The 57,671-nt window shown below is 69.4% G+C and carries 32 protein-coding genes, 2 pseudogenes and 2 CRISPR repeat arrays (2 of these 36 cut by a window edge); of the genes and pseudogenes, 18 read left to right on the top strand and 16 right to left on the bottom strand.

The annotated features are described in order from the left end of the window. A CRISPR array of direct repeats spans positions 1-321; the repeat unit is 28 nt; unit sequence GGACCACCCCCGCTCGCGCGGGGAAGAC (it extends 380 nt beyond the left edge of the window). Between the two features lie 430 nt (positions 322-751). Continuing rightward, positions 752-1,099, top strand: a complete 348-nt coding sequence (locus tag ABD798_RS26730) for a hypothetical protein (protein ID WP_344880292.1) — start codon at positions 752-754, stop codon at positions 1,097-1,099. Between the two features lie 45 nt (positions 1,100-1,144). Here the strand turns inward: ABD798_RS26730 and ABD798_RS26725 are convergent, their stop codons facing one another. The 3 genes from ABD798_RS26725 to ABD798_RS26715 all read right to left on the bottom strand — a co-directional run bounded on the left by ABD798_RS26725 (position 1,145) and on the right by ABD798_RS26715 (position 6,449). Next, complete coding sequence (locus ABD798_RS26725) at positions 1,145-2,719, bottom strand: carboxylesterase/lipase family protein (RefSeq protein ID WP_344880289.1); 1,575 nt, start codon at positions 2,717-2,719, stop codon at positions 1,145-1,147. 66 nt (positions 2,720-2,785) lie between these two features. Next, positions 2,786-3,370, bottom strand: a complete 585-nt coding sequence (locus tag ABD798_RS26720; protein ID WP_344880287.1) for a TetR/AcrR family transcriptional regulator — start codon at positions 3,368-3,370, stop codon at positions 2,786-2,788. A gap of 94 nt (positions 3,371-3,464) precedes the next feature. Continuing rightward, entirely contained in the window at positions 3,465-6,449 is a 2,985-nt protein-coding gene (locus ABD798_RS26715) for a glycine--tRNA ligase (RefSeq protein WP_344880997.1), read from the bottom strand. 62 nt (positions 6,450-6,511) lie between these two features. Here ABD798_RS26715 and ABD798_RS26710 point away from each other — a divergent pair, with 62 nt between their 5' ends. From ABD798_RS26710 to ABD798_RS26685, 6 genes are all read left to right on the top strand, one after another. Next, positions 6,512-6,886 (top strand): PH domain-containing protein, encoded by a 375-nt coding sequence (locus tag ABD798_RS26710; protein WP_344880284.1) that lies wholly within the window; start codon positions 6,512-6,514, stop codon positions 6,884-6,886. Between the two features lie 99 nt (positions 6,887-6,985). Beyond that, entirely contained in the window at positions 6,986-7,339 is a 354-nt protein-coding gene (locus ABD798_RS26705) for a YciI family protein (protein ID WP_344880281.1), read from the top strand. Beyond that, a complete protein-coding gene (locus ABD798_RS26700; protein WP_425549269.1) occupies positions 7,339-8,499 on the top strand; it encodes an RNA polymerase sigma factor in 1,161 nt (386 codons plus the stop codon). The genes ABD798_RS26705 and ABD798_RS26700 overlap by 1 nt, the downstream gene beginning before the upstream one ends. A gap of 32 nt (positions 8,500-8,531) precedes the next feature. Beyond that, entirely contained in the window at positions 8,532-8,795 is a 264-nt protein-coding gene (locus ABD798_RS26695) for a hypothetical protein (RefSeq protein ID WP_344880278.1), read from the top strand. 376 nt (positions 8,796-9,171) lie between these two features. Next, positions 9,172-10,293, top strand: coding sequence for an HNH endonuclease signature motif containing protein (locus tag ABD798_RS26690; RefSeq protein WP_344880275.1), 1,122 nt, complete (start codon positions 9,172-9,174; stop codon positions 10,291-10,293). Positions 10,294-10,678: 385 nt separating this feature from the next. After that, positions 10,679-11,506 carry an SCO6745 family protein gene (locus ABD798_RS26685; RefSeq protein WP_344880272.1) on the top strand — a complete coding sequence of 276 codons (828 nt, stop codon included), beginning with the start codon at positions 10,679-10,681 and terminating at the stop codon, positions 11,504-11,506. Positions 11,507-11,515: 9 nt separating this feature from the next. Here the strand turns inward: ABD798_RS26685 and ABD798_RS26680 are convergent, their stop codons facing one another. The 3 genes from ABD798_RS26680 to ABD798_RS26670 form a co-directional block, all read right to left on the bottom strand. Next, complete coding sequence (locus tag ABD798_RS26680) at positions 11,516-11,866, bottom strand: hypothetical protein (protein ID WP_344880269.1); 351 nt, start codon at positions 11,864-11,866, stop codon at positions 11,516-11,518. 62 nt (positions 11,867-11,928) lie between these two features. Continuing rightward, the gene (locus ABD798_RS26675; RefSeq protein WP_344880266.1) at positions 11,929-12,810 is read right to left on the bottom strand and encodes an aminoglycoside phosphotransferase family protein; all 882 of its coding nucleotides are present in this window, start codon (positions 12,808-12,810) and stop codon (positions 11,929-11,931) included. Continuing rightward, on the bottom strand, positions 12,807-13,724 hold the full coding sequence (locus tag ABD798_RS26670; RefSeq protein ID WP_344880263.1) for a LysR family transcriptional regulator: 918 nt from the start codon (positions 13,722-13,724) through the stop codon (positions 12,807-12,809). Before ABD798_RS26670 ends, ABD798_RS26675 begins: the two co-directional genes overlap by 4 nt. A 193-nt stretch (positions 13,725-13,917) precedes the next feature. Between ABD798_RS26670 and ABD798_RS26665 the strand changes: the two genes are divergently transcribed. Next, the gene (locus ABD798_RS26665) at positions 13,918-14,082 is read left to right on the top strand and encodes an MbtH family protein (protein ID WP_344880260.1); all 165 of its coding nucleotides are present in this window, start codon (positions 13,918-13,920) and stop codon (positions 14,080-14,082) included. Between the two features lie 31 nt (positions 14,083-14,113). Further along, the gene (locus tag ABD798_RS26660) at positions 14,114-19,759 is read left to right on the top strand and encodes an amino acid adenylation domain-containing protein (RefSeq protein ID WP_344880257.1); all 5,646 of its coding nucleotides are present in this window, start codon (positions 14,114-14,116) and stop codon (positions 19,757-19,759) included. A gap of 104 nt (positions 19,760-19,863) precedes the next feature. Beyond that, positions 19,864-20,501: direct repeats of the CRISPR family, unit length 28 nt; unit sequence GGACCATCCCCGCTCGCGCGGGGAAGAC. A gap of 251 nt (positions 20,502-20,752) precedes the next feature. Here the strand turns inward: ABD798_RS26660 and ABD798_RS26655 are convergent. The 4 genes from ABD798_RS26655 to ABD798_RS26640 all read right to left on the bottom strand — a co-directional run bounded on the left by ABD798_RS26655 (position 20,753) and on the right by ABD798_RS26640 (position 24,707). Continuing rightward, positions 20,753-21,874, bottom strand: coding sequence for an HNH endonuclease signature motif containing protein (locus ABD798_RS26655; RefSeq protein ID WP_344880254.1), 1,122 nt, complete (start codon positions 21,872-21,874; stop codon positions 20,753-20,755). A gap of 136 nt (positions 21,875-22,010) precedes the next feature. Continuing rightward, positions 22,011-22,364, bottom strand: coding sequence for a hypothetical protein (locus tag ABD798_RS26650; protein WP_344880251.1), 354 nt, complete (start codon positions 22,362-22,364; stop codon positions 22,011-22,013). 10 nt (positions 22,365-22,374) lie between these two features. Next, positions 22,375-23,529 (bottom strand): cytochrome P450, encoded by a 1,155-nt coding sequence (locus ABD798_RS26645; protein WP_344880248.1) that lies wholly within the window; start codon positions 23,527-23,529, stop codon positions 22,375-22,377. Next, positions 23,526-24,707, bottom strand: a complete 1,182-nt coding sequence (locus ABD798_RS26640; protein WP_344880245.1) for a macrolide family glycosyltransferase — start codon at positions 24,705-24,707, stop codon at positions 23,526-23,528. Before ABD798_RS26640 ends, ABD798_RS26645 begins: the two co-directional genes overlap by 4 nt. Positions 24,708-24,927: 220 nt before the next feature. Between ABD798_RS26640 and ABD798_RS26635 the strand changes: the two are divergent. From ABD798_RS26635 to ABD798_RS26615, 5 genes and pseudogenes are all read left to right on the top strand, one after another. After that, positions 24,928-30,108 (top strand): annotated as a pseudogene (locus tag ABD798_RS26635) (SDR family NAD(P)-dependent oxidoreductase); the annotation flags it as partial. Between the two features lie 11 nt (positions 30,109-30,119). Beyond that, positions 30,120-45,089, top strand: a pseudogene (locus ABD798_RS26630) (type I polyketide synthase); the annotation flags it as partial. A gap of 306 nt (positions 45,090-45,395) precedes the next feature. Then, a complete protein-coding gene (locus ABD798_RS26625) occupies positions 45,396-46,628 on the top strand; it encodes an HNH endonuclease signature motif containing protein (RefSeq protein ID WP_344880236.1) in 1,233 nt (410 codons plus the stop codon). A 339-nt stretch (positions 46,629-46,967) separates the two neighbouring features. Beyond that, on the top strand, positions 46,968-47,477 hold the full coding sequence (locus ABD798_RS26620) for an Arc family DNA-binding protein (RefSeq protein WP_344880233.1): 510 nt from the start codon (positions 46,968-46,970) through the stop codon (positions 47,475-47,477). A 75-nt stretch (positions 47,478-47,552) separates the two neighbouring features. After that, positions 47,553-48,401, top strand: a complete 849-nt coding sequence (locus tag ABD798_RS26615; protein ID WP_344880230.1) for a DUF4097 family beta strand repeat-containing protein — start codon at positions 47,553-47,555, stop codon at positions 48,399-48,401. A gap of 21 nt (positions 48,402-48,422) precedes the next feature. Here ABD798_RS26615 and ABD798_RS26610 read toward each other — a convergent pair whose 3' ends face one another. The 3 genes from ABD798_RS26610 to ABD798_RS26600 all read right to left on the bottom strand — a co-directional run bounded on the left by ABD798_RS26610 (position 48,423) and on the right by ABD798_RS26600 (position 50,308). Beyond that, positions 48,423-49,028, bottom strand: a complete 606-nt coding sequence (locus ABD798_RS26610; RefSeq protein ID WP_344880227.1) for a hypothetical protein — start codon at positions 49,026-49,028, stop codon at positions 48,423-48,425. A gap of 67 nt (positions 49,029-49,095) precedes the next feature. After that, positions 49,096-49,932, bottom strand: a complete 837-nt coding sequence (gene yidC / locus ABD798_RS26605; protein ID WP_344880224.1) for a membrane protein insertase YidC — start codon at positions 49,930-49,932, stop codon at positions 49,096-49,098. 61 nt (positions 49,933-49,993) lie between these two features. Further along, positions 49,994-50,308 (bottom strand): DUF6412 domain-containing protein, encoded by a 315-nt coding sequence (locus tag ABD798_RS26600; RefSeq protein ID WP_344880221.1) that lies wholly within the window; start codon positions 50,306-50,308, stop codon positions 49,994-49,996. A 129-nt stretch (positions 50,309-50,437) separates the two neighbouring features. Between ABD798_RS26600 and ABD798_RS26595 the strand changes: the two genes are divergently transcribed. The 3 genes from ABD798_RS26595 to ABD798_RS26585 all read left to right on the top strand — a co-directional run bounded on the left by ABD798_RS26595 (position 50,438) and on the right by ABD798_RS26585 (position 52,712). Then, positions 50,438-50,947 carry a hypothetical protein gene (locus tag ABD798_RS26595; protein ID WP_344880218.1) on the top strand — a complete coding sequence of 170 codons (510 nt, stop codon included), beginning with the start codon at positions 50,438-50,440 and terminating at the stop codon, positions 50,945-50,947. 111 nt (positions 50,948-51,058) lie between these two features. Next, positions 51,059-51,754: a TetR/AcrR family transcriptional regulator gene (locus ABD798_RS26590; protein WP_344880215.1), complete on the top strand. Its 696-nt coding sequence runs from the start codon at positions 51,059-51,061 to the stop codon at positions 51,752-51,754. 91 nt (positions 51,755-51,845) lie between these two features. Next, entirely contained in the window at positions 51,846-52,712 is an 867-nt protein-coding gene (locus ABD798_RS26585; protein WP_344880212.1) for an alpha/beta fold hydrolase, read from the top strand. A gap of 210 nt (positions 52,713-52,922) precedes the next feature. Here ABD798_RS26585 and ABD798_RS26580 read toward each other — a convergent pair whose 3' ends face one another. From ABD798_RS26580 to ABD798_RS26570, 3 genes are all read right to left on the bottom strand, one after another. After that, entirely contained in the window at positions 52,923-53,552 is a 630-nt protein-coding gene (locus tag ABD798_RS26580) for a LysE family translocator (RefSeq protein ID WP_344880209.1), read from the bottom strand. 83 nt (positions 53,553-53,635) lie between these two features. Continuing rightward, complete coding sequence (locus ABD798_RS26575; protein WP_344880206.1) at positions 53,636-55,288, bottom strand: glutamate--tRNA ligase; 1,653 nt, start codon at positions 55,286-55,288, stop codon at positions 53,636-53,638. 54 nt (positions 55,289-55,342) lie between these two features. Then, positions 55,343-56,500 carry an alkaline phosphatase family protein gene (locus tag ABD798_RS26570; protein ID WP_344880203.1) on the bottom strand — a complete coding sequence of 386 codons (1,158 nt, stop codon included), beginning with the start codon at positions 56,498-56,500 and terminating at the stop codon, positions 55,343-55,345. Positions 56,501-56,573: 73 nt separating this feature from the next. Between ABD798_RS26570 and ABD798_RS26565 the strand changes: the two genes are divergently transcribed. Beyond that, on the top strand, positions 56,574-57,671 hold the 5' portion of the coding sequence (locus ABD798_RS26565) for a cytochrome P450 (RefSeq protein ID WP_344880200.1). It continues 117 nt past the right edge of the window; only the first 1,098 of its 1,215 coding nucleotides appear in the window; its start codon is at positions 56,574-56,576; its stop codon lies off the right edge, out of view.

Raw genomic sequence — 57,671 nt, 5'->3', positions numbered from 1 at the left:
TCGCGCGGGGAAGACAATCTTGCCGACCAGTCCGCCTACGACGAAGGGGGACCACCCCCGCTCGCGCGGGGAAGACCAGCCTTGAGTTCCTTGTAGGCACGTGCGGCGGGGACCACCCCCGCTCGCGCGGGGAAGACACCCGGTCGTCGCGGATGGTGGCGCGGCTGGACGGACCACCCCCGCTCGCGCGGGGAAGACCGCGATCCTGGACCCGACCTGCGATGTGGACGTGGGACCACCCCCGCTCGCGCGGGGAAGACGCCTTGGACGAGCAGATGGCCATGCTCCGAGACGGACCACCCCCGCTCGCGCGGGGAAGACACTTGTTGACCTGCTGTTCTACGGCGTGCGGCGCGGATTCAGCATGGGTTTGCGACGCCCACACCGTCGAGCCTACGTGCCACGGCCACAGCGCGGATCAGGCCGCCCAACGACGCCGTGGCGTGCCAGGCCGCGTCCCGCCAGCCGCCCTGTTCGCCGGTCTTCAAGACCCGCGAACCCCCGCCCCAGCGGTCTTCAACGGCGGCAAACCCTCATCGCGCGCGGGGTTTGCGGCGGTTAGCGATGATCAACAGGGGGGTTGGGTGGTCTTGAAGACACCCCAACCCCGAAGCGAATGACATTTCTCATGGTCATTGACATTCCTTGGGCGACTTTTTGGTGTCGGCCGAAGAAATTGCGTTTCCGGGGTGTCTGCGTACGGTTGCCCGCGAATCAGAGTTCGTCGATTCCCCTTTCTTGAGAGGTATTCATGATCAAGCGTTTCGTGCTCGCCGTGGTTGTCGCGGCGGGTGTCGTCCCGGCCCTCGCGGGCTCGGCCTCCGCCGCCGACAACGGGTGCGGTGCCGAGGTGGGCGGCCTGCGAGCGTGCCTGGTGCTCCAGGGCGGGCAGCTCGTCGCGACCGGCCACGCCGCGACCGAGGCGGCCAAGAAGAACGTGAAGATCGAGATCTGCCGCCGCTTCGAGGCGTGCACTCCGATGACGCCGGGCCTGAAGCTCAAGGGCTGGCCGGACGCCAAGGGGCACAAGGGCTCTTTCGAGGCGGTCGTGTTCAACGGCAAGCACTCCGCGCAGAGCAAGGTCCTCGAACTGCGCTGACCAGCCGTACTCCGCCAGCAAACGCTGGCGGAGTACAGCAGCGAACTACCGCGCCGCCCAGAAAGCGCACTTGTGGCTGGCGGAGACGTCGACCGGCCTCACGTCACCGGGCGCCAGGCGCTGGGCCTGCTTGCCGTCGGTGGTCGCGGGCCAGCTCGGAGCACCCGCGTGGTTCGGATCGCCGGTGTGCGCGAACTGCGTCCAGTAGCCGACCATCGTGCGGCCCAGCTCGCGCTGCCCTTCCTCACGCAGCAGGTCGACGCCGTTGAGTTCGAACAGCGACGGCAGTTCGGTCGCGTGCGTCGGGCCCATGGGCAGGCCGGGCACGGTGATCTGGTTGACGTTGGGCGCCTTCTCGTCGGCGAACTCGAAGGCGAACACGCTGGTGTGCTTGGCGAGCAGACGGTGGCCCTCCTGAGCCTGGCACGCCCACGACTGATCGCTGTTCACGGTCGCCCACGCGAGCCCGGCGGAGCCGTACTCGGCGATCGGGTACTCCTTCGCCACGGCGTCCGCGCGAGCGCCGAAAGCCTTGGACAGCAACGTCGGATAGGTCTTCTCGGTGATCAGCTCGGGGTTGTACATGAGCGCACCGCCGACGAAGGAGCGCGCCTCGTCCCTGGCACCGCCTGACATCACCGGGATCTTCGCGAAATCCCCGTCGCGCAACGCCTTCTTCGGGTCCTTGGGCAACAGATCGGTGCCATAGGCGACGTGGTCGGCGAACGACTGCATGATCGGCATCAGCTGCTCAACGGTCTTGCCGCGCAAGCACTCCAGTGCCGAATCCGGCGAGCAACCGAGCCCGGAGGCGGCGGAGAGCCCGTCCGCGACGCCCTTCGCGAGCGGGACGTACGGGCCGTGCTCGGGGGCGCCGGGGAACAGGCCGCCAGTCGGCCAGTTCAGCTCGCAGGAGCCGGAGGAGATGATCGCCTTGTCGATCAGCCCGCGCGCCTTCGGCGAAGTGATCATCGCGCAGGTCGACATGCCGCCTGCGGACTGGCCGAACACGGTGACGTTGCCGGGGTCCCCGCCGAACGCGGCGGCGTTGCGGTCGGCCCACTCGACGGCCGCGAACTGGTCGGCGAGGCCGAAGTTGCCCGATCCGGCCAGCCCCGGCAGGCCGAGGTAGCCGAGCACGCCGAGCCGGTAGTTCGCCGTCACGACGATCACGCCGCCCTGGTCGGCCATCCGCTGCACGTCGTACATGTTGCCGCTGTCCCTGGTGAAACCGCCGCCGTGCAGCCACACCATGACCGGCAGCTTGCGGTCGGGGCGCTGCGCGCGCGGCGTCGTCACGTTGAGGACCAGGCAGTCCTCGGTCAGCACCGGCTTGCCGTCGGGCGCGGCCTGCGGGCACATGGGACCCAACCGGCTCGCGTCGCGGACGCCGTCCCACTTGTCGGGCGGTTGCGGCAGCTGCCAGCGCAGCGCGCCCACGGGCGGCTTGGCAAAAGGGATTCCGAGGAACTGGCGGCTCTTCGCGGTGGCGATCCCGCGCAGCTCGCCGCTGTCCACGCGGACCGTCAGCTCTGCGGGCGAGGCCTGACCCTGGGGCGAGCACCCGGCCAGCAGGACTGCGGCCAGCGCCGTGGCGAGGCACGCTCTGTTGGAATGCATGTCCAAAATTTAGCATGCCTGTTTAATCTGCGAGCGCGCACTAGCGAAGAAGTCTGTGACCTGGGACTAGGCGCGCGTCGCCGCGTCGAAGATCGCCAGCAGCTCGGCGGCGTACGGCTCGACCTCGCCGCCCGCGAGCACGTGGCTCAGCGCGCCATCGAGCGCGCCCCGAATGCTGCGGCACATGACGTTCACATCGAAGTCGCGGAACTGCCCCTGCTCCTGCCCGGCGAGCAGGATGCGCGAGAGGTCGGAGACCTCCTGCTGGTGCCGCTGGTCCTCGGCGCGCTCGGTGCGGCTGGCCGCGAAGATCTCGGTCAGCGCCAGCATGTCCTGAGGGTGCGCGGCGTACAGCTCGACGCTGCCCCGGATGAACGTCAGCAGCGCCTCGCGCGGGGACCGCGCCGCAACCATCTTCGGGCCGATCAGCTCCGCGCCGAGGACGTACACGTGCTGGACGACCTGCTCGATCAACTCAGCGCGGTCGCGGAAGTGGTAGGTGAGCACCCCGCGGCTGACACCGGCCCGCTCGGCGATGCGCACGGTGGAGGCGTTGGCCAGCCCCAGCTCGGCGATCACCTCGACGGCGCAGCCGATCAACTGCTTGCGGCGCGCCTGGTGGATGAACGTGTCGTCAGCGGTTCTCGTCATGGTGTCTCGAACGGTAGTAGCGCTGGTCAGAGGTGTGCAAGAAGGCCGCCGCCCGCAGTTGATCACGGGTGGCGGCCTTCGGGGTGGAGCACGCTCAGCGGGTCGGCGTCAGCTCCGTGCCCAGCGCCTGCCAGTCCAGCTGCCGCCCGGCGAAGTCGCTGATCGAGGCGAGCAGGCCCAGCCGCGCGGCGCGCACGTCGGGGTCCTCGGCCATCACCATGACGTCGTCGAAGAAGGTGTTGATCGGCGCGGTCAACACCTCGGCCACGTCGACGAACACGCTCAGCGGAGCCTCGGCGGGCAGTGCGTCGCGCGCGTCGCCCAGCGCGTCGAGAACGGCGCGCTCAGCGGGCTCCTTCAGGTGCTCGGCGTTCAGCGACGGCGCGGTGTCGGCGGGCACGATGCGACGCACCCGCTGCAACGCCGCGACCAGCTCGCCGAAGGAAGCGTCACCCGCGCGCCGCGTCAGCTCGGCCAGCGTCCGGTCGGCCGTCGCCGGGCTGTCCGCGAGCGGGAGCACCGCGCCGACGAACTGGTGCGGGTTGCCCGCGTCGATCAGGTGCAGCTCGAAGCGCCGGAGCACGAACTCCCGCGCGTCGGTCAGCGCCTGCTCGGGGATGTCAACGCCCTGCGCGCGGAACTGCTCCGCCGCCAGCTCCAACGCCGCGCCGAGCTTGACGCCGTTGAGCGCGGGAACGCCCCGCAGCACACCGATCGCGCCGAGCGCGGCACGCCGCAGGCCGAACGGGTCGGAGCTGCCGGTGGGGTTGGCGCCGACGCCGAACAGGCCGACGAGCAGGTCGAGCCGGTCGGCCAGCGACAGCACCGCGCCGGGCACCGTGGTCGGCAGCGCGCCGCCCGCGGTCCTGGGCAGCTCCATCTCGAACAGCGCCGTCGCGACGGCCGGGGTCTCGCCCGCGCGCAGCGCGTACTCGCGCGCCATCACGCCCGCGAGGCTGGTCAGCTCGACGACCATCTGCGACGCCAGGTCGAACTTCGCCAGCTCCGCCGCGCGCGCGAGCGTCTCACCGTCCTCAGTGGACAGTTCGGCGTCCAGCGCGAGCGCGATGCCCGCGATGCGCTTGGCGCGGTCGGCCATCGAGCCCAGCCGCTCCTCGAAAGCGAGCTTGTCCAGCCCGGCCTTCATGTCCTGCGGGCTGACCTGGAGGTCGGCGCGCCAGAAGAACGCCGCGTCCTCGTAGCGCGCCCGCAGCACCGCCTCGTTGCCCGCGCGCACCACGTCCGGGTCGCAGTCCCCGTTCGCGACGGCGACGAACTTCGGCCGCAGTGAGCCGTCGGCGGCGCGCACCGGCAGGTACCGCTGGTGCTTGCGCATCACGGTGGTGAGGATCTCCGAGGGCAGCTCAAGGTAGCGCTCCTCGAAGGAACCCAGCAGCGCGTTCGGCTGCTCCACCAGGTTGGTGATCTCCTCCAGCAGCGCGTCCTCGCCCTCGACGACGCCGTCGACGGAGGCGGCCAGCTCAGCGGCGGCGGCGACGATCTGATCACGCCGCGCGCCGGCGTCGGCCACGATCCCGTGCTGCGCGAGGAGATCGAGGTAACCGTCAGCGCCGGGCACGCGCACGGCCGGCGCGGCGGCGGTGCGGTGCACGCGGGTTTCGCGACCGCTGGCCAGCGCGGAGACGGCAACCGGGATCTCGACGTCGCCGAGCAGCGCGACGAGCCAGCGCACGGGGCGGGTGAACGACAGCTTCGGGTCGTTCCACCGCATGTTCTTGTCCGCGCGCAGTTCGCCGACGACCTGCGCCAGCTGCTCGCTGAGCACCTCGACCGCGGTGCGGCCGATCTCGGTCTTGATCACGCCGACGTGCTCGACGCCGCCGACGTCGATCTTCTGGAGCTCGCTCGGGTCGATGCCCTGACCGCGCGCGAAGCCCTGCGCCGCCTTGGTCGGGTTGCCCTCGGCGTCGAAGGCGGCGGAGGCGCGCGGCCCCTTGACCGTCTTCTCCGCGTCGGCCTCGCGCGGCGCGACCGCGTCCACGGTGATCACGACGCGGCGCGGCGTCGCGTGCGCGCGGACCTCGCCGTGCTCCAGGCGCGTGCCGCCGAGCCGGGCGGTGATCGACTGGCGCACGGCCTCGGCGGTCTTGGTGACCTCGGCGGCGGGCAGCTCCTCGGTGCCGATCTCGAAGAGCAGCGTCTCAGGCTTGTCCGTCGTGGGCAGCGCCGACGGCAGCGCGACGGCGGCGGGGAGTTCGGCGAGGCCGAGCGGGTGGCCCAGCTCCTCGCGCCGCTCCGCCCACAGCTTCGCCACGCGCCGCGCCAGGCCACGCATCCGCCCGAACGCCTTGGCGCGCTCGGTCGTGGACACCGCGCCGCGCGAGTCGAGCACGTTGAAGGTGTGCGAGCACTTGAGCACGAAGTAGTGCGCGGGCACCGGGAGGCGCTGCTCCAGCTGGCGCTCGGCCTCGGCGGCGTAGTCCTCGAACAGCCTGCGGTTGGTGGCCACGTCGGCGTCGTCGAGGTAGTAGCGGCTCATCTCGTACTCGGCCTGGCCGAAGGCCTCGCCGTAGGAGATGCCGGGCGCGTAGGCGATGTCCTTGAAGTGGTCCACGCCCTGCAGCGCCATCATGATCCGCTCGACGCCGTAGGTGATCTCCACCGACACGGGGTCCAGCGTCATGCCACCGGCCTGCTGGAAGTAGGTGAACTGGGTGATCTCCAGCCCGTTCAGCCACACCTCCCAGCCCAGGCCCCACGCGCCGAGCGCGGGGGAGGCCCAGTTGTCCTCGACGAAGCGCACGTCGTTGGCCTCGACGTCGATGCCGAGCGCCTTGAGGCTGCCCAGGTACAGCTCCTGCGGGTTGCCCGGGTCGGGCTTGAGGATCACCTGGAACTGGGTGTGGGTCTGCAACCGGTTCGGGTTCTGGCCGTAGCGCGCGTCGTCGGGCCGCACGCTGGGCTCGACGTAGGCCACCCGCCACGGCTCGGGGCCCAGCACCCGCAGCACCGTCGCCGGGTTCAGCGTGCCCGCCCCGACCTCGGTGTTGAACGGCTGCACCATCATGCAGCCCCGGTCGGTCCAGTACTTCGTCAGCGCGAGCAACGCTTCCTGCATCGTGAGCACGGTGTGGTCCTCGATCTCCTCGGTCGGTTCGGGGTGAACGCTACGGTGGTCCCATGATTGACTTCCAGAAGGCGTCGGTTTTCAAGCTGTCCCCCTGTCGGGTGGAAGACGTCCTCGGGTCGATCAGTCCGCTGATCATCCCTGGTGAGGAGGTCGTCGCCGCGTTCAAGTCGGTGCGCGACTTCGTGGCCTTCACCACCAAACGGCTGATCGCGGTGAACGTGCAGGGCATCACGGGCAAGAAGCGCGACTTCACCTCCCTGCCGTACGCCAAGGTGCAGGCGTTCTCCGTGGAGAGCGCGGGCACCTTCGACCTGGACGCCGAGCTGGAGCTGTGGTTCAGCGGCCTCGGCAAGGTCCGGTTGGAGTTCAAGGGCAGCTCCGACGTCACCGAGCTGAGCCGGATGATCGCCCATTACGCGCTTTGAGTCCGGCCCTCTGAGATTTATCTGGGAGCCGTGTGTCGATTTGCGCCTCCGGCGTTCGTGTAGAGGGTGTAAACGCCCGAACGAGCCCTGGAGGCACTCGTGAAGCAGTACATGCTCAGCATCTACCAGCCCGACGGCCCGGCGCCCGCGCCCGAGGTGCTCGACCCGATCATGCGCGAGCTGGACGCGCTCAACGAGGAGATGCGGGCCAAGGGCGCGTGGGTCTTCGCGGGTGGGATGCACGAGCCGAGCACCGCGACCGTGCTGCGCGCCAAGGGCGAGGAAGTGCTGGTCACCGACGGTCCGTTCACCGAGGGCCGCGAGCACCTCGGCGGCTTCACGATCATCCAGGCCGCTGACCTCGACGAGGCGCTGGAGTGGGGGCGGCGCCTGGCGAAGGTGATCACGCTGCCGATCGAGGTGCGTCCGATGCAGGACGGCAGTTCCTGCTAGTGGACATCGCGCGCGTCTTCACCGAGGAGTACGGGCGCGCGGTGTCGGTCCTGGTCCGCGTCTTCGGCGACATCGACATCGCCGAGGAGGCGGTCCAGGACGCTTTCGCCGTCGCCGTGCGGAAGTGGCCGTCCGACGGGCTTCCGCCGAGCCCGGCCGGGTGGATCATCACCACCGCCCGCAACCGCGCCGTGGACCGGCTGCGCCGCGAGGCCACGCGCGACCAGCGACACGCCGAGGCCGCCCTGCTGCACGTTCCGGTGCCGGTCGTCGAGGGGCCCGTGCAGGACGAACGACTTCGGTTGATCTTCACCTGCTGTCACCCGGCTCTGGCACCCGCGGCGCGGGTCGCGTTGACGTTGCGGCTGCTCGGCGGGCTGTCCACGGCGGAGATCGCCCGCGCGTTCCTGGTGCCCGAGGCGACGATGGCGCAGCGCCTCGTGCGCGCGAAGGGCAAGATCCGCGACGCGCGCATCCCGTACCGCGTGCCCGATGACGCCGACCTGCCCGACCGGCTGCGCGCGGTGCTCGCCGTGGTCTACCTGATCTTCACCGAGGGGTACGGCGCCGGGCGCGACGCAATGTGCGGCGAGGCGATCCGGCTCGGCAGGCAGCTCGCCGCGCTGATGCCCGACGAGCCCGAGGTGGACGGACTGCTGGCGTTGATGCTGCTCATCGAGTCCCGCCGCGCCGCGCGGGTCACGGGGGCGGGGGAGTTGGTGCTGCTGGCCGACCAGGACCGGCGGTTGTGGGACTCCGCGCTGATCGCCGAGGGGCAGGCCCTGGTGCGGAAGTGCTTGCGCCGCAACCAACCTGGCCCGTACCAGATCCAGGCCGCGATCAACGCCGTGCACAGCGAACCGCCGACGGACTGGCACCAGGTGGTGCTGCTCTACGACCAGCTGGTGGCGCTCACGCCGACCCCTGTCGTCGCGCTCAACCGAGCCGTGGCGATCGCCGAAGTGTCCGGGCCCGCGGCGGGGTTGGAGCTGGTCGAGGCTCTTGATCTCCAGCGCTACCACTTGTTCCACGCCGTGCGCGCCGACCTGTTGCAGCGCCTCGGCCGTACCGCTGAGGCCGCTGTCGCCTACGACGCCGCGATCGAGCTGGCTTCGCAAGTGGCCGAACGGGACCTGCTGCGGCGGAAGCGGCCGTCGTAGTCGCAGAACCAGATTTCAGAGTTTGGCTCGTAATGCTCGCTTTCCAGGACAACGTGCGCCACCACACCCTCCACGTCCTTCCCGACGCCGACCACGCCTCGCACCGCACCATCACCGGCTACGAGCGCCTGCCCGAGCTGGCCCCCGGCTACGCTCCGCTCGTCGGCTCCTCGGACCCCTCGCCCCACCAGGATTTCCTCAGCAGGCCCTGGCTCCCCTCGCCAGTTGGGAGTCCGGCAAGGTCCAGATCACCGTCCTCGCCGTTCTGGGCCTGGCCTTTCTCGGCTACGCCCTGAGCGGCTTCGTCCGCCGCTGGCGCCCTGCGTTCGGCAGTCGGTCGCATCGCTCGCTTCGGCTGCTCTGGCTGTTATGTTCGCGTGGTTGATCTACATGTTCTTGTTGATGAGTAACGCGAAGTTGCCATTGTGGCCTTTGGTGTTCGGGCGCACTCTGCCGTGGCTCTCTCTGCAGGTCCTGTCTGCTGCTGTTGTTGTTTTGCTTGCTGTGACTGTGTTTCGGCGCGGTGTGCTGTTGGCTGGGGGAGTGCTCTTCGTGCCGCTTTGGCTTTGGAGGCGGTTGGGTTGGGCCGCCTGGCTTGCTTTTTCTTTGTGGCGCTTGGGAATTCACCCTCTAGGGCCATGATCGTCTATTTTGCGGGAGTAGAATTGTGTTGTGCCCCCTGATGATCCCGATGAACTCCTGCACGCCGCCTACACCGCGATCGGCAAAGCCGTAGCCGACTTCTCGACTGTGTTGGTGGGTTACGTGTCTGATCTTGATGCGTGTGATCGTGAGTATGCCGAGAACATGCTCATGCCCCTGCTGCGCGTAACCCGCGCGAAAGCCAACCGTCTGTTGGACCGCGCATCCGATCTCTCCGCGCGCCCGTTGGTGTTGAAGGCGTTGGTAGAGGGCCGTGTTGATGAGGGCAAGGCGTTGATGATCCTGGACCTGCTGCGCAATCTGACGCTCGTGCATGCCGCCATCGCTGAGGAGGCGTTGTTGGCGCACGCGTCGGTGAACAACTACACCGCGACCCGCCGGTATGCGATCCGCTACATCCACCGTCTCGATCCCACCGCCGCTGACCGCCGCCACGAAGAAAAACGCAAGGCCCGGTTGGTGGAGAAGGTCCCCCTCGAAGACGGCATGGCGTTGCTGCGGTTGTTGATGACCGCCCACGACGCCGCCTTGGCTTTCGACCACGTCGATCGCATCGCCCGGTCCCTGCCCAAGGACGACCGGACTCTGGACCAGAAGCGCTCCGATGTCGCCAAGGACTTGTTGCTGGGCAGGGATACCCCCACTCCGGCGGGCAGGACGACGGTCTATCTCACGATGCCGATCACTGCGGCGTTGGGTCTCACCAACGACCCCGGCATGCTCGGTGGCTACGGTCCTCTTCCTCCCCGCATCGCCCGGGAGATCGCCGCCGACGGTGTCTGGAAGCGGATCTTGACCGACCCGGTCACGGGCATGGCCGAGGAAATCAGCGACGTCTACCGGCCCTCCGCCAAACAACGCGAACTCATCAACGCCCGGTATCCGACGTGCACCGCGATCGGCTGCAACCAACCCGCACAGCGCTGCGATCTCGATCACTGCCGTCCGTTCGACGGCACCAACACCACGATCAAGAACCTCCGCCCGAAGTGCAGGCACCATCACCGGATGAAGACCCACTCCAACTGGAAATGCCGCAACCTGTCTGACGGCACCCACGAATGGACCACCCCACGAGGCAAGACTTATGCCACCGAACCCGTCCCCATCGCCGAACCCGCCCCCTTCTAGACTCGCGCCCCTGCACGTCTGTCTCCTCGCGCGCCCTCGACTCTGCGCAGAGGTCGGTGTCCCATGGCTCTCAGCGGAAACCCATGCAAAACACCGCCTGACGCTCACAAACCAGCAGGTCAACAAGTGTCTTCCCCGCGCGAGCGGGGGTGGTCCGGTGTGCAGGTACACCGTCGGCGCGCCGACGCCGTCTTCCCCGCGCGAGCGGGGGTGGTCCGACACAGTCGAACCCGGCGACGGGCTGCCTAGAGTCTTCCTCGCGCGAGCGGGGGTGGTGTCCGGACATGAGCTGGCGGTCAAAGAACCTCAAGCGCCGGGCGCGGGAACGAAAAGGACCGCAACCAGTCGGCCACGCGGACGAAGCGAGGCTGCGATGATGCGGAGCATGACCAGCATCGCCCGCCGCATGTTCGAGCTCCTTGAGCCGATCTGCCTCGTCACCTACCTCGCGGACGAGTGCAACGAGGAACTCGCCGCGCTCGGCCACCGCACCTATTGGGACGGCTACTTCGCCAGCCGGGCGGCGCCGTTGGGGTGGGTGTCGGCGCAGGTCGTGCACGCGGCGTTCTACAACTTCGCGGACGGGGAAGCGGCGCGGCACATTCCGAGTGCGTGGGAGACGATCTCGCCGCAAGCCTCGGTCGCCGCGCGGGAGCGGGGAAGCGCGGCGTCGTTGAGGCGGATTCTCGGCGAGGAGCTGGCCAGCTCGGAAGGCTTGGCGCGCGCGGCGGACCTGACCACGAAAGCGGCGACGAGCGCGCCGACGGAGGGGCGGGCGATGTACGCGGGAATGCGCACCCTCCCGATACCGATCGACCCGGTGGCCCGACTGTGGCACTCCGCGACCATGTTGCGCGAGCATCGCGGTGACGGGCACATCGCGGCTCTCGTCGGCGCGCGTATCGGCGGTACGGAGTCGCACGTGCTCAGCGCGCTGGAGATGGGCATCTACCCGGCGGAGTCGTTCGGGCGCATCCACCACCTGCCGAAGACGCGCTTGGCCGAAGTCATGGGCGGACTGCGCGAGCGCGGGCTCGTCGGCGCCGACGGCAAGTTCACCGACGCTGGCCGCGACACCAAACACCGCATCGAAGCCTTGACCGATGAGCTGGCCGGCGCGCCGTACGAAGCCCTTTCGCCCGCCGAGCTCGACGAGTTGATGACCGAGCTCGAACCGATCACCGCGAGGCTGGTGGCCGTGGGATCGCAGTGACGACGCGGGTCAGGTGCAGTTGCGGATGCCGGAGTTGCCGTCGACGCTGATGATGCGGCTGTCGAAGGTCCGGTCGCTCTTCTGCTTCGCCTTCACCGCGAGCATGCACGAGGTGTTCGGGCCCGGCTCCTCCGGGTTGTCGAACTTGTACGTGACGCGCAACCGAACCTGCTTGTCGCAGTGGTTGTTGTAGTACAGGTTCGAGTACTTCTGGCCGAACGGGCCGTTCTTGTGCGTGACCTTGAAGTTCACGCAGTTGAGGACCTTCCCCTCGAAGCCGGACTCGGCGGCAGAAGCCGAGATTGCGGTGATGGGGAAGAGCGAGCAGGCCAGGACGGCGGCGACGAGCTTGGTGCGCATGGGCGGCGACGCTAGCAGCGATCAGAGCAGCCGCGACCGCGTTTCGGCGCCGGCCGACGGGTTCACGTCAACGTTTCGGACAGGCCCTCAGCGAACTCGATCAGCCCGGGGATGCCGAAACCGTGGCGGTGCCCCCAGAAAGCGGCCTGCACGGCGTGCAGCTGAGCCCACCGTCGCGTGCGCGTGCGGGAAAGCTCAGCGGCGGAGGCGAAAATGTCCAGTAGCCGCAAGGGAGAAGCGTCGCCGAGCATGGCGCACGTCTTGAGCATGGTGCCGCCGTCGTAAGCGGGATCGCCGACGTAGCCCTTCGGATCGACGGCGAGCCACGGTTCACGCGACGCGCGCAGAACGTTGCGGGCGTGGAAATCGCCGTGCACAAGGACTTCCGGCTGAGCCCGGCCGAGTTCCCGCACAGTGTCGACGGCGGCGCCCACCACGCGTGCGGGCAGCGCGTGCGGTAGCTCGGCGGAATCGCGCAGCAGCGAAGCTTCCCAATCGTCCGCCTGCGCGGCGAGCCGGGGCAGCCCGGCGGGCGCGGGAATGGTGAGGCGACGGTGGAGTTCCCCTGCTGAAGCCATGATCGCCGGGCCGTCGGCGAGCTCGGCCAAGGACGACGAACCGGCGCGCTCCAACAGCATCGCGAACTGCGAGTCGTCGCGTTCGTGCAGCAGCACGGCGCCGCGCCCGTTCCACGCCGCGAACGCGTCAGGCTCGTGGACGTTGCCGGGATGCGGGAAAGACACCTTGAGCACCAAGGCTTCCCCGGCGCGCCGCACCGGCACGACGACCCCGACCTCACCGTGCATCACAGCGCCGTCGAGCACGCATTCCCAACGCGACAACAGGTCCGCGACGATCCCGGGCAGCGAGGATGTCCACGTCCGCCCGGTGACGCCCTCACGGTCCACAGTGGACTGGACGAAAACCGGTGGTACTTCGATCACAGCTTGGCGGCCTCTCGCGATATGCGCTCGCGCAACCACACGTGCGCGGGAGAACGCATGTCGCGAGGATGCCAGAACATCGCTATCGACAGCTTGGTCGGCTCGGTGGCCAGCTTCAGCTCGCGCAGCCCGTACGCGGGCGCCAGCTCGTCGAACAGCCGCCGCTGCGTCAGCGTGATCAGGTCCGAACCGGAGACCAGCCGCAGCGCCAGCGAGAACGAGTCCACGGTGACCGCGGTCGGCTGGCGCAGCATCTCCTCGCTGAGCTTCACCTCCGACAACACCCGGTTCCCGCCGACGCCGTTGACCCGGACTGCGGGCGTGGTCGCGAGGTCCTCGCCGGTCAGCGGCTCGGTGACGTCGTGGTTGTCCTTGTCGGCGACCGCGACGAACTCGTCGGTGAACAGCGGGGTGTGCGGGAAGTTCATCAGCTCGGGCACTTGCAGCTGCAACGGCCAGAACAGCAGGTCACAGCGCCGCGAGCGGAGCAGGTTGATCAGATCCGCGCGCATCGGCTCGATGGTGACCCGCACCCCGGGAGCCTCCGCGCCGAGGCCGCGCAGCGCAGGCGCCAGCAGCACGGTCGTGACGTAGTCGCTGGCCACGACGGTGAAGGCGCGCCGGTCGTTCGCCGGGTCGAACGACCCACCCGCGGTCAGCGCGTCGCGGGCGGCGATCATGGCGGTCTGCACGGGCTCGCGCAGCGACTCCGCGAACGAGGTCAGCGCCATCGCCCGGCCGTCGCGCACGAGCAGCGGGTCGTCGAAGTGCCGCCGCAGCTTGCCCAGCAGCGCGCTCATCGACGGCTGAGCCATCTGCAACCGCTCGGCGGCCTTGGTCACGTTGCGTTCGAGCAACAGCGCGTTCAAGGGGATCAGCAGGTTGAGGTCCAGCCTGTCCATCTCGTTCGCCACGATCGTCGTAGTCCCCTCGGTACTCGACAAAGCTTCGTGATCTTAGCGTTGTCGCAGCTCAGGCCGCACTATGCCGCGCCCGCATGTGATCCATAGGGAATTCGCCGCTTCCGGATCGAGCGGCCCCGGGGCAAACCTGAAAAGGCCCCACCTCCACTGTCACAGCCCCTAGCGACTCACCGCGAGGTCTTCAGTGCGCAATCCCTTCGACGACCCCTCCGGCCGCTTCCTGGTGCTGGTCAACGCTGTGGGCGAGCACTCGCTGTGGCCTGCGGCGACGGACGTGCCCGCCGGGTGGGACATCGCGCTCGGCGAGGACACCCGCGCGGCCTGCCTCGCCTTCGTCGAGTCCCGCTGACTCACTCGATCACTCCCAGGGAGCCCCTGTCGTGTCGACTTCCAGCACCCCGCTAGCGCTGACCAGTGCCCAGACCGGCATCTGGTTCGCCCACCAGCTCGACGCCACGGGCGTCACGCACAACGTCGCCGAGTACCTGGAGATCACCGGTCCGCTGGACCTGGACCTGTTCGAGACGACCCTCGGCCACCTGGTCGAGGAGGCGGAATGCCTGCGCGCGCGGTTCACCGACGACGAGAACGGCGTTCGCCAGATCATCCAGTCCACTGTGGACTGGAAGCTGGACGTGGTCGACCTGCGCGAGCGCCCGGAGATGGCGCAGGAGCGCATCCGCGTCGTGCTGGAGCGGCCCTTCGACCTCGCCACCGGACCGCTGTTCACCTTCACCGTGCTGCGCCTCGCCGACGACCGGCACCTCTGGGTGCACGCCTACCACCACATCGTCAGCGACGGCTACACGGTGGCCCTGCTCGCCCGCCGCGCCGGAGAGGTCTACACCAGGCTCGCCGCCGGTGAGGAGGTCGGCGAGAGCCCGTTCCCGCCGCTGACCACGCTGCTGGAAGCGGACGTGGCGTATCGGGAATCCGAGCAGTACCAAGGTGATCGCGAGTTCTGGGCGGACTACGTGGCCGAGCTGCCCGAGCCGGTGAGCCTGTCCGCGCGGCCCCCGGCGCCGGCCCAGTTGTCCCTGCGCAGCACCTGCGACGTGCCGCCGGAGATCGTCGGCCGGGTGGCGGAGATGGCGCGCGACGCGAAGACCTCGACCTCCACCGTGCTGATCGCGGCCGTCGCCGGATTCCTCCAGCGCATGACCGGTCGCACGCACCAAGTGCTCGGCCTGCCCGCAGCCGCGCGCCGGACCTCTGGTGCGAAGGCCACGCCCGGCATGTCCGCGAACGTGCTCCCGCTGGAGCTGGCCGTGGACCCGAGGATGACCGTCCCGGAGCTGCTGACCCACGTCTCCAAGCAGGTCAAGCGAGTCCTCGCGCACCAGTACTACGACTACGGCGGGCTGCGCCGCGCACAGGGCGCGATCACGCAGGAGGACCGGCTGTTCTGCAACCGCATCAACATCATGCGCTTCACCTACGGGGTGAGCTTCGGCGCGTGCCCGGCGCGGGCGCACTACCTGTCCGGCACCGCGACCGACGACCTGTCGGTGATCGTTTACGACCGCGGCGACGGACACGGCCTGGAGATCACCCTCGACGCGAACCCCGGTCTCTACACCGCCACCGAGGTCGCTGTGCTGGAGCAACGCCTCCAGCGCTACCTGCGCGAGTTCACCGGCCTCGGTGTCCGCCCGTTGCGCCGCGCTGACGTGCTCAGCCCGGCCGAGCGCGACCGCCTCCTGTCGGATTGGGCGGGCGGTCGCGGCGGCTCGCCGGACACCACGCTCGCCGAGGAGTTCGCCGCGCGCGCCGTGGAGTTCCCCGACCGCGTCGCGTTGACCTGCGAGAACGAGCACCTGAGCTACCGCGAACTCGCCGAGCGGGTGAACCGGTTGGCGCGCATGCTGATCGCGGACGGCATCGGTCCGGGGGACCTGGTCGGGCTCGCCTTCGCGCGCTCGGCGGAGATGATCATCGCGATGCTCGCCGTCACCACCGCCGGCGCGGCCTACCTGCCGCTGGACCCGAGCTACCCCGAGGACCGCCTGCGCTACCTGGTCGACGACGCTCGCCCGGCGCTCGTGCTCGCCGACGTGCCACTGCCGATCTTGCCCGACGTGTTGCCGCTCAACGCTTCTGACGTGCTGGCCGCGCTCGCGGAGCTGTCGGGGACGCGGGTCACCGACGCCGAGCGCGTCCGGCCGCTCACCGCGTCGGACCCGGCGTACGTGATCTACACGTCCGGCTCGACGGGCAAGCCGAAGGGCGTGCTCATCCCGCACAGCAACGTCATCCGCCTGTTCACCGCGACCGACGGGCAGTACGACTTCAGCCCGAACGACGTGTGGACGATGTTCCACTCCTACGCCTTCGACTTCTCCGTCTGGGAGATCTGGGGTCCGCTGCTGCATGGCGCGCGCCTCGTCGTTGTTCCGCACGCGATCACGCGTTCCTCGCAAGACTTCCTGCGGCTGCTCGTCGACGAGCGCGTGACCGTGCTCAGCCAGACCCCGTCGGCCTTCTACCAGCTCATGGCCGCTGAGCGCGACGAGCAGGACCTCAGCGCGAAGCTGGCGCTGCGCATGGTCACCTTCGGCGGTGAGGCGCTCGACCTGACGCGGCTCGGCGACTGGTACGACCGGCACGCCGAAGACGCTCCTGTGCTGGTCAACATGTACGGCATCACCGAAACCACCGTGCACGTCACACAGATTCCGTTGGCGCGCGCGGATTGCACGCCGGAGTCCGGCAGCCTCATCGGGCGCGCCATCGACGACCTGCGCGTGTACCTGCTGGACGAGTCCCTCGCGCTCGTGCCGCCAGGCGGCGCGGGGGAGATGTACGTGGCAGGTCCGGGGGTTGCGACTGGCTATGTCAATCGGCCCGGACTGACCGCATCTCGTTTCGTAGCTTGCCCTTTTGGTGAGCCGGGCGAGCGGATGTACCGCAGCGGTGACCTGGCGCGCTGGACCGAGGACGGTTCGTTGCAGTACCTCGGGCGCGCCGACGACCAGGTGAAGATCCGTGGGTTCCGCATCGAGCTGGGAGAGATCGAGGCCGCACTCGGTCGATTTCCCGGAGTCGCTCAGGCAGTCGTCCTCGTCCGCGAGGACAGCCCCGGTGACAAGCGCCTCGTCGGCTACGTCGTCCCGGCTGGCGACGTCGCGCTGGACCCCGTCGCCGTGCGCGAGGCCACCTCGGCGCTCGTCCCGGAGCACATGGTTCCGGCAGCGGTCGTGGTGGTTGACACAATGCCGTTGACGCGCAACGGAAAGGCAGACCGGCCGGCGCTTCCAGCCCCCGACTACGCGGCCTCCGTCGACCTCTCACGCGCGCCGAGCACTGACCGCGAGCGCTTGCTGTGCAAGGTTTTCGCGGATGTCCTTGGGTTGTCGGAGGTCGGTGTCGGCGACAACTTCTTCAGCCTCGGCGGTGACAGCATCATCGCCATCCAGCTCGTCGCCCGCGCCCGATCTGCCGGATTGATGTTCTCTCCGAAGGATGTCTTCACCTGTCGCACCGTTGAGGCTCTTGCCTCGGTCGCGGAGTTCTCCGGGGCGTCCGTTGTTGACAACTCCTCGGGTCCGGTCCCGCTCACGCCGATCCTGCGGTGGCTGGCGGATCAGGGGTCCACTGTGGACGCTTATCACCAGTGGGCTCTGCTGAGCACCCCGCCGGGGCTCGACCACGCGCGGCTGACCGAGCTTCTTCAGTCTCTTGTGGACAGTCATGACCTGCTTCGCGCTCGGTTGGGGTCGCAGCTTTCGGTCGCTGCCGAGTCCGAGGTCTCGGTGCGGTGTGTGACTGATTCTCCGGTGGACCATCTGGACGAGGCCGTCGCGCAGCTCGACCCGTTCTCCGGCAAGGTCTTCCAGGCGGTCTGGCGTCCGGGCTCGCCCGGTTCGCTTCTTCTGGTCGCGCACCACATCGCCGTCGACAGCGTGTCCTGGCGCGTACTCGCCACGGATCTCGCTGATGCGTGGTCCGGCGGTTCCACGTCGATTCCGCGCCCCGCCACGTCCTTCCGCAGCTGGGCTTCTGGGCTCGTCGCGAGTGATCGCAGTGCGGAAGTTCCCTACTGGTCGGACTTGCTCCTTGCAGATGATCTACCTATTGGCTCCACCACGGGAGACGTCGGTCGCGGCGAGCTGACCGTTGAGCTTCCCGCCGACGTCACCGCCCGATTGCTCACCGTTGTCCCAGAGGCATTTCACACCGGCGTCAACGAGGTTCTGCTTACCGGTGCCGCTCGTGCGGTCAACGCGTGGAGGTCCACTCCCGGTGCGCGCGTGCTCCTGGAAGTTGAGGCCCATGGCCGCTCGGAGTCCGCTGTTCCCGGTGTCGATCTGTCGCGGACGGTGGGGTGGTTCACCGACATGCACCCCGTCGCGCTCACGCCGACGTTCGACGCGGGCAGCTCTGTCATGCAGGTGAAGGAGCAGCTCGCGAGCGTGCCCGGCGACGGCTTGGGCTACGGCCTGCTGCGCTATGTGCACGGGGAGCTTGCTGATCTCGCCACTCCGCAGATCCTGGTGAACTACCTCGGTCGCTTCGGCGTTGGCGACAGCGCTTTCGCCGTGCGTGCCTTTGGCGGGGCTCGTGATCCGCGCATGACCCCCACGCACGTGGTGGAACTCAACGCCCTTGCCGAGGAGCGTGACGGCGGTCCGGTGCTCGTCACGTCGTGGTCGTGGGATCGCTCGCGGCTCACTTCGGCGGAGGCTCATGCTCTCGTCGACGCGTGGGTCGCTTCGCTGCACGAACTCGCGGCGTTGGAACGCGGTGGGCACACGCCGTCGGACTTTCCGTTGGTGCAGCTCAACCAGCGGGCTGTCGACACCTTCGTGACCGTGTACCCCGGCTTGACCGATGTCCTTCCTGTCACGCCTCTGCAAGGCGAAATGCTCGCGCACACGCTCCGCGTCCCGCACGGCGACGACGTCTACAACGTCCAGGTCGTCTTCGACCTCGACGGTTCGCTGGACCCTTCTCGTTTGCAGGCGGCCTGCCAAGGGCTCGTCGACCGGCACAGCGCGCTGCGCTCGTGCTTCCCGTGGCCCGACGCGCAGGTCGTCGTCGCCGACGCCGTCGTCCCGTGGACCGTGTCAAGCTCGCCCGTCGAAGACGTTCTCGCCGCGGACCGTGCTGTCCGCTTCGACGTGACGCGGCCTCCGCTCCTCCGCGCGCACCTCGTCGAGCGCGGTTCGCAGCTGCACACCCTCGTGCTGACCATCCACCACGCCGTTGTCGACGGCTGGTCCCTGTCCGTGCTGATGGGCGAGCTTTTCCGGCTCTACGAGGGCTCTCTGCCCGGTGCCGCCCGCGGCTTCGACTCGCACCTGTCGTGGGTCGCCCGCCAGGATGAGGTCGCGGCCGCTTCCGCTTGGGCTGCGCAGCTCGACGGCGCCAAGCCCACGCTCTTCGCCCCTCCCGTCGCCGACACCGCCACCCTCTTGCCCCACCAGCACGCGCTTCGTTTGTCCGAAGTGGACAGTGCAGCGCTGTTGTCCGCGGCGCGCTCTCGTGGTCTCACCCCCGGCGTCCTCGTGCGCACCGCGTGGGCCCAGGCGTTGTGCGAGCTGACCGGCACCGAGGACCTCCTCCTCGGCGCCACCGTCTCCGGCCGCTCTCCCGAAGTGCCCCACATGGCGTCCATCGTCGGCCTGCACACCAACATCGTCCCCGTCCGCGTCCGCCGCGAGATCGGCGAACCCCTGGCCGACCTGGCCGCGCAACTCCAGGCCGAGTACGTCGCCGTCGTGCCCCACCAGCACCACGGCTGGCCCGCCATGGCCGAGGCCCTCGGGCACCCCCACCTGTTCGCCGGGCACGTCGTGTTCCACAACTACCCGCTCGACACGTCCGCGCTGACGCACATGGGTTCGGTTGCCGTGCGCGACATCTCCGTGCACGACGGCACCCACTACCCGCTGTCCTTGGTGGCGCGCATGGCTTCTGGCCGCTTGGAGCTGCGCGTCGACTACCGCCCGGACGCTTTCACCGAGGCCGAGGCCCAGTCGGTCGCCAACTGCCTGGTCCGCAACCTGCTTGTCTTGGCTGCGTAGGTCGCGTTGTGGCCCTCGTCGTTGATGACGAGGGCCACGTGCGTCTTCGGGCCCCGCTTGGGCGGGGAGACACGCCGACATGGCCCAGTTCCATCTTGGCGATCGGACCACCCCCGCTCGCGCGGGGAAGACCCCGCCAACGTTCGGGGGTGATACGTCATACCGGGACCATCCCCGCTCGCGCGGGGAAGACCGCTGCTACCGCCACCACGACGCCATCGGCCAGGGACCATCCCCGCTCGCGCGGGGAAGACAACGGCGACGAGGGCGAGGAACCGGCGGCCGAGGGACCATCCCCGCTCGCGCGGGGAAGACCGCCCGTCTTACTCGGCGGGCCGCTTCGGCAGCGGACCATCCCCGCTCGCGCGGGGAAGACAACAACTGGAACTCCAAGTCCGGCGGTGACTTCGGACCATCCCCGCTCGCGCGGGGAAGACGTGTACTCCCGGAGTGCGGCCTCCAGCGGGGCCGGACCATCCCCGCTCGCGCGGGGAAGACGTTCGGCAACGTCTCGACCTTGTACCCCAACGCGGACCATCCCCGCTCGCGCGGGGAAGACAGCCGCGAGGAACGGGAGACCAAGCTGGCCGGGGGACCATCCCCGCTCGCGCGGGGAAGACGTTGAAAGCGTGCAGCGCCCACTCGTACGGGCCGGACCATCCCCGCTCGCGCGGGGAAGACTCGTCGTAGACGCGGATGTGCTTGCGGAAGTCCGGACCATCCCCGCTCGCGCGGGGAAGACACTTCTTGACCTGCCGGTTTGCGCGTGGGTGTGGGCGTTTTACATGGATTTCGATTGAGAGTCTAAGCCTCGCGCACAGGGGCAGTTGACGAACGGGCGCTCTGGTCGGACAGGTGCAGAGCTGGCGGCGCGTTGAGGGAACGTGGACCTCGGCAGGCCGAAGCCGGAGGGACGTTCTGGGGGCAGCGCGGCGTGCACATCGGCATCACAGGATTGGTCGATCTCCACGACCATGGCGCGCGATGTGTGGGTTAGAAGGGGGCGGGTTCGGCGATGGGGACGGGTTCGGCGTTGTAGGTCTTGCCCCGTGGGGTGGTCCATTCGTGGGTGCCGTCGGGGAGGTTGCGGCACTTCCAGTTGGAGTGGGTCTTCATCCGGTGATGGTGCCTGCACTTCGGCCGCAGGTTCTTGATCGTGGTATTGGTGCCGTCGAACGGACGGCAGTGATCGAGATCGCAGCGGTGGGCGGGTTGGTTGCAGCCGATCGCGGTGCAGGTCGGATACCTGGCCGCGATCAACTCCCGTTGCTTCGCGGAGGGCCGGTAGACGTCGCTGATCTCCTCGGCCATCCCGGTGACGGGATCGGTGAGGATCCGCTTCCACACCCCACCAGCGGCGATCTCGCGGGCGATCCGGGCGGGCAGGGGGCCGTAGCCGCCGAGGATGCCGGGGTCTTTGGTGAGACCCAAAGCTGAGGTGATCGGCATGGTCAGGTAGACGGTGGTCTTGCCCGCCGGGGTCGGCGTGTCTCTGCCCAGCAGCAGGTCCTTGGCGACATCGGAGCGCTTCTGATCCAAGGTCCGATCGTCCTTGGGCAGGGAGCGGGCGATGCGATCGACGTGGTCGAAAGCCAGGGCGGCGTCGTGGGCGGTCATCAACAACCGGAGTAGGGCCATGCCGTCCTCGAGAGGGACCTTCTCCACCAACCGGGCCTTGCGTTTTTCTTCGTGGCGGCGGTCGGCGGCGGTGGGGTCCAGGCGGTGGATGTAGCGAATCGCATACCGGCGGGTCGCGGTGTAGTTGTTCCTCGACGCGTGCGCCAGCAGCGCCTCCTCAGCAATAGCGGCATGCACGACCGAGAGATTGCGCAGCAGGTCCAGGATCATCAACGCCTTGCCCTCATCAACACGGCCCTCTACCAACGCCTTCAACACCAACGGGCGCGCGGTGAGGTCGGTAGCGCGGTCCAGCAGACGGTTGGCCTTCGCCCGCGTCACGCGCAGCAGAGGCATCAGCATGTTCTCGGCATACTCACGATCACACGCGTCAAGATCGGAAACGTAACCCACCAACACGGTGGAGAAGTCGGCTACGGCTTTGCCGATCGCGGTGTAGGCGGCGTGCAGGAGTTCATCGGGATCATCAGGGGGCATAACACAATTCTACCCCCGAAAATAGACGATCATGGCACCGAAGAGTGAAAAAGCTAAGTGACGCAACAACTCCGCATAAAGTCGAAAAATAGGTGGCCCGGTAGCGTTATGGCGACATGTTGCGCAACAACAGTCGCTAGTCCGGGCCCTGAGACCACGCGGCGACGGGCAGTGACAGGTAGACGCCGAAGTCCGAAAGGCCGGTCGCAGCGGCGAGTGCCGCGTGCAGCGAGTCCACGCGGGACTGGCGAGAAGCGGCCCGGGACTCGAAGTACTTGGAGCGGATCTCGATCAGCACGGGCAAGCCGCCCCGATCGTAAGGACTCCGCGCGCGGAAGATGACGTCGACGTCGCCGGGTTGGAGGTTGCCGTCGTAGGGCTCTTCGGGGCACTCGACGGCGACGGAAACGAGGTGGGGCAGGGCCGAAGCCAACGATCGCAGCGCAGAAGCGGGAACGGTGGGGGAGTGGGTGATTTCTACGAGGGGCACGGGAGAAAGGCTACGGGCGGACGCGGACGGGCATGTGGTGGGGGACGACCATGGAATGGGCCTCGTAGAAGCTGGAGGAGAGCACGGAAAGCGCGGAGTAGCGTTTCAACAGCAGTTCCAACGCGATGCGGGCTTCGAGGCGGGCGAGCGGGGCTCCTAGGCAGAAGTGGATGCCGTGGCCGAAGGACAGGTGCTGGTTCTGGGCGCGGTCGATGTCGAAGCTCGAAGGGCAGCCGTGGCGTTCGTCGCGGTTGGCGGAGTCGATGAGGACGAGCACGAGCTGACCGGCCTTGAGGTCTTGGCCGCCGAGGGTGGTGTCGTGCTTGACGAGGCGGGCGGCGCGCTCGAAGGACGTGCGGTAGCGGAGCACCTCCTCGATGGTGGCGGGGAGCAGCGATGGGTCGTCGCGGACGCGGCGCAGGACCTCGGGGTGCTCGTCGAAGCAGAGCATCGCGTTGCCCAGCAAGGTGGTCGTGGTGATGTGCCCGGCCATCATGAGGACGCCGAGCGTGCCGATGATCTGGTTCTCGCTGAGCCGCTCGCCGTCGATCTCAGCTTCGACGAGCTTGGTGGTGAGGTCGTCGGTGGGCGTACCCGCACGAGAACGGATGTGCGCGCGGAGGTAGGCGACCATCTCCTTGAGCGCGGCGGTGTCGGCCTCGACGCCGTCCTCACGGTCGGGCTGCTCCAGCAGCGCGTCGGACCACTTCTTGAACCGGTCGCGGTCGGCGGCGGGGACACCGAGCATCTCGGCGATCACCACGACGGGCAGGGGATGGGCGAAGTCGGTGATGAAGTCGAAGTCCTTGCGGTCGCCGATCCGGTCGAGCAGCTCGGTGGCGATGTCGGTGACGCGGGGCTCCATCCGAGCCACCATGCGCGCGGTGAAAGCCTTGCTGACGAGGCCGCGCAACGTCCGGTGCACGGGCGGGTCGGTCCAGCCGAAGTGGTTGCCGAGCGTGGCAAGGTCCTCGTCGGCGTTGAGCTCGTCCTGCACCTCGGCGACGCCGCTGAAGTCCGAGGAGAACGTCCTGTGGTCGGACATGACAGTGCTCGCGGCGTCGTAGCCGAAGACCAGCCACGCGCCGGTGTCGGCGTCGAAGTGCACGGGGGCTTCGGCGCGCATCTGGCGGTAGAACTCGAGTGTCTCGGCCCGGTTCGTCATGCGATCACTCCACCTAGATGGGACTCGATGGTGTCGGCGGCGGCCGTGGTCCCTCCGGCGGCGCGCATCTGCTGGCTCATCGCGTGAAGCCGTTCTCGGACGGAGTCCGACGCGGTGATGGCGGAAGCCGCTGAGCGCAACGAAGAGGGTGAGACGGTGGCGCCGAGCCCTTGTGCGACAACCTGTTCAGCCACCATGTGGTGCTCGTGGCCTTCGGGCGCGATCAGGACCGGAACCTCCGACAGGATCGCCGCTTGGACGACGCCGATGCCGCCGTTGGTCAGCAGCAGCGACGCGTGGCGGAGCACGGCGAGCTGCGGAACCCATTGGTGCACCTCGAAGTTCGAGGGGAACGGGGGGAGCGGCGAAGTGCACCCGCCGAGCGTGAGCACGACGTGCCACGGCTGGTCGCCGAACGCGTCGACGCACGAGGACAGGAACTCCGGCCGGTCGTTGAAGTACGTGCCGAGCGAGATCAGCACCACCGGCTTGCCATGGGTCGGCGGCGTCCAATCATCGGCGAACAGCGAGCCGGACGTGCTCGGGCCGACGAAGGTGAACTCGGGGCCGAACAGGGAAGCGTGGGGCTGGAGCGAGCGTGGCGCGAAGACGATCGCGGGCTCGCCGGGCACGGTCAGGTCGGCGGGGCCGGCGCCGTGCTGCGCGAGCATGGCGCCGATGCTTGCGCCGACCTCCTGCCACTCCGGGCCGCCGAAGTAGCGGGCCAGCAGCTCGCCGGGCCAGTCGAAGCCCTCGGTGAAGGCGAAGTTCGGGTGCAGCGCGATCGTCGGGACGCCCCAGCGCCGTGCGAGCAGCCGCGCCATCACGGACGCGGCCGGGTCGTAGGCGATCAGTTGCGGCGGGGCGGCGTCGAGCGGCTCGTGCAGCGCGGCCAGGTGCGCGAGGCCGCGCTCGGTGAAGCGCAGCGCCCCCAGCGTGACCCGCTCGGTATTCCTGTCCCCGCCCGGCGCCGATATCGCATCGACCAGATCGGGTGAATAAGCCAATGGGGTGGCGCCGCACGTCTTCGCGGCCCCAGTAAAATCAAGGCCGGTGGCATAGGTAACTTTGTGGCCGCGCCGCACCAATTCTTCGGCCACCGCCAAAGTGGGATGGACGTGCCCGTGCGCCGGAAGGCTCAGCACGAGCAGGTGTCGGCCACCATCTGGAGTAGTCATCTCTCACCTGCCCCTTTGTGGCGTCAACGCGGCAAGCTACCAGCTCGTGGGAAGCCGTCGCACCCGTAGTTCGTACTGAGTTAAAAGGGGATCCACAGGGGTTGACGGACATCTTCTCCTAGGGGCTTGACCGTCATTGGGGGCACTTCTTTACTGCGTTCTCGGGTGTGAACGGGAGTGCTACACATTATTGCGGAGTGGGTGCCTTGTGGAAAGCGCAGAAAAGCTGAGGGAATACCTCAAGCGGGCCACGGCGGACCTCGTCGCGGTGCGGCGCAGGCTCCGCGAGGTGGAACGCGAGCGCAGCGAGCCGCTCGCGATCGTGGCGACCGCACTGCGCCTGCCCGGCGGCATCGACACCCCCGAACGGCTGTGGAGCCTGCTCGCCGAGGGCGGCGACGCGATCGAGGAGTTCCCCGGAGACCGGGGCTGGGACGTCGCGGGGCTCTACGACCCCGACCCGGACGCGCCCGGCAAGACCTATGTCCGGCACGGCGGTTTCCTGCGCGGGGTCGCCGAGTTCGACGCGGCCTTCTTCGGCATCTCCCCGCGCGAGGCCCTGGCGATGGACCCGCAGCAACGCCTGCTGCTGGAGACCTCGTGGGAGGTCCTGGAACGAGCCGGGATCGACCCGGAATCCTTACGTGGAAGCAAAACCGGCGTGTACCTCGGAGCGACCGACCACGACTACGGGCGTGGCATACCCGCCTGGCCCGAGGGCATGGAGGGCAACATCGCCATCGGGCGCTCCGGGGCGATCTCCTCCGGTCGCGTCGCCTACACGCTCGGCCTCGAGGGCCCCGCCGTCACCGTCGACACCATGTGCTCCTCGTCCCTGGTCGCGCTGCACGTCGCGTGTCGGGCGCTGCGTGCGGGGGAGTGCTCGCTGGCGCTGGTCGGCGGCACGACGGTGATGTCCACGCCCGAGGGCTTCATCGAGTTCAGCAGGCAGCGCGCGATCTCTCCGGACGGGCGCGCCAAGTCCTTCGCCGAGGCAGCCGACGGCACCGCGTGGGCGGAGGGAATCGTCGTTGTCGCCGTGGAGAAACTGGCCGACGCGCAGCGGCTGGGGCACCCGGTCCTCGCGGTCGTGCGGGGCTCGGCGATCAACCAGGACGGCGCGAGCAACGGCTTGACCGCGCCGAACGGGGCGGCCCAGCGACGCGTCATCCGGGCCGCGCTCAGCGACGCCGGGCTCGAACCGTCCGATGTGGACGCTGTCGAAGCGCACGGAACGGGAACCGTGCTCGGTGACCCGATCGAGGCGAACGCGCTGATAGCGAGCTACAGCGGAGCACGGAAACGGCCGCTGCTCGTCGGCTCGCTCAAGTCCAACATGGGGCATGCGGCGGCAGCGGCGGGGCTCGCGTCCGTGGCGAAGTCCGTGCTGGCACTGCGACATGGCGTGCTCCCCAAGACGCTGCACGTCGACGCGCCCACACCGAAGGTCGATTGGTCGGCCGGAGCCGTGGAGCTGCTGACCGAGGAGCGGGCCTGGCCGGAAACCGGCGCGCCGCGCAGGATCGGCGTCTCTGCCTTCGGGGCCAGCGGCACGAACGCACATGTGATCTTGGAGCAAGCACCTGAACGTCCAACCGCAGAGCGATGTTCACGGCCCGCGCTGCCGTGGGTGCTGTCGGCGCGCTCCGAGAATGCGTTGCGGGAGCAGGCCGCGCGACTGGTCGAGCACATCGAGGGGCACCCGGAGCTCCGGGATGACGACATCGGGTTCTCCCTCGCGACGGGCCGGGCCGCGCTCACCCACCGCGCGGCGGTTCAGGATCGAGAAGCGCTCAAGGCATTGGCCAGCGGGCGAGAATCGCCGACGCTCGTGCGGGGCGAGGCAGCTTCGTCAGGGAGAGTGGCTTTCTTGTTCCCCGGTCAGGGGTCGCAGTGGAGCGGCATGGCTGTCGAACTGCTGGAGACCTCGCCGGTCTTCGCCGCGCGGATGCGGGAGTGCGCGCGAGCTCTCGCGCCGTTCGTCGACTGGGATCTCTTGCAAGAGACAAAGGGAAAGCTTGATCGAGTCGATGTTGTGCAGCCCGTGCTGTTCGCGGTGATGGTGTCGCTGGCGGAAGTGTGGAAGGACTTCGGTGTCCGGCCGGATGCGGTCGTGGGGCACAGTCAGGGCGAGATCGCCGCGGCGTGCGTCGCCGGTGCCCTGTCGCTGGCGGACGCGGCGAAGATCGTTGCCTTGCGCTCCAAGGCACTCGTCGCTCTGACAGGCAAGGGCGGGATGGTGTCGGTCGCACTGCCCGCGACGAGAGCGGAGCGGTATCTCACGTCCGGCATCGGGATCGCGGCGGTCAACGGGCCTGCCTCGGTGGTGATCTCCGGGACACCGGAAGGGCTGGACGGGCTGCTGGCGAAGTGCCTGGCGGACAACATCTACGCGCGCCGAATCGACGTGGACTACGCCTCGCATTCCGCCCAGGTCGAAGCCGTCCGCCTAGAACTCGGGGTGGAGCCAACGGCGGAGAACGTGCGCTTTCTATCCACTGTGGAGGGTCAGTGGGTGGATGGCATGGTGCTCGACGACGACTACTGGTACCGGAACCTGCGTGAACCCGTCCAGCTTGACACGGCGGTTCGGCGCCTGGCCGACGAAGGCTACGACGTTGTGGTGGAGGTCAGCCCGCACCCCGTCCTGACCGGCGCCGTGCGCGAGACCTTGGGCACGAAGGGCGTTGTCGTCGGATCGCTGAGAAGGGGCGAGGGTGATCTGCGGAGAATGGCTCTGTCGCTCGGAGAACTCCACGTTCAGGGCGGCAGGGTGGACTGGGCCAGCGCGTACGGAACGGGAGTGCGGCGAGTCGATCTACCGACTTACGCGTTCCAGCGCGAGCGCTTCTGGGTGGAGGCGCCCGAGGGTGCGGCGGGGTCGTCCTGGTGGAGAAAGAGCAGGGGCGACCAGCACTACCGCGTTGAGTGGCGCCCGATCGACCTGGCCGAAGCGAAGAACAAGACCTGGCTGGTGATCACGACGGGCGGCGGCGAAGACGTCGTGCGCGCGCTGAACGCCGTGACCGTGCGGGTCGATGCCGAAGCGACCCGGGCAGAGATGGCGGAGCAGCTGAAGGGGCTGCGGCCGGACGGTGTGCTTTCGCTGCTGGCATCGGAAGAGAGCGTGCGCGACGGGTTGCCGCTCGGGCTCGCGGCGACCTTGACCCTCATCCAAGCCCTGGGCGATGCGAAGATCACCGCGCCGCTGTGGCTGCTCACCCGCAACGCGGTGGACGCCGGAGTGCTCGAACGACCGGTGCAAGCCGCCGTGTGGGGGCTGGGAAGGGTTGCCGCGCTTGAACACCCGGAGCGGTGGGGTGGCCTGATCGACGTTCCCGATGTGCTGGACGCGGACCTGCTCGTGCGCGCGCTGACCGGGGCGGGCGAGGAAGATCAGCTCGCGGTGCGCGCCGATGGTGTGAAGGCCAGGCGGATGGTGCGGGCCGAGATGTCCACAACGGACGCTCCACAGTGGACTCCGAAGGGCACGGTCCTGGTCACCGGGGGAACCGGTGGGGTCGGCAGGCGCATCGCGCGCTGGCTGACCGAGATCGGCGCCGAGGACGTCGTGCTGGCCAGTCGCGGTGCTGCTGGGGCGAAAGAGCTTGAGTCGGCAAACATCACGCTGGCCGCATGCGACGTGGCTGACCGTGAGCAGCTGGAGGCGCTGGTCGGCGGGCTGGCCGCCGAAGGACGCCCGGTGCGCGCGGTGCTGCACCTCGCGGGCGCGGGGGAGCTGGTGTCACTTGAGGACACCGATCTGGTCACATTCGCGGAAACCACTAGGGCGAAGCTGGCTGGTGCGGCCAACCTTGACGCGCTGTTCCCCGGTGACCTCGACGCGTTCGTGCTGTTCTCGTCCGTGTCGGCGACCTGGGGCAGTCGGGACCACGGAGCCTACGCCGCGGCCAACGCCTATCTGGATGCGTTGGCGCACAATCGAAAGGCGCGCGGTCTCCGGGCGCTGTCGGTGGTGTGGGGCATCTGGCGCCCTGAGGAGGACGGTGGCATGGCGGCGAACCTCGCCGAGGACCAGCTGCGCCGTCGCGGCATTCCTTTCATGGAACCGGATTCGGCGGTGCGGGCGTTCCACCGCCTGCTGGACGGCGACGAGACGGTGCCCGTGCTCGCCGACGTGGACTGGGAGCGCTTTCTCCCGGTCTTCACCTCGGCCAGGCCGAGCCCGTTGATCTCGGAGATCCCCGAAGCTCGCAAGCCGGACACACCCGGCACCGTGCGCGAACAGCTGGCCGAGCTGAGCCCGAACGAGCGCGGCGAGCTGCTGCTGGAGCTGGTGCGCATCGAGGCCGCCAAGGCTCTGCACCACGGCTCCACTGCCGAGATCACGCCCGACCGGCCCTTCCTGGAGCTGGGCTTCGACTCACTCACCGCAGCTGACCTGCGCGGACGCCTGAACTCCGCGACGGGGCTCGAACTCTGGACGACGGTGATCTTCGAACGCGGGACACCTGCCGCTCTGGCGGAATACCTCCGCGAGGCGCTGCGAACTGGCCAAGGGAACAGCGAAGCAGCTGACACCGAGATCAACGGATCGCTGACCTCGTTGCTGCGCCACGCCTGCGAGCTGGGCGAGTTCAAGGAGTTCGTCGGCATCGCGGTCGCCGCTGCCCGTTACCGGCCGAAGTTCACCACGCGCGCGGACTTCACCGTCGAGCCGCCGATCACCCGGCTCACCGAGGGCGCCACCGGCCCGCGCCTGGTCCTGGTGCCGCACTTCGTCGGCAAGCCCGGGGCCTACCAGTACGCGCGCTTCGCGAAGACGCTGCGCGGCGTGCGGGACATGATCGTGCTGCCCAATCCCGGCTTCCTCAAGGGAGAGCGCTTGCCCGCGGACGCGGAAGCGTTGGTACGACTGCACGTCGACCTCGTGGAGGAGCAGGTCGGCGACGAACCCTTCGTGGTGGTCGGGTACTCCACCGGCGTCATGCCCGCGCTCGCGCTGACCTCGCGGTTGGAGGGGCGCGGACGCGCTCCGGAGGCGGTGGTGAACATCGACTGCTTCGCGCCCAAGGACGAGGGGCTGGTCAACGACATCTTCGCCGCGATCGCCCGCCGCGTCACCACCAAGCAGGACGAGGTGAGCGGGCCGGGCGACGCGTGGGGCGACGCGTGGATCACCGCGTTCGGCCACTACGCGACCCTTGACTGGGCGAGCGTTACCGCGGGCGGGTTCACCGCGCCTATGCTGTTCGTCCGGGCGAGCGACCCGCCGGACGAGGCGCTGCGCGGGAGCTGGAACCCCAGCTGGGACAACGCGCACACCACCGTCGACGTGCCGGGCGATCACTTCTCGATGATGGAGCGGTATGCCGACGCCACCGCCGGGGCCGTGCACGGCTGGCTGCTCGACCACGTCCCAGGGAGGCGTGCTCGATGAGTGAGGAGAAGCTGCGGGACTACCTCCGGCGCGTGACGGTGGACCTGCACCGCACGCGCGAGGAGCTGCGGCGAACCCGCGAGCCGATCGCCGTGGTGGCCATGAGCTGCCGTTATCCCGGCGGTGTCGGCACGCCCGAGCAGCTGTGGCAGCTCGTCGCCGAGGGCCGCGACGCGATCTCCGGCTTCCCGGCCGACCGCGGCTGGGACCTCGATCGACTGATCGACTCCAACCCTGACACGCCCGGCACGACCTACGTCGCCGAAGGCGGTTTCGTCGACGGGGTTGCGGACTTCGACCCCGCGTTCTTCGGGATCTCCCCGCGTGAAGCCCTCGGCATGGACCCGCAGCAGCGCTTGCTGCTGGAAACGGCGTGGGAGGCGGTGGAGCGCGCGGGTATCGACCCGAGCACGCTGCGTGGTTCCCGCACCGGGGTGTTCGCGGGCGTGATGTACCAGGACTACCGCTCGCGGCTGCGGCACGAGCCCGAGGACGTCCAGGGCTACCTCGGCGCGGGCAGCTCCGGCAGCATCGCGTCGGGTCGCATCGCCTACGCGCTCGGCCTGCGAGGACCCGCGCTCACCGTGGACACCGCGTGCTCGTCGTCGTTGGTGGCGCTGCACCTGGCGGCTCAGGCGCTGCGGCGCGGCGAGTGCGAGCTGGCGCTGGTCGGCGGCGCGATGATCATGTCGTCGCCGGTGGCGTTCGTGGACTTCGCCCGGCAGCGCGGCCTCGCCCCCGACGGGCGCTGCAAGGCCTTCTCCGACCAGGCCGACGGGACGGCGTGGGGCGAGGGGGTCGGGATGCTGCTCGTGGAGCGATTGTCCGACGCCGAGCGCCTGGGGCACCCGGTGCTCGCGGTGCTGCGCGGCTCCGCGGTGAACTCCGACGGCGCCAGCAGCGGGCTCACCGCGCCCAACGGTCCTGCCCAGCAGCGCGTGATCAGCGACGCCCTTGCGGACGCGGCGCTGCAACCGTCCGATGTGGACATGGTGGAGGGGCACGGGACCGGGACGGCGCTGGGCGATCCGATCGAGGCCCAGGCGCTGCTGGCGACCTACGGCCAGGATCGCGCCGAGCCGTTGTGGCTGGGCTCGTTGAAGTCGAACATCGGCCACACCCAGGGCGCGGCGGGCGTCGGTGGCGTGATCAAGGCGATCATGGCTCTGCGCAACGGGGTCATGCCGAAGTCCCTGCACGCGGGCACGCCTTCGTCCTTTGTGGACTGGAGCTCCGGCTCTGTTTCGCTGCTGGCTGAAGCTCGCCCGTGGCCCGCCGGGGAACGACCGCGCCGGGCCGCGGTGTCGGCGTTCGGGTTCAGCGGGACCAACGCGCACGTGATCATCGAAGAGGCTCCCACCGCCGTCGAAGAACGTTCGCTCGACAGCCGCGTGGTGCCGTGGGTCGTGTCGGGCATGTCGCCCGAGGCCGTCGCCTCGCAGGTTTCGCGCCTGGCAAACGTTCTCGCGCATCCCGTCGACGTCGGCTACACGCTCGCGGCGCGCACATCCTTCCCTTACCGCGCGGTCGTTCTGGGCGACTCTCCGGTGGAGATCGTCGAAGCCGTGCGCGCGCCGAAGATCGCGGTGGTGTTTCCAGGTCAGGGAGCGCAACGCGTCGGCATGGGACGTGAGCTGGCGGAGCGCTTCCCGGTGTTCTCGGGGGCGCTGGAGGAGATCTGCGCTTCGCTGGACCCGCACCTCGACCGGCCGCTGTTGGAGGTGATGTGGGGCGACGGGTCGGCGTTGGACCGCACGGAGTACGCGCAGCCCGCCCTGTTCGCGGTCGGCGTCGCGTTGTTCCGGCTCGTCGAATCCCTTGGTGTGAAGCCGGAATTCCTCATCGGTCATTCGGTTGGTGAGGTGACCGCCGCGCATGTGTCCGGCGTGCTCTCGCTTGCTGACGCGTGCACGTTCGTCGCCGCGCGCGGCCGGCTGATGCAGCGCCTGTCCACGGGTGGGGCCATGGCCTCGATTCCCGCCTCGGAGGCCGAGGTCCTGGCGGCGGGCGTGACCATCGCGGCGGTCAACGGCCCGCGTTCGGTGGTGATCTCCGGAGAGGCTTCGGAGGTTGAGGCTGCCTGTGCACGGTGGCCCGGGGCGAAGCTGCTCCGCGTGAGCCATGCGTTCCACTCCGCGTTGATGGAGCCGATGCTCGACTCGTTGCGCGATGTGGCTGCCGGGTTGACGTTCGGTGAGCCGCGGATTCCCATTGTGTCCAATGTGGACGGTAAGGTGCTCGACCTCGCGTCGCCGGAGCACTGGGTGCGGCACGCGCGGTCGTGCGTTCGGTTCGCCGACGGCGTGTCGACGCTGCGCGAGCTGGGGGCGACGGCGTTCATCGAGCTGGGGCCGGGCGGCTTGAGCGCTCTGGTCGACGGGTTCCCGGCGATGGGGCGCTCGGAGGAGCTGTCGTTCGCGCGCATGCTGGGCAGTTTGTACGCGCACGGGTCCACTGTGGACTGGGCGGCCTTCTTCGAGGGCAGCGGTGCGCGGCTCGTGGACCTGCCGACGTATCCGTTCCAGCGGAGCCGGTTCTGGCTCGACCCCGGCCGCGACGCCTCCGACGCGACGGCGCTCGGACTCGATCCGGTCGATCACCCGCTGCTCGGCGCGGCGCTCGCCAACGACGCCGGGGTCGTGCTCACGGGCAGCCTGTCGGTCAGCGCGCACGCGTGGCTCGGACAGCATTCCGTTGGTGGAACGGCCATCCTGCCCGGGACGGCGTTCCTGGAGCTGGCCCTTGAGGCGGGTCGTCACGTCGGGTACGACCGGGTCGCCGAGCTGACCCTCCAGAAACCCTTGGCGCTGCCGGAATCTGGATCGGTTCGGATTCAGGTTGCCGTGGACAGCGAGGGTGCCTTCACGATCGGCGACCACGCGAGTGGAGTCCTCGGCACGGCCCCCGTCGAGCCGGTGCCTTTCGAGCTGTGGCCGCCGGTCGACGCGGAGAGCGTTGCGGCAGAAGAGGTGTACGACCACTTCGCGACGCACGGATTCGACTACGGCCCGCTCTTCCGAGGGCTGCGGCGGGTGTGGGTGCGCGGTGAGGAGATCTTCGCCGAGGTCGAGCTGCCCGAGACCGCCGACGTCCGGGGCTACAACCTCCACCCGGCGCTGCTCGACGGCGCCTTGCACGCCAAGGGCTTGGTGACGCTCGCCGGGCTCGACGCGGGCAAGGCTGCTCAGCTGCCGTTCTCCTGGCGGGACGTCACCGTGCACGGCCACGGCGCGACGGCTCTGCGCGTGCGGATCACGCCGACCGCGTCCGGAGTCTCGCTCGCCGCAACGGACTTCGCCGGTCAGCCGGTGATCACTGTGGGCGAGCTGACCTTTCGTGCGCGTACAGCTCCGGTCGGGAGCCTGCTGGAGGTCCAGTGGGAGCGCGTCGAGCTACCTCCAGCGGGCGTCGACGCACCGGTTCTGCGCCCGGCCGATGTTCAGGAAGCGTTGGTAGAGGTCCACACTGCGCTCGCCGAGGATCGTCCGCTGACCGTGGTCGTCGCACCGGGTGGCACCGGGACCGACATGGCTCAGGCGGCGGTGTGGGGGCTGGTGCGATCCGCGCAGTCCGAGCATCCCGGCCGATTCGTCCTGGTGGACGCGGATTCGCCCGATCTGGTTCTCCGTGCTGCGGCGCTCGGCGAGGACGAGGTCTCCGTGCGCGAGGGCGTCGCGTACCGTCCGAAGCTCGCGCCGTACTCCGGGCCGGTCGGGTCCTCGTGGCGGGTCGACGTCACCTCGCGCGGCACCTTGGACAATCTGTCCTTTGTGGACTCTCCTTCGCGGGTGCTCGCTGAGGGGGAAGTTCGGATCGACGTCCGGGCGGCAGGGCTGAACTTCCGCGACGTGCTCACCGCGCTGGGCGCTTACCCCGGGGAGTCGTTGCTCGGCAGCGAGGCCGCTGGGTCCATTGTGGAGCTTGGCCCCGGCGTGAGCGGTTTTGCCTTGGGCGACCGGGTGATGGGCATCGTGCCCGCCTCCTTCGGGCCGAGCGCGGTGACCGACCACCGCATGCTGGTGAAGGTGCCGCAGGGGTGGGACTTCACGCAGGCGGCGTCGATGCCGTTGGCGTTCCTGACCGCGTACTACGGGCTCGTCGACCTCGGCGGCGTCCAGCCCGGCGAGTCGGTGCTGGTGCACTCGGCCGCTGGTGGGGTGGGGATGGCGGCTGTCCAGCTCGCCCGTCACCTCGGCTGCACTGTCTACGGCACCGCGAGCCCGGCGAAGTGGCCGTTGGTGGACTTGCCTGCCTCACACCTCGCCTCGTCCCGAGATCTTGGCTTCGCGGAGCGGTTTCCTCAGGTCGACATGGTGCTCAACTCGTTGGCGGGGGAGTTCGTCGACGCCTCGTTCGGGCTGCTGCGCCCCGGCGGCCGGTTCGTCGAGATGGGCAAGACCGACCTCCGCGCCCCGGCGGAGAACTACTTCCCGTTCGACCTGTTCGAGGCGGCGGGCCCCGCGCGCATCGGCGACATGCTGCGCACGCTCGTCGACCTGTTCGAGCGCGGAGCCCTGACGCTGCCGCCCATCACGACGTGGGACATGCGCCGCGCTCCCGACGCGCTGCGCTTCATGCGCGATGCCAAGCACATCGGCAAGATCGTGCTCACGTTGCCCGCGCCCGCCGAAGGCACCGTGCTGATCACCGGGGGCACCGGCGCGCTGGGCATGCTCGTCGCGCGGCACCTCGTCGAGCACCACGGCAGGCGGAAGCTCGTTCTGCTCAGCCGAAGCGGCGGTCCGGTCCCGTCGCTCGGCACTGCCTCGGTGCGCGTGGTGGCCTGTGACGTGGGAGATCGCGAAGCCCTCGCGGCGGTGCTGGCCGAGATCCCCGACCTGACCACGGTGATCCACGCCGCCGGAGTGCTCGACGACGGTGTGATCACGTCGCTGACGCCGTCACGGCTCGCACATGTGGTGCGGGCCAAGGCCGACGCCGCCTGGCACCTGCACGAGCTGACGTCCGGGCTGGCGGAGTTCGTCCTGTTCTCCTCGGCCGCCGGAGTGCTCGGTGGGCCTGGGCAGGCCAACTACGCCGCCGCGAACGCCTCGCTGGACGCGCTCGCCCGCCACCGGCACGCGCTCGGGCTGCCCGCGATCTCGCTCGCCTGGGGGTTGTGGGAGAGCGGCATGGGCAGCGGGGTGACCGGCTCGGACATCCTGCCGTTGAGCGCGCGCCAAGGCCTTGAGCTGTTCGACGCGGCCCTGACCACCGACGCCGCGGTGCTCGTTCCGATGCGGCTCAACGCGGGTGGGCTGCGCCGTCGGAGTCGTAGCGTCAAAGCGAGCAGGTCGGTGGGCGATCCGCTGAGCCTCGTGCGGTCGCACGCCGCTTCGGTGCTCGGCCACGCTTCTCCGTCGGCGATCGGGCCTGACCAGGCGTTCAGCGACGCCGGGTTCGACTCGCTGACCGCCGTGGAGCTGCGCAACCGGCTCACCGCGGCGACCGGGGTTCGGTTGCCCGCGACGCTGGTGTTCGACTACCCGACGCCCGCCGCGCTGGCCGCGCACCTCGCCCAGGAGACGGCTACACCGGAGGCCGTGACCGTTCGGTCCACTGAGGACGATCCGGTCGTGATCGTCGGCATGAGCTGCCGGTTCCCGGGTTCGGTGCGGTCGCCGGAGGCGTTCTGGGAGTTGTTGCGCTCCGGCGGGGACGGGATCTCCGAGCCCCCGGCCGATCGCGGGTGGTCGGTATCGGCGGCGGGCGGATTCCTCGACGGCGCCTACGACTTCGACGCGGCGTTCTTCGGGATCTCGCCCCGTGAAGCGCTGGCGATGGACCCGCAGCAGCGCGTTTTCCTGGAGCTGTGCTGGGAAGCGGTGGAGCGGGCCGGGATCGACGTGGCCTCGCTGCGAGGCTCGCGGACCGGGGTGTTCGTCGGTACGAGCGGCCAGGACTACACGCGGCTGCTGATGTCGAGCTCGGCGCGCGAGGAGCTTGAGGGGCTCATCGCCACCGGCAGCACGGTCAGCGTGGTGTCCGGGCGAGTCGCGTACACGATGGGCCTGGAGGGACCGGCGGTCACGCTCGACACGGCGTGCTCGTCGTCGTTGGTGGCGCTGCACTTGGCGGCCCGCGCGCTGCGCGACGACGAGTGCTCGATGGCGCTCGTCGGCGGCGTGACGATCATGTCGGACCCGGCGGTGTTCACGGAGTTCGGCCGCCAGGGCGGGATCGCGCCGGACGGCCGGTGCAAGGCTTTCTCGACCGAGGCCGACGGGACCGGCTTCGCCGAGGGCGCGGGTGTCGTGATCATCGAGCGCCTGTCCGACGCGCGGCGGCTCGGGCACTCCGTCCTGGCGGTCGTCCGGGGCTCGGCGATGAACTCCGATGGCGCCTCCAACGGGTTGACCGCGCCGAACGGGCCTTCGCAGCAACGAGTCATCCGCGCGGCGTTGTCGGCGGCCGGGCTCGCTCCGTCCGATGTGGACTACGTGGAGGCGCACGGCACCGGCACCGCGCTGGGCGATCCGATCGAGGCTCAGGCGATCTTGGCCACGTACGGCCAAGATCGCCCTTCGCCGGTGCTGCTGGGCTCGGTGAAGTCGAACATCGGGCACGCGCAGGCGGCCGCCGGGGTCGCCGGAGTGATCAAGGCGGTGCTGGCTCTGCGGCACGGCGAGCTGCCGCGCACGCTGCACGTCGCCTCGCCTTCGTCCCATGTGGACTGGTCGTCCGGTTCGGTCGAGCTGCTGACGGAGAACCGCGCGTGGCCGTCGGGAACTCGACGCGCGGGTGTGTCATCGTTCGGCATCAGCGGGACCAACGCCCACGTGATCATCGAGGAGCCGCCGTCCTCGTTGGAACCGGTGGCCGTCGCGGACGACGTTCCGTGGCTGTTGAGCGCGCGCACGCCGACCGCTCTGGCGTCCCTCGCTCGCCGTTTGTCCACTGTGGATGGTGTTCGTCGTGCTGACGCCGGGCTGACGCTGAGCCGCCGTGCTGCGTTCGAGCACCGGGCGGTGGTGCTCGACCCGGCCGCTCTCGACGCGCTTGCTGCGGACGGCGAGCATCCTGCCCTGGTGCGGGGGATCGCCTCGTCGGTCGGCAAGGTCGTCTTTGTGTTCCCGGGGCAGGGCAGCCAGTTCCCGGACATGGCCAAGGACCTCCTGGAACGGTCGCCGCGCTTCGCCTCGCTGCTTCAGGAGTGCGACGTCGCGTTGCGGCCGCACGTGGACTGGTCGCTGCTGGACGTGCTGCGCTCCGGAACTGATCTCGACCGTGTCGACGTGGTCCAGCCGGTGCTGTTCTCGATCATGGTCAGCCTCGCGGAGCTGTGGCGGGACCACGGCGTTCGGCCGGACGCCGTTGTGGGGCACAGCCAGGGCGAGATCGCGGCAGCGTGCGTGGCCGGGGTGCTGTCGCTTTCCGAGGCGGCACGTCTTGTCGCACTGCGCTCGCGCGTCTACCAGTCGCTCAACGGCAGTGGCGCGATGGCGGCGATCACCCTGCCACGCGCGGAGGTTGAGGCGCGGATCGCGCGGTGGAACGGCCGACTCGACCTCGCGGCGGTCAACGATCCCGCCTCGGTCACCGTCTCCGGTGAGCCGGACGCGGTGGACGAGCTGGTCGCGGAGTGTGAGGCCGAGGGCATCCGGGCGAAGCGTGTTCCCGGAGTGCACGTCGCTGGGCACTCGCGGCAGACCGAGCGCGTTCGTGAAGAACTCCTTGCCGCGCTTGACGATCTGCGGCCTTCCTCAGGTGATCTTCCGTTCTACTCGACGGTGACGGGCGACGTGCTCGACGGCGCGGGCTTGGATGCCGCCTACTGGTACCGGAATCTGCGGCAGCCCGTGCTGTTCGCCGATGCGGTGGCTTCGCTGGGGCGTGACGGCCACGACGTGTTCTTGGAGTCGTCGCCGCATCCGATGCTGGCGGCTTCCGTGCAGGCCGTTGTTCCGGACGCGGTCACGTTGAGCACGCTGCGCCGCGACGACGGGGCGAGGTTCCCTCGGGCTCTGGCGGAGGCGTTCGTCCGAGGTCTTCGCGTTGACTGGTCGGCGGAGTTCGCCGGAGCCCGCGTTGTCGAGCTGCCCACGTATCCGTTCGAGCACGTGCGCTACCGGCCTTCGGGCGCGGTCCGCGAGGTGGAGGAATCGGGCTTCTGGGAGGCCGTGGAGAGCAGCGATCCGGCTGCGGTCGCGGAGCTGCTGACTGCCGACAAGTCCGCGATCGAGGCCGTTCTGCCCGCGCTCCGCACTTGGCGTCAAGCTCGACGCGAACAGTCTATTGTGGACTCATGGCGCTATCGCGTGCGGTGGAAGCCCCTGGAGAGAATGGACGTGCCGCCGGGCCGATGGCTGGTCGTCGCTCCGGACATCGATCACCCGTGGATTGACGCGCTCGGGGATGTGGTGTCGGTCGACTCGGTCGGCGACGCGAGCGGCTACGACGGGGTGCTGTCCTTGCTGGCGCTGGCCGACGACGGGCTGGGCTCGACGATCGAGCTGATCTCGAAGGTCACCGTGCCGCTGTGGATCGCCACGTGCGGCGGAGTCTCGGTGGGGCGCTCTGACGAGGTCGTTCGTCCGACGCAGGCGCAGTTCTGGGGCTTGGGCCGGGTGTTCGGCCTGGAGCGCGCCGAGGTGTACGGCGGCCTGGTCGACCTGCCCGCCGAAGTGGGGGAGCGCGCGGTGGCCAGGCTTCTCGCGGCCCTTGGCGGCGCTGAGGACCAGGTTGCCGTGCGGTCGACCGCGACGTTCGCCAGGCGGCTCGTTCGGGCCCCGCTCGGTTCCGCGAAGCCGTCGCGTTCCTGGGACCTCCGTGGAACGACGCTGATCACCGGTGGGACGGGCGCGCTCGGCCAGATGATCACCGAGTGGGCGCTGAGCGAGGGGGCGTCCCGGGTCGTGGCGCTGAGCCGCACGGCTTCCCCGTCGCAGTCGCGTGATCGGGTCAGCTTCGTGCGGTGCGACGTCACCGATCGGGACGCGCTCGCGGCGGTGCTGGCGGAGATTCCCGACCTGACCACGGTGATCCATGCGGCCGGAGCCACTCAGCCGACGCTTCTGTCCGAAGTGGACGCTGCGGTTGTCGAACGGGAGATGGCGGCCAAGGTCCTCGGAGCTGAGCACCTCGATTCGCTTGTCGGCGACGTCGACGCGTTCGTGCTGTTCTCCTCGAACGCGGGTGTGTGGGGCGGTGCGGGCCAGGCGGCTTACGCGGCGGCGAACGCACATCTCGACGCGTTGGCGCAGAGCCGGCGTGCTCGGGGGCTGCCCGCGACCTCGGTGGCTTGGGGCGCTTGGGCCGGCGGGGGCATGGCGGCCGGGGAGGTGGCGAAGCGCTTCCTGGACCGCGTCGGTATGCGCCCGATGCCCGCCAACCTGGCGCTCACCGCGCTGCGTCAGGCCGTTGAGCACGACGACGTCACGGTTTCCGTCGCTGACATGGACTGGAAGCGCTTCGTACCAGGCTATTCGGCCAGTCGGCGTCGGCCTTTCCTCGAAGAGTTCGCCTCGTCGGAGCCTGTCGCTCCGGTCATCGGCCGCTCGCGCCGCGACCTGCTGGAGCTGGTGCGAGCGCACGCTGCGGCTGTCCTCGGGCTCGCGTCTGGTGAGGACGTTCAGCCTGACAGAGCGTTCCGTGAAGCCGGATTCGACTCCGTGACCGCCGTTGACCTGCGTGATCGGCTGAGCACTGCGCTCGGTACGCGGCTGCCTGCGACCGTGGTGTTCGACCACCCTTGCCCGACGGCGCTCGTCGATCACCTGCTTGGCTCAGTGGCCGAGCCCGAGGCGTCGCCGTCGGCGACCAGCGAGCCCATCGCGATCGTTGCGATGAGCTGCCGCCTACCCGGAGGTGTTCGCGGGCCTGAGGACCTGTGGGAGCTGCTGCGCCAGGAAACTGACGCGATGACCAGCTTCCCGGCTGATCGCGGATGGGACCTCAGCTCGACGAGCACGCCCCGCGTGGGCGGGTTCCTTGACGACATCGCGGGCTTCGACGCGGCGTTCTTCGGCATCTCCCCGCGCGAAGCCCTCGCGATGGACCCGCAGCAGCGTCTGCTGCTGGAGACCGCGTGGGAGTGCGTCGAGCGCGCGGGTATCGACCCCACCTCGTTGAAGGGCAGTCGAACCGGCGTGTTCGTCGGCGGATCCTCCCAGGGCTACGCCGGTCTGATGGCCGAGGCCGCCGAGGGCTACCTGACCACCGCCGACGCGGGCAGTGTCATGTCGGGCCGCATCGCCTACCAGTTCGGACTGGAAGGCCCCGCGCTCACCGTCGACACCGCGTGCTCGTCGTCGCTGGTGGCGCTGCACCTCGCGATCAAGGCTCTGCGCAACGGAGAATGCTCGCTCGCGATCGCCGCCGGAGTGGCCCTCCTGCTGACGCCCACGGTGTTCAGCGAGTTCAGCAAGCAGGGCGGGCTCGCGGCGGACGGTCGGTGCAAGTCGTTCTCCGACTCCGCTGACGGCACGAACTTCGCCGAGGGCGTCACCGTGGTCATGGTCGAACGGCTCTCCGACGCGCGCCGCAACGGGCACGAGGTCCTGGCGGTGATCAGGGGCTCCGCGGTGAACTCCGACGGCGCGTCCAACGGGCTCAGCGCGCCGAACGGCCCTTCGCAGCAGCGCGTGATCGCCGCTGCGCTGGCCGACGCGGGACTTCGACCGTCCGATGTGTCCTACGTGGAGGCGCACGGGACCGGGACGCGGCTGGGCGATCCCATCGAGGCTCAGGCGATCTTGGCTTCGTACGGCCGAGATCGGTCCGAGCCGCTGTGGCTCGGGTCGGTGAAGTCGACGATCGGGCACACCCAGGCCGCGTCCGGCTTGGCGGGCGTGATCAAGACGGTGCTGGCGATGCGCGACGGCACGCTGCCCGCGACCCTGCACGTGACCGCGCCGACGTCCACTGTGGACTGGTCGGCCGGGGACGTCCGGTTGGTGACCGAGTCCGTGCCGTGGTCCGGCCGCGCCGGGGTGTCCTCGTTCGGCGTGAGCGGGACCAACGCGCATGTGATCATCGAGCCCGTCGCCCTTGCGTCGCGTGCTGCCGCTGCACCGCGTGCTGTGCCGTGGGTGATCTCGGCGCGCACGGAAGCCGGGCTCCAGCGGCAGATCTCGCGAGTCACGGCGGCTGCGGAGGGGCTCGATCCGGCGGATGTCGGCTTCACGTTGAGCACGCGCGCGGCGATGCGGCACCGCGCCGCGATCGTTGGTCGCGATGTGATGACGGGCGAGGTCCGCTCGGAGCCGTCGCTCGCGATCATGTTCACCGGGCAGGGCAGTCAGCGGCTCGGCATGGGCTTGGGGCTGTACTCGGTGCACGCGGTGTTCGCGGAGGCCTTCGACGCGGTCGCGGCGCACCTCGATCAGCACCTCGACCGGCCGCTTCGCGACCTCCTGCACTCCGAGGACCTGCACCAGACCGGCTACGCGCAGCCCGCGATCTTCGCTGTGGAGGTCGCGTTGTTCCGGCTGGTCGAAAGCCTCGGAGTGCGGCCGAGCCACCTCATCGGGCACTCCGTCGGCGAGGTCGCGGCGGCCCACGTGAGCGGAGTCCTCTCGCTGGCCGACGCGTGCGAGCTGATCACCGCGCGCGGACGGCTGATGCAGGCGCTTCCCGCTGGCGGAGCGATGCTTGCCGTGCAGGCCGGCGAAGATGAGGTTTCGGGCATCTCGGTCGCGGCGGTCAACGGCCCGCAGGCGGTCGTGCTCTCCGGCAGCGCTCCTGCCATCGCTGAGCAGGAGCGGCTGTGGCGGGAACGCGGGCGGAGGACGAAGCGCCTCGCGGTGAGCCACGCGTTCCACTCGTCGCTGATGGACCCCATGCTCGACGACTTCGCGGCTGTGGTGTCGCGGTTGACCTTCAACGCGCCGTTGATTCCGATCGTGGCTTCGGGCGCTGTGGACACTCCCGAGTACTGGGTGCGGCACGTCCGCGAGACCGTGCGGTTCCACGACGGGATGGTTCAGCTCGCGTCTTCGATCTTCCTGGAGCTTGGGCCGGACAACACGCTCAGCGCGATGGGCGCGGACGGCGTGCTCATTCCCGCTCTGCACAAGGACAAGCCCGAGGACGTGGCCTTCGCTGAGGCGCTGTCCTCGTTGTTCGTGCACGGTGTTCCGGTTTCGTTGACCGGGACGTTCGCCGGTGCACGGCGGGTGCCGCTGCCGACGTACGCCTTCGAGCACGAGCGGTTCTGGCCGGGGTCGTCGCTGTCGGTGATGTTGTCGCCGGAGCGTGATCCGTGGCTGGCGGAGCATCGCGTCGGGGACCGTTTGCTGTTCCCCGCCACGGGCTTCCTCGACCTGGCTTTCCAAGCCAGCAACGGCGCGCGCATCGCGGAGCTGACCTTGGAGACCCCGCTCGTCCTGCCGGAGAACGGCGAGGTGGAGCTGCGTGTTGAGGGTTCCGAGCACTCGCTGGTCGTCTCGGCGCGCGGCGAGCAGGGGTGGGTCCGGCACGCCACCGCCGCCTTGGAGCCCGCAGTGCCGCCACCGCCCGTGGACTGGACGAGCTGGCCGCCGGAGGGTTCTTCTCCGCTGTCGCTTGAGGGCTTCTACGAGCGGCTCGCTGCTGCGGGATTCCACTACGGGCCGATGTTCCGTGGGCTTCGCGCGGCGTGGCGCCGTGGTGAGGAGATCTTCGCCGAGGTCTCCGTTGCGGGAACCGGCCACCAGTTGCACCCTGCCTTGGCGGACTCGGCCTTGCACGCGATGAGTCTCGCTTCGAGTGCTTCCGATGTCGCTGGACTGCCTTTCGTGTGGCGCGGAGTGTCTTTGTACGCCCCGGGTGTCATCGATGCTCGGGTTCGTTTGTCCTTTGTGGACGACTCGGTCTCGTTGCTGATCGCGGATTCCGGCGACCGCGTTGTGTCCACTGTGGATGGACTGGTGCTTCGGCCCTTCCGGCCCGCGCGCTCCGATGCGATGTTCTCGCAGGAGTGGGTGGAGGTGCCCGGCGGGCGCGAAGGTGCACTGCCCCCGGTGCGCTTCGTCGAGGACGTCTACGAGGCTTTGGACCTGGTGCGTTCGTGGACCGGCGCGCGGCTGGTGGTGCAGACTCGGGGCGCGGTCCTCGCGGATTCGCCGAACCTGGAAGCGGCTCCGGTGTGGGGGTTGGTCCGCTCGGCCGTCGCTGAGCGGCCTGGCCAGTTCTCCTTGCTGGACATCGACTGCGAGCCGCACGAGGTGCCCGCGCACGCGTTGACCTCGGCTGAGCCCGAGCTTGCTCTTCGGGACGGCCGGTTGCTCGCGCCCCGCTTGGTGCGGGTGCCCGCGGAGGGGGAGGCGAAGTGGGACGGCGAGGGCTCCGTGCTGATCACCGGCGGCGGTGGGAAGCTCGGGCGCGTGGTGGCCCGCCACCTCGCCGAGGCTCACGGTGTGCGGCACGTGGTGCTGCTCGGGCGGTCCACGCCTCCGGCTCTGGACCTCGGCGACACCCGTGTGTCCACTGTGGCCTGTGACGTCACCGATCGTGAAGCACTGCGGGCGGTCCTGGAAGCGATCCCTGATCTTCGCGGTGTTATCCACGCCGCCGCGGTGCTGGACGACGGCGCCTCGGAGTCGCTCACGCCGTCGAGGCTGGCGGCCGTGCTCGCGCCGAAGGTCGACGGCGCGCGCCACCTGCACGAGCTGACCTCCGGCCGCGACCTGTCGGCGTTCGTGCTGTTCTCGTCCTTCGCCGGAATCGTCGGCAGCGCGGGCCAGGCCGCCTACGCCGCCGCCAACACGTTCTTGGACGCTCTGGCCCAGCACCGGCACGCCGCAGGGCTCGCCGCGACCTCGCTGGCGTGGGGGATGTGGGACGGCGACGGCGGCATCACGGACGGCCTCGGTGAGGCTGAGCGCTCACGCATCGCACGGCACGGCATCCTCGGTCTGTCCACTGTGGAGGCTCTGGAGCTGTTCGACGCCGGATGCGCCAGCACCCGCCCGCTCTCCGTTCCGGTGAAGCTCGCCACAGAGGCACCGTTGCTGCACGACGAGCCCGCAGACACCTTGGAGTTGGTGCGGAAGCACATCGCGGAGGTCCTCGGCTACCGTGGGCCGGTCGATCCGTTGGCAGCGCTGGCCGAGCTCGGCTTCGACTCGCTGACCGGTGTGGAGCTGCGCAACCGCCTCAGCCGTGCCACCGGCCTGAAACTGCCCGCCACCACGGTGTTCGACCACCCCACGCCCGAGGCGCTCGCCGCGCACATTGAGCGCGCCACTGCTCCCGCTCCCGAGGACGACCCCATCCGCGCGCAGTACCGCCACTCCCACGAACTCGGCCGCGTCGACGAGTACGTCGAGCTGCTGGAAGGCATGTCCCAGTTCGCCCCCAGCTTCACCCGCTTCGTCGGCGAGGCACCGGTCCGCCTCGCCACCGGCCCCGACTCGCCGAAGCTCGTGTGCGTACCTTCCCTCGTTCCTCCTGTTGGCACACAACAGTTCGCCGGTTTCGCCGCGGCGTTCCGGGGCAGGCACGAAGTGTGGGCGCTCCACTCACCCGGCTACCGCGCCGGAGAGCCCTTGCCGGTAGACGTCACCGCGCTCGCGTCACACCACGCCGAGGCTCTTCTCCGGCAGTTCGGCTCGTCTCCGATCGTGCTTCTCGCGCACTCATCGGGTGGCTGGACCGCGCACGCCGTGGCCGCCCATCTCGCGCGCGTGGGCCGCCCCGCTGCCGGTCTGGTGCTGATCGACAGCTTCGCGCCCGGCCAGGAGTTGGATCGGCGATTCCGGAAAGCCATGTACGGCAAGCAGATCAGCGGCTTCGACACCATGGCGGTCGACGGCCCGCAGCTCACCGCGATGGGCGGGTACCTGCGGATCTTCCGCGACTGGCGGCCGGAGCAGCTGTCCACGCCGGTGCTGTTCGCCCAGGCGACTGAGTGCATGCCTGAGGTTGATGAGGACGTGGCGTGGCGGGCTGAGTGGCCCGGCGTGGAACCGGTTGGTGTGCCTGGGAATCACTTCACGGTGGTGACGGAGCACGCATCGCGGACAGCGGCGGTGGTGTCGGAGTGGATCAGGGGTTTGTGACGGCCGGGCTTCCTAGTCGGGGACGGCTGGACTTCCTGGTGGGGGACGGCTGGGCTTCCAGCCCGCGTCGGTTTCAGCGTGGGGGTCGGTTTGACCTGGGGCCCCTTGCGCGTGCCGAAATGGGCCGGACGGGCACGGGATGGATCCCGGCCCTCGCTGGGAAGCGTATGGCACGCGCGCCCCAGGTAAAACCGACCCAGTTTCGCTCGCGGCTGAAAGTTCCGTTTTCCCTTAGCCTGCAACGGATTTGACGCTGTCAGAGAACGTTGTAAAATTGGAGGTAGCCAACAGGAGGGAGGTGTAATCATGTTGGATATCTCAGAACTCCAGACACATTTGCTAGATCATCTTCAAGCACACGACGTCTATACGCTTTCCGAGAAACAGCACCTGAAGTTCCTTGCGGATCTGGAGAAGCTCTCGAATCTGGTGGCAGCGGTCAAAACTGATGCCGCGAGCCACGCCGAGGAGCGTGGCCTGCACACCTCGCAAGGGTGCAGGAGTCTGTCGACGTTGCTGCGGTCGCACTTGAAGATTTCTCCGGGTGAGGCGGTGCGTCGTGCGAAGTTGGTGCATGACCTGCCGCGCGTGCCGTTGACTCGGGAGGCGGTGTACTCCGGGGTGCTCAGTGGTGAGCATGCGTTGATCATTTCCGATGTCATCAAGAACATCCCCGCTGAGGTCGCTGAGAAGGCTGAGGAGACGCTGCTGGACTACGCCCCGGATATGACTCCGCAGGAGTTGATGTATGCGGGCAAACGGGTCCGGTCGTACTTTGATCAGGATGGTGCGTTCAAGGACGAGCAGGACGGCGTCAAAGCCCGGTCGTGGCGGATGAGCAAGAACCAGCACGGGTGGTTGATGTTCACCGGCTGCCTCCCGCCCCTGGAGGGTGCGATGGTCGAGGAAGCCCTGCACGCGGTCTCCAAACCGCGCCCTGTTGGGGGTGAGAAGGATCCACGCACCACCGAGCAGCGCTATGCCGATGGCTTGTGTGAGTTGATCACGGTCGCGATGGCTACGAAGGATCTCCCGGCCAGTGGCGGGGTGCGACCTCAGGTCGTGGTCACGATCCGCGCGGAGGATGTCCGGGACGAGACCGGATGCGGCTACACGGATTGGGACGGTGAAGCCACCGCGACACTTATCCGACAGCTCTCCTGTGATGCCGAGGTCATCCCGGTGACGGTGGATGAGGAGGGTGTTCCGCTGAACTACGGGCGCACCACGCGGACAGCGCCCCCGCCTCTGCGGAGGGCGTTGGCGGTGCGGGACAAGGGGTGCGCGTTCCCGGGATGTGATCGGCCTCCGGCGTGGACCGAGGCTCATCACGTCTTGTACTGGACCAAGCATCAAGGCCCGACGGACCTGAACAACATGACGTTGCTGTGCTCGCACCACCACCATGTGATCCACCAGGAGGACTGGAAGATCGTCTTCGCTGAGGATGGGCGGCCGGACTTCATTCCGCCACCGTGGGTGGATCCGGAGCAGAAGCCTCGGCGCAACATCCGGGTCGACCCACGACTCAGGAGATAGGCGCACGCGCGATGACAGGAGGGGAGGGCGTATTTGGCATGCGCGCGAAACGCGCGCTACGGGGCGTTGGACGGTGGCGTCGGCTACGGCCGGGGGGGCTGGAACGTGAGTCGCCAGCTCAACGGTCGGCTTTACCTGGGGCGCGCGTGCCATACGCTCGCCCGCGTGGGCCGGTGATCCTTCACCGTGCCCGTCCGGCCCACTCCGGCACGCGCGAGGGGCCCCAGGTCAAGCCGACCCCACGCTGGGAATCTGCCTGACCAGCGAAAACGCCAGATGGCGCCAATGTGGCGCCATGATGGCTTGCGATGGCGCCGTCAGGCGTGCCATAGTGGTGCCATGGACTTGAGCTCGTATGTGGAGGGCCTCGGGCGAGAGCTCGCGGTGCTCGTCGAAGGCAGTGGGCGCGACGCCGAAGAGGTGGTCGAGCGCATGACGGTGTCGTTGCAGTCGGCGATCCGGCTGACGCTGCTGGAGGCGCTCTCGGCGGCGGCCGACGAGATCACCCGCGACCTCGCGCCCGGCTCGGTCGAGCTGCGGATGCGGGGGCGCGACCCGAACTTCGTGGTCACGCCGCCGCCGTCCGAGGAGCCTGTCAGCCCCGCGCCGGGCTCCGAGGTCGAGGAGCCCGTGCTGGGGGCCGAAGAGGCGGCGACGGCGCGGATCAACTTCCGCCTGCCGGAGCAGCTCAAGTCCGCGATCGAGGAAGCCGCCGCCAAGGAGGGCCGCTCGGTCAACGCCTGGCTCGGCCGGATCGCCTCCACGGCGCTGCGGCAGCCGGACCGCGAACACCACGCCGGTCCGCGCGTCGCGCGAGGCGCCCAGCGCTACACCGGCTGGGTCCGCTAACCGCTCCTCCTTTTTCTTTCCCACGCATCCCCCTGCTTGCGGGGATGCCCACCGAGCACGACGAGGGGATTCGCCATGCCCATTTTCGAGACGCCCCAAGCCATTTCCGCCACGATCAAGATCAGCGTCGGTGACATCAGGGTCGCGGCGAGCGACCGGGCGGACACCGTTGTCGAGATCGCGCCGAGCAATCCCGAGGACGCCTCCGACGTGAAGGCGGCCGAGCAGACGCGGGTCGACTACGCCGATGGCAAGCTCGTGATCACCGGGCCGAAATCGCCGATGCTGGGCCTGTCCAAGAAGACCCGCTCCGTCGACGTGTCGGTCCAGCTGCCGACCGGCTCGCGGCTGGAGGGAGACGTCGCGCTCGGCGAGATCACCTCGACGGGCGAACTGGGCACCTGCGAGGTCAAGACGGCCGCCGGGCACGTGCGGCTGGACCGCACCGGGGCGCTGCGGCTGGAGACCTCGGCCGGGCACGCCTCGGTGGAGCGGGTCACGGGCCGCGCCGAGATCACCACGGGCGCGGGCAAGATCCAGATCGGCGAGCTGGACGGGACCGGGACGGTGAAGACCTCCAACGGGCACGCCGAGATCGGCACGGTCACCGGCGAGGTGCGGGTGCGCTCGGCCAACGGCGACATCACCGTCGAGCACGCGCTCGGCGACCGCGTCGAGGCCACCACGTCCAACGGCACCGTCCGCGTCGGCGACGTGGTGCGCGGCGCGGTCGTGATCAAGACGGCGGCGGGAGACCTGGAGGTCGGCATCCGCGAGGGCACCGCCGCGCTGCTCGACCTGAGCACCGGTCTCGGCCGGGTGCGCAACTCCCTCGCTGAGGTCGCGTCGGCGGGCGGGGCGAGCGAAACCGTTGAGGTGCAAGCCAAGACCACCTACGGCGACATCGTCGTCCGCCGGTCCTGAGCACACGCGCCACAGCTGAGCTCAGCGCGCTCCGGTGACCACGACGCGCACGCCCTGCGGGCCGTGCTTGCCGACCATCGCGGTGAGCCGCGTGAGGTCGAAACCCCTGTGCTGGGCGAGAACCTGGACCGGGGCGCGGGAGTGCAGCCGCGCCCCGACGTGGATCGCTCGCCCCGCAAGGGGATCGCTCACCACCAGCTCGGCGACCTCGTTCCACGGCACGGGGACGCCGCCGACGTTGACGCCGGTGGCGTCCACCTGCAAGGCCGTGCGGCGCTTGCGGTACCAGGCGATGACGAGCGGCCAGAGCGCGACGGTGAGCACCCCGCCCTGGGTCTCGAACAGCCAGCCGAACAGCGCGCCGAGCCCGAGCAGCCCGACGAGCCCGCCCCACAGCGCGGCGACCGCGGTCGGGTCCGCCGGGCGCACCGCGCGGTAGAGCTGCTGGTCGAGCGCGGCGTTGCGGAGCCGGATCGAGGCCGCCACCAACCCCGCTCCGGCCAGCACCGCGAGCGCCGAGCCGACCGACGGGCCGTTGCTGAGCAGGAAGCCCAGTCCGACCAGCGCGGCGACGAACCCGGCCATGAACATCATCTTCATCGGGGTCTGGACATCCTGCTGTGACAACGCTTCTCCTCTGGCCTGCGAGCGACGGCGGGACGCTAACCAGGGGCGGTGAAATCCGGCTGAAACGTCAGCGCTTCGGCTTCTGCCCAGGCCGGGGACCGAGCACCTTCGGTTTCGCCGCCCGCACCGCGGCTTCCTCGCGGTCGACGAACCAGGTGAGGACCTGCTGCTGGCCGAAGGTCCACGCGTTGGTGGCCAGGAAGTACAGCAGCACCCCGATCGGCACCGGGAAGAACAGCCCGGAGGTGAGCATGCCGACCGGCGCCAGGTAGGTCATCGCCTTGGTGATCGTGGCGAGCTGCGGGTTGGGGTTCTCCTGGCGGCGCACGCTCATCCGCATCGACAGGAACGTGGCCAGGCCGGCGAGCACCATCAGCGGCACGCCGACGGCGATCATGTGCGCGCGGTCGGTGCCGAACGCGGCGAGGTCGGCCAGCGGCTGGCTGATCCAGTTGCCGAGCTTCGCGCCGAAGACGTCGGCGTTGAGGAAGGACGTCACGCCCGCGCTGTCGAAGGCGTGGTTGGACTGGGCGCCGGGGGTGAAACCACGCAGAACCCAGTAGAGGCTGAAGAAGACGGGGATCTGCAACAGCGCGGGAAGGCAGCCCGCGAAGGCGCTCGTGCCCTCGGAGGCGTGCAGTTTCTGGACTTCCTGGAGCATGCGCTGCTGGTCGTCGCGGTAGCGCTCGCGGATCTTCTTGATCTGCGGGGCGAGCTTCTGGTTGCGCCGGGCCGAACGGAGCTGGCTGAGCGCGGGCTTGATCAGCAGGGCGCGGACGGTGAAGACGAGGAAGACGATCGCGAGGACCCAGGCGATTCCGCTGGCCGGGCTGAAAACGGCGCCGAAAACCAGGTGCCAGAACCAGAGCACGGCGGAAACCGGGTAGAGGATGAAGTCGAACAAGGGGACGCTCCCTGAGGGCGAGTCGTGATTCGGGCAGACCGAGACGACCGCCGGGTGTTTCTCAGGCGGTCGCGGTCCCGAACGACGGAGCTCGTGGCTTGGGGCGGCCCGGAGCGTCGGGGTCGCGCAGCCGGATGAAGTCGGCGAGGCGGGCGCGTTCGCGCAGGCTGATCGCCCGCACACGCATCGGGACGGCCGTTTCCAGGCGCCCGCACACCACGATCGCGACGGCGAAGGCGGCCGCGATGCCCGCTGTCAGCGCGGTGGCCAGGCCCAGCGAGCCGTTGCCGCCCGCCGCGGGCAGGAGCACGAAGAGGGCAGGGAGGAAGAGGGCCAGCAGCAGCTGGACCCGCATCGCGGCCGAAACCCTTCCCACGCGGTCACTGTACCGCCGCACAGATTCCTTGGTGACAAAGGCGCTGATCTGTGCCGCGTTGCACGAGGCGATTCGCTGGTGCTTTTCTCCCGTTTGCTCCAGTTGGACCAGGGATAGTGAGGAATCACCATGAGCGCAGTGCGCTCCCTCGTCGCCGTCGTGCTCGCCGCCTCGGTGTCGATCGTCTCGGTGACCATGCCGGCACAGGCCGCCCCGGGCGCCCTTTCGTGGGTCGCCGCCCCCGGCCAGGCCCCCGCTCAGCCGCCGCCGTGGGCCCCGTGCGGCATCGGCGACTCGGCGAGCAAGATCGTCCACCTGTACCCGCTCGGCGCCGCGCTGCGCTGCGGTACGGAGAACGCCGGTTACCGCCACATTCTCAAGCGCCACATGAAGGATTTCGAGGTGATGGCTTTCGGTACCGCCCAGAACTGGCGCGACATCGCGCACCTGGCGATCCACCACACCATGCAGACCCCGGAGAAGAACACGTCCAACGGCGGCAAGACGTGCCGTTCGCGCAACATCATCCTGGTCAACCTCCAGAGCAACAAGGAGGTCGGGCGCAAGGTCGTCCGGGTGGTCACCAGCGACACCAAGAACAACGACGTCATCACCGCCTACCCGGCCGGCCACTGCTGATTCTCGTTGGTGAGCGCGAGCCCCTTGCCGGTGAGGGGCTCGCGTGCTTGACAGTGCAGTAAGGCGAGCCTTAGTTTCACCCGGTAACTTACTGGGCGGGGGAGGGCTGGGGTGACGCGTGCGGTCGGTGGTCGTCCGGCGAGGATCGCGGTGCAGGACATCGTGCGGGTGGGGCGCGAGCTGGGCATGCGCAGGCTCAGCGTCAAGGCGGTCGCGACCGGGCTCGGGGTGAGCTCGACGGCGCTGTACCGGCACGTGGACGGGCGCTGGGGGTTGGAGCGGCTGGTCGGCGAGAGCGTGCTGGCGGAGCTGCGGTTGCGCGATGACCCGGAGCACGACGTGCCCAAGCACCTGCTGTCCTTCGCGATGCAGATGCGGGAGTTCGCGTTGCGCCACCCCGGGGTGGTGGGTTACCTGCAACTGCTGTTCCCGCGCGGGGAGAGCGGTCAGCGGTTGCTGGCGTTCGAGGTGGAAGCGTTGGGGCGCAGGGGTTACGCGCCGGACGCGGCGATCGTGCTGAGCGGGGCGGTTGCCTCGTTGACGATCGCGATGACGGCCTCGGAGGAGAACAGCGCGGCGGCCGAGGACGCGGACGGGCTGGCGCGTGAGCGCGAGGCGGTGGTGGACAGGCTGGCCAAGGACGACCGCTTTGGCAGAGCGCCGACGACGTTGCCGCAGATCGAGCGCCCGGAGTACGTGCGGTTGCTGCTGACGGCCTCGATCAGAGGCCTGGTCGAGGTGTGCCCGCCGGGGCGTCCGGTCGCGGAGATGATCGCGGAGCTGGCAGCGGCCGGGGTGGGCGTCTGATGGCGCGCGGCATCCAGGGCGCGATGATGCGCGGGCTCGGTGCGCGCGATCATGAGGCCACCGTCCTCGGCGCCGACTGGCGGATCAGCTCATGACGCACACGCAGGGCACGTCGGAGTGGGTGCCCCTGCCCGACGGGCGTCGGCTGCACGCGATGGTGCTGCCCGGACCCAGCTCTGGTGCTGGAATCGCGCCGACCGTGGTCTTCGAGGCCGGAGCCGCCGCGACCCGCTCGTCGTGGGCGGGGGTGCAGCCGCTCGTCGCGGAGCACGCTCGCGCGATCGTGTACGACCGCTCCGGGCTCGGCCGCAGCGGGCCCGATCCGCGCGGCCGGACGCTGAGCCGGATGGCCGACGACCTCGGTGCGCTGCTCGACCACTTCGGTCCGGGGCCGTTCGTGCTGGCAGGACACAGCGCGGGCGGTCCGATCGTCCGCCTCGCCGCTTCCGCGAGGCCTTCGCGGGTCGCCGGGCTCGTGCTCGTCGACCCGACCGATGAGGCGGCCGATGTCCTGTTCGGGCGCGGTTTCCGCCGCGCTGAGCGGTTCGCGGTAAGGACCGGGGCCGTGCTCGCGCGCCTCGGCCTGCTCCGGTTCGCCTACCGCTCGTTGCTGCGGGGCATCCCCGAGGACGTGCGCCAGGACCTCGTTCGCGAGGCGTTCCACTCCGGAGTCGTTCGCACACAACGGCTTCAGGCCAGGACGTTCCTCGACGAGCTGGCCACGTGGCGCGATCACCCGCCCGCGCTGGGGGACATCCCGCTGACCGTGATCTCCGGTGCGCTCAGCGGCGGCGGCATGACCTCCGCGATGCGCTCGGCCGCCATCGCCGCCCACGCTCGTCGAGCTGCTTCATCGCCCGCGGGCCGCCACGTCATCGCCAGGCGCTCCGGCCACTACGTCCCCGTCACCGAACCCCACGTGATCGCCGAGGAGATCATCGCGCTGCTCAGGGGCTAGGCCCTGTCCTGTACGTCATCAGGTTCGCCGGTCTTCAAGACCACCCAACCCCCACCCCAGCCGTCTTCAACGACAGCAAACCCCCGCAAGGCAGCAGGGTTTGCGGCGGTTAGCGATGATCAGCAGCGGGGTTTGCTGGTCTTGAAGACACCCCAACCCCCGGTGGCACCGTGAGCGGGATGCACAGCGCCACCACTTACGGGACAGGCCCTAGTCGACGGCCAGGCGGACGCCGAGGCCGATGAAGATGCCGCCGGTGGCGACGTCGATGCGGCGCTTGGCGGAGCGGCGGCGCCGCAGCCAGCCACCGATGCGACCGGCGAGCACGCCCACGGTGCCGTCGACGACGAACTCCAGCGCGATGAGGATCGCGCCGAGGATGGCGAACTGCAACCACACCTGGCCGAGCTCGGGGCTGATGAACTGGGGCAGGAACGCGATGGTGAAGGTGACCATCTTCGGGTTGATCAGATTGGTGAACAGGCCGTTGAGGAACGCCTTGCGCGCGGTCATCCCGCCGCCGGAGGCGTCGACGTCGGGGGTCTGCTCGCCGCGGTGGCGGATCATCTGCACGCCGAGGTAGATCAAGTACGCGGCGCCGACGACGCGGACGACGGTGAACGCGGTCGGCGCGGCTTCGAACAGCGCGGCGAGGCCGACGGCGGCGAGCGCCACGTGCACGGCCTCGCTGACGGCGACTCCGGCGGTGGCGAACAACCCGGCGCGCGGGCCGCCCTTGATGCCGCAGCCCAGCACGAACAGCATGTCGGGGCCCGGCGTGAGCATGGCGACCAGGGTGGTCATCGTGAACAGCGCGAGGAGGTGCGGGTCGACGGGCATGACCGCAGCATGTCACGCCCGCGCGGCGCGGACCAGCCACAACGGGGCGGCCGTCCACAGTGGACGGCCGCCCCGGGCGAGGACTACGCCGACAGCGGGGCGAGCCTGCGCAGCGTCTCCTCCTGGCCGATGGCCCGGGTGATCGCGTGCAGGTCGGGGCTGCGGGTGGAGCCGGTGATGGCGATGCGGATGATCTGCGAGGCCTCGCGGATGGAGCCGGGGAAGGACTCGGGGTCCTTCTTGTACTCCTTGGCGTTGCGGGCGAAGCCGTGCTTGGCGGCCAGGTCGCGGATCTGGCCGAACCACTCCTGCCCGTCCTCCAGCTGCTGGTAGCCCTCGACGAAGTCGCGCACCAGCGCGCTGACGACCTCGGCAGGGACGCCGAGCGCGGTGATCCGCTCGTCGGCCACGCCGGTCACGGCCTCGTGCAGCTGCGGGAAGAAGAAGCCGTAGGCCTCGCGGAACTCGCTCCACTTGCGGAGGTCCTTGCGCGGGTTCTCCACGTCGACGCGCTCCACCGCGAGCCCGCGCAGCGCCAGCTCGGGCTCGGCGTCGAGCACCTTGCGCAGCTCGGGGTCGAACTGGGCCGACCACACGAGCATGGCGTCCAGGATCTCCTGGCCGGACAGCGTCGCGATGTGGTCGGCGGAGAGCGCGTCGAGCTTCACCAGGTCGACAAGCGGCCCGGCGACACCGCAGTGGGCCAGCTGGATGGGCTCGGCGAGCGCCTGCTCCAGCGGCAGCTCGGCGAGGCGGCCGTTGGCCAGCCCGCGCAGGTAGTACAGCACCGCGGCGGCGGGGTAGCCGGCCTCGATGTAGAAGTCGACACCGGCCTCGGGGTCCTTGCGCTTGGACAGCTTGCGCTTGCTGCTGCCCTCCTGCTTCATCAGCGGCGCGATGTGCGCGTAGGTGATCGGTTCGAAGCCCAGCGCGGCGAAGAGCTGCTGGTGCAGCGGCACCGAGGAGATCCACTCATCGCCGCGGATGACCAGGTTGACGCGCATCAGGTGGTCGTCGACGGCGTGCGCGAAGTGGTAGGTGGGCAGGCGCGGGGACTGCTCGGAGCTCTTCAGCACGACGACGTCGTTGCGGTTGGCCTCGGCCTCGATGTCGCCACGGATGGCGTCGGTGAAGCGGGTCCGGTGCCCGGCGTCCTCGGGAGCGCGGAAGCGCACGACGTAGGGATCGCCCGCGTCGAGCTTGGCCTGGACCTGCTCGGCGGTGGCGTTGCGCCACAGCGACCAGCGGCCGTAGTAGCCGGGTGCGACCTTCTGCGCCTGCTGGCGCTTGGTGATGTCGGCCAGCTCGTCCTTGGTGGCGAAGTCGAGGTAGGCGCGGCCTTCGCGCAGCAGCTCGCGCGCGTAGGTCAGGTAGATCCGCTCGCGCTCGGACTGCGCGTACGGGGCGTAGTCGCCGCCGAGGTCGATGTCCTCCTCCGCCGCCAGGCCGAAGTACTCGAACGCGCGGCGGAACTGCTCCAGCGCGCCCTCGACCTCGCGGGACTGGTCGGTGTCCTCGATGCGGACCAGGTAGCGGCCACCCGAGCGGCGCGCGATGTCCTGGTCGATGGTGGCGACGTAGATCCCGCCGATGTGCACGAAGCCGGTCGGCGACGGGCCGAACCGGGTGACCATGGCCCCCTCGGGCAGCTCGCGAGCCGGGTACTGCTGTTCCCAGTGCTGGGGCTCGGGGAGGTCTGCGGGGAACAGCGCGTCGATGACAGCTCGGTCCAGCATCGGGGGTCAGGTCTCCTGGCGTTGTGCAGCACAGATCATGCGCGGATGGACGTCTCACACGGTAACGCAGCCCTTGATGAGCAGGGGCACCAGTTGTTCTTCGGCGGTGAGCGAGCCGTGCTGACCCAGAAAATCGCTGACGTGCGGTTCGCGTCGAGAGCTGACCACGACGAGCGAGTCCTTCGCCGCCACGACGAGATCGCCGACGCGCTCGCGCACGCGGTCGCTGACGTGCGGGCCGAACCAGCCGTTGGCGATCGCCTCGTCCCGGGTGGTGATCCACGCGCGGTCGCCGAGCACCGCGCTCCACCGCGCGAGCACGTCGCCGGTGGCTCCCGCGCGGGTGTAGACGTGGCGGACGCGCGCCTCGCCGCCGAGCAGCCGCACGTCCTCGCTGAGCCGTTCGTCGGCGTCGAAGTCGGCCTTGTCCGCGTCGCCGACCGCCACCATGCCGTGGTCGGCGGTGATCACGAGCGTGCTGTCAGCGGGCATGTCCTCGGCCAGCGAGGCGGCGAGCAGGTCGACGAACCGGAGCTGCCGACGCCACGGCGCGCTGCCGGGGCCGTAGAAGTGGCCGACCGCGTCGAGATCCGCGTGGTAGGCGTAGCAGAACACCCGGCCGGGCTCGCGCATCGCGCCGATCGCCCGGCTGACCAGGTCGCCGAGCGCGACCGTGCCGAGGAAACCACCACCGCGCAGAACGGCTCTGGTGAGGCCGCTGCGCTGATGGAGCTGAGGAGCGACCAGCCGCACCGCCACGCCCGCCGCCTCCGCGCGCTGCCACACGGTCGGGTGAGGCTGAACCTCCTCGGGGATGAGCGTCGAGCGCAGGTCCACGTGCTCGGCGACGCCGTGCCGGTGCCACCGCAGCGCGTTGAGCAGCTCGTCCCCGGCGGCGAAGGAGAAGCCGACGAAACCGTGCTCGCCCGCAGGGGTCCCGGTGCCGAGCGAGGCGAGGCTGGTCGCGGTGGTGGCCGGAAAGCCGCAGGTGATCGCGCGATCGGCCACGGCGAGCGAGGACAGGAACGGCGCGTCGGCGGCGTGGTCGGCGAGCAGCCGCCAGCCGAGGCCGTCGACCAGCAGCAGGCACACCTTGGGCGTCGGGGCGAAGCCGAGCACGTCGACCGCGCCGGGGACGCCGAGCGCTGCCAGCAGCGAGGGCGTCACATCGGCCAGCGAACCGGCTCCATAGGCAGGCACCAAAGGTTGCACCGCGCGATCCTAGGACGCGGACGCGGCGCCGCCTAGCATCGGAAACACCTGTACACCAACGGGATTCGAGGCCATGCGAACAGCTGACATCGACGTGCTGAGCTGCCACGTGTACGCCGACGGGGTACCGCACGACCAGCTCGCCCACCTGCGGCGCACCGCGCCCGTCCACCGCCAGGACATCCCCGACCCGCACCTGCTGGACTCCGCCTGGGTGATCACCAAGGCCGAGGACGTCCGCGCGATCAGCACGCGGCCCGAGATCTTCTCCTCCGCTCAGGGGATCTCGCTGCGCGCCCAGCGCACGGCCGCGGCGAAGAAGCTCGACGTCGGCAACTTCATCAACCTCGACGACCCCGAGCACCGGCGCCTGCGCACGCTCGTCGGCAAGGGCTTCACCCCGCGCATCGTCCGGCGCTTCGAAGAGGACCACCGCGCGCTCGCCGAGGGCATCGTCGGGCGGGCGCTGCGGCTGGGCACCTTCGACTTCGTCGCGGAGGTCTCCGCCGAGCTGCCGCTGCTGGCGATCTGCAAGCTGCTCGGCGTGCCCGAGGCCGACCGCGCGCTGTTCTACCGCTGGAGCAACGTGCTGATGGGCGCGGAGGACCCGGACTACGCCCGGCCGCAGGCGGAGCTGGCCGAGATCGTCGTGCGCTTCCGCCAGTACGTCCTGGAACTCGTTGCCGTGCGCCGCGCCGACCCGCGCGAGGACATCCTGTCGACGCTGGGCACCTCGACGCTGGCGGAGCAAGACCTGACCGACGACGAGATCGCCGGTTTCGCGCTGCTGCTCATGGTCGCGGGCAACGAGACCACGCGGAACACGTTGTCGCACGGGCTGATCGCGCTGATGGAGCACCCTGAGCAGTGGCAGGCGTTGCGTGCCGACCCGAGCCTGCTCGACGGCGCGGTCGAGGAGATCATCCGCTGGGCCTCACCGGTGAACTACATGGCGCGCACCGTCGTCCGGGACACGTCGTTGCGCGGAGCGCGGCTGCGCGAAGGCGAACGCGTCGCGCTGATGTACGCCTCGGCCAACCGGGACGAGGACGTGATCCCCGACGGCGACGCCTTCGACATCACGCGGGGCGAGCAGCGTCACCTGTCCTTCGGGATCGGACCGCACTTCTGCCTCGGCGCGCACCTGGCCCGGGGCGAGGCGAAGGCGGTC

The sequence above is a fragment of the Allokutzneria multivorans genome (assembly GCF_039537405.1).
In the GTDB taxonomy this organism is placed as follows: domain Bacteria; phylum Actinomycetota; class Actinomycetes; order Mycobacteriales; family Pseudonocardiaceae; genus Allokutzneria; species Allokutzneria multivorans.
The sequence above is the reverse complement of the archived record's forward strand: the minus strand, read 5'-3'. Positions and strand labels throughout refer to the sequence as shown.

Bases quoted from the DNA above. Each gene is read 5' to 3' on its own strand.
- ABD798_RS26580 (WP_344880209.1), bottom strand. From the start codon at position 53,552: ATGCCCGTCGACCCGCACCTCCTCGCGCTGTTCACGATGACCACCCTG.
- ABD798_RS26575 (WP_344880206.1), bottom strand. From the start codon at position 55,288: ATGCTGGACCGAGCTGTCATCGACGCGCTGTTCCCCGCAGACCTCCCC.
- ABD798_RS26645 (WP_344880248.1), bottom strand. From the start codon at position 23,529: ATGACGAACCGGGCCGAGACACTCGAGTTCTACCGCCAGATGCGCGCC.
- ABD798_RS26730 (WP_344880292.1), top strand. From the start codon at position 752: ATGATCAAGCGTTTCGTGCTCGCCGTGGTTGTCGCGGCGGGTGTCGTC.
- ABD798_RS26725 (WP_344880289.1), bottom strand. From the start codon at position 2,719: ATGCATTCCAACAGAGCGTGCCTCGCCACGGCGCTGGCCGCAGTCCTG.
- ABD798_RS26625 (WP_344880236.1), top strand. From the start codon at position 45,396: ATGTTGGATATCTCAGAACTCCAGACACATTTGCTAGATCATCTTCAA.
- ABD798_RS26715 (WP_344880997.1), bottom strand. From the start codon at position 6,449: ATGCAGGAAGCGTTGCTCGCGCTGACGAAGTACTGGACCGACCGGGGC.
- ABD798_RS26585 (WP_344880212.1), top strand. From the start codon at position 51,846: ATGACGCACACGCAGGGCACGTCGGAGTGGGTGCCCCTGCCCGACGGG.
- ABD798_RS26685 (WP_344880272.1), top strand. From the start codon at position 10,679: ATGACCAGCATCGCCCGCCGCATGTTCGAGCTCCTTGAGCCGATCTGC.
- ABD798_RS26720 (WP_344880287.1), bottom strand. From the start codon at position 3,370: ATGACGAGAACCGCTGACGACACGTTCATCCACCAGGCGCGCCGCAAG.
- ABD798_RS26710 (WP_344880284.1), top strand. From the start codon at position 6,512: ATGATTGACTTCCAGAAGGCGTCGGTTTTCAAGCTGTCCCCCTGTCGG.
- ABD798_RS26615 (WP_344880230.1), top strand. From the start codon at position 47,553: ATGCCCATTTTCGAGACGCCCCAAGCCATTTCCGCCACGATCAAGATC.
- ABD798_RS26595 (WP_344880218.1), top strand. From the start codon at position 50,438: ATGAGCGCAGTGCGCTCCCTCGTCGCCGTCGTGCTCGCCGCCTCGGTG.
- ABD798_RS26640 (WP_344880245.1), bottom strand. From the start codon at position 24,707: ATGACTACTCCAGATGGTGGCCGACACCTGCTCGTGCTGAGCCTTCCG.
- ABD798_RS26655 (WP_344880254.1), bottom strand. From the start codon at position 21,874: ATGCCCCCTGATGATCCCGATGAACTCCTGCACGCCGCCTACACCGCG.
- ABD798_RS26620 (WP_344880233.1), top strand. From the start codon at position 46,968: ATGGACTTGAGCTCGTATGTGGAGGGCCTCGGGCGAGAGCTCGCGGTG.
- ABD798_RS26680 (WP_344880269.1), bottom strand. From the start codon at position 11,866: ATGCGCACCAAGCTCGTCGCCGCCGTCCTGGCCTGCTCGCTCTTCCCC.
- ABD798_RS26695 (WP_344880278.1), top strand. From the start codon at position 8,532: ATGCTCGCTTTCCAGGACAACGTGCGCCACCACACCCTCCACGTCCTT.